This window comes from Clostridium beijerinckii (genome assembly GCA_003129525.1).
Classification (GTDB): domain Bacteria; phylum Bacillota; class Clostridia; order Clostridiales; family Clostridiaceae; genus Clostridium; species Clostridium beijerinckii_D.
The window spans coordinates 2885515-2943185 of the sequence record CP029329.1; the positions used below are offsets into that span (position 1 = coordinate 2885515).

Genomic DNA, 57671 nt, shown 5'->3' on the forward strand with positions numbered 1-57671 from the left:
GATCAGTTTTAGAATAACTATTTCTATTTGAGAATATGGTTTTACTGAAATTATATTTTTCTTGTCTCTCTTTATATTCAAATAGTTGCTCTATCCATTTCTGAATTGTAGTTTTTCTCTTACCAATTCCATGAACAAATTCTATGTTTCTCTTCTCTTTTTCATATAAAAGCCATTCGAGAATTTTATCGAGATCATTTATCAATGTTTCTTTTTGAATACTAAATTCTTTCAATTCTTCAAGATTGACATTTTCAACAAGAGTAAGAATTTTATTAAACATTTTCTCTTCATTTTTGTAAATGGCTTTCTTCCAAACAAAAGTATATCGATTGGCATTCGCCTCGATTTTAGTACCATCAATAAATACATTTTCAAATAATACTTCATTTTGATCAGCTAAATAATTAACTTGCTGATAAAATAATTCTTCAATTACTTCATTTGAAAGATAATCTTTTCGAAATCTACTAATTGTAGCATGATCAGGGGCTTTGCATCCTTGAAGCAGCCATCTAAAATTTATATCTCTTTTACATGCTTTTTCTATTTTTCTACTTGAATAAACATTTTGAGAATACGCATACGATATTATTTTGAACATGATTTTGGGTTCCACTGCCGGTTTTCTTCCAACGGAAGAGTACGCCTTATACAACTTTCTGTAATCTAATCCCTCCAATACGTGGCTTAGCAAGCGAACAGAATCATCTTCTGGTATTAAATTTTCCAAATTTAATGGTAATATAAGTTGAAAATTATCATTAAATTCATTATAATCTTTAGTGTATGATTTCTTTATTTTGTACATAACTTAATTATACAATAAATGTGATTTCTTCGGAATTCACATTTTTTTATTTCTTAAAAAAAATGAGCTGCTACAAAACTAACTATGTTAGTTTTGCAACAGCCCCTAAAATTTTAATATTTAATTTGAAATTAAATCTTTATTCATGTAATTCTAAGGGTAATCCATCTGGGTCATTGAAGAAAGTGAATTTTTTATTTGTGTATTCATCTATTCGAATTGGTTCTGTTGCAATTCCTTTTGAATTTAATTCATAGATAACCTCTTCAATATTATTAACGCAAAAGGCAAGATGTCTTAATCCACATGCTTCAGGTCTAGTAAGTCTTTTTGGCGGTTCAAGCATTGAGAAAAGTTCTATTTCACTGTTACCTATTCTTAAATCTAATTTATAGGAATTTCTTTCTTTTCTATAGTTTTCCCGTATAATTTCAAATCCTAATATGTTTACATAAAAATTTTTAGATATCTCATAATCAGAAACTATAATGGCAATATGGTGTATTGAATTTAATTTCATAAAATTCTCCTTTGCATAAGACATATTCAAATTTTTTAATATGCCAAATAAAAATAATAATATAATAAGTATACTTTCAGAATTCAAAAAAAACAATTGCATTAAAATTAAACAAATAAATGTACAAATAAAAACAAATACTATTAATTAGTGTATAAAATATATGGTATAATTCTGTATTAGTAATTATAATTTAGTGTAAACAAAAGCAAAGCTATTAAAAGTTTAATTTTATATAGTAATTTACCAATAGGAGAAAGATATGAATAAGTTGTTAAAAATAGGTATAGACATTGGTTCGACAACTATCAAAATGGTTGTTATAAGTGGACATGAAAACGTAATATATAAAACATATAGAAGGCATTTATCAGATATAAGAAATGCTTTAAGGGGATGTCTAGAAGATGCAAAAGAACTTATAGAAGACAGTAAGTTAACATTTTCAATATCAGGTTCAGGTGGAATGAGTTTAGCTGAAAAGTTAAATGTTGAGTTTGTACAAGAAGTTATAGCAAGCACTAAGGCTATACAAAAGCATAATCCAGATACTGATGTGGTTATAGAATTAGGTGGAGAAGATGCAAAGATTACTTATTTAAATGGTGGCGTTGAACAAAGAATGAATGGGACATGTGCTGGGGGAACTGGTGCTTTTATAGACCAAATGGCATCACTTTTGAATATGGATGCTAGTGGCTTAAATGAAATAGCAAAAGAATGTAATAATATTTACCCAATAGCAGCTAGATGTGGAGTTTTTGCTAAGACAGATGTACAACCTTTAATTAATGAAGGTGCTAGAAAAGCAGATATAGCAATGTCTATATTTCATGCAGTTGTAGTACAAACTATAAGTGTGTTAGCATGTGGAAGACCAATATTAGGCAAGGTAGCATTCTTAGGAGGACCATTAACATTTCTTTCAGAACTTAGAAAAAGATTTATAGAAGTACTTGAATTAAAGGATGAGGAAGTTATTTTCCCTGACGATTCAGAACTTTATGTTGCCTTAGGTGCAGCTTTAAGCTGTGATACTAAAAACAACACAAATTATGATGAGATTTTAAGAAAATTAGAAGAAGTAAAATCATCAGAAGAAGAAATGGCTCATAGCTTAGAACCACTTTTTAAAGATCAACAGGAGTATGATGAGTTTAAGAATAGACATGATAAAAGTGTTGTTAAAGAATTAAGTATTGAAAAGGCTAAGGGGAATTGCTTTTTAGGAATTGATGCAGGGTCTACAACAACTAAAGCTACTCTTATAAATGAAGATGGAGAAATTATTTATTCATATTATGCTAGTAATAAAGGAAATCCTGTAAATACTGCAGTTAGAATTTTAAAAGAAATTTATGAAAAGTTGCCGAAAGATGCTAAAATAATAAATTCTGGCGTAACTGGATATGGAGAAGCTTTATTAAAAGAAGCTTTTGGAATTGATATAGGAGAAATAGAAACAGTTGCTCATTATAAAGCTGCAAAATTCTTTTGCAATGATGTTGATTTTATATTAGATATAGGTGGACAAGATATGAAATGCTTAAGGATAGAAGATGGAACTATTCAAAGTATAACACTAAATGAAGCTTGTTCAGCAGGTTGTGGATCATTCTTGCAAGCTTTTGCAGAATCTTTAAAACTTGACATAAAGGATTTTTCAAAGAAGGCTATATTTTCAAAATCACCAGTAGACCTTGGCTCAAAATGTACTGTATTTATGAATTCAAAGGTAAAACAAGCTCAAAAGGAAGGTTTTACAGTAGAGGACATAGCAGCAGGACTTGCGTATTCTGTTGTTAAAAATACATTATATAAAGTAATTAAGCTTAGAAATCCAGATGAGCTTGGTAATAATATAGTTGTTCAAGGGGGAACTTTCTACAATGAAGCGGTACTTAGAAGTTTTGAACTATTATCAAAACGTCAGGTTATAAGACCAAATATATCAGGGCTTATGGGAGCTTTTGGTGTTGCACTTTTAGCTAAAGAAAGGCATACAGAAGCATATGAAACAACTTTAGTACATAAGGAAAATGTAGAGAAAATAGAAATGAAGTCTACTGCAGTTAGATGTGGTAAATGTTCAAATAATTGTTTATTGACAGTTAATAAATTTCATAACGGAAACAGATTCATTGCAGGTAATAAATGTGACGAACCACTAGGGATGGATAAGAACAAAAAGTATATACCAAATATTTATGAATATAAGTACAAAAGATTATTTGGTTATAAACCTTTAGAAGAACATGAAGCTAAACGTGGAGTAATAGGTATACCAAGGGTATTAAATATATATGAAAATTATCCTTTATGGTTTACATTCTTTACAGAACTTGGATTTAGAGTAGAATTATCTCCCGAGTCTTCTAAGAAAATTTATGAAAAAGGTTTAACATCAATAATATCAGAAACGGCATGTTATCCAGCTAAATTAGTTCATGGTCATGTAGAAGATTTAATAGAAAAAGGAATTAAAAATATATTTTACCCATGTATACTTCATGAAACAAAAGAATTTGAAAACGTAACAAATACATTTAATTGCCCCGTAGTTACATCCTATTCAGAGGTTATAAAAAATAATCTAGAATCTATAGAATTGAATAATGTTAACTTTATGAATCCTTTTTTACCCATAGCTAATAAATCAAAACTTAAAAAAAGATTAAAAGAAGCATTAAAGAGCTTCAGTATTTCTCAAAGAGAAATTAATAATTGTTTAGATAAGGCATGGATAGCTCAAGAAGAATTTAAAAAAGACATTAGAAATAAAGGAATAGAAACTTTAGATTACATAAAGGTAAATAATATTAAGGGAATAGTACTTGCAGGAAGACCATATCACATAGATCCAGCAATAAATCATGGTATGCCAAAGCTTATTAATAGTTTAGGTATGGCAGTTTTTACAGAGGATTCTATAGCTCATTTAGGGGATTTAAAAGAAGAGCTTAATATAGTTGACCAATGGGCATATCATTCGAGATTATATAGGGCTTCTAATTACATATTAGATAGAGATGATATGGAGCTAGTACAACTTACATCCTTTGGTTGCGGATTAGATTCATTAACTACAGATGTTGTGTCAGAGATATTACATAGTGGTTCTAAAATATATACTAATATTAAAATTGATGAAGGAAGTAATTTAGGTGCTGCGAGAATAAGATTAAGATCTTTAAAAGCTGCAATAGGTGAAAGAGAAAATAATAATTTTGTAAGAGTTAGAAAAGAACTTGAGCTAAATAATAATTCTGTTAATACTAGCAAAAAAGGAACTATTATAGTACCACAGTTTTCGCCAATACATTTTGAAATATTAGAAGCAGCATTTAATCAAAGTGGATATAATTTGGTTGTTCTTAAAGATGATAATAATGCTATTGAAGAAGGTTTAAAATATATTAATAATGATATTTGTTATCCAGCAATAGTTGTTATAGGTCAACTTATAGATGCATTAAAATCTGGGAAATATGATTTAGATAATACGAGAGTGTTATTAGCTCAATCCGAAGGACAATGTAGATATACCAATTATGTTAAGGTATTGGAAAAAGGATTAATGGAAGCAGGGTTTAAAAATATACCTGTTTTTACTCTAAGTCTTGCAGGGCAAAAGAAGGACAGTGGCTTAGAAGGAATAAACCTTGAGTTAGTAAAAAAATCTATAATCGGAGTTATTTATGGAGATTTATTAAGTAAAGTTCTTCATAGAGTTAGACCTTATGAAAAAGTAAAGGGAAGTGCAAATGAACTTTACGAAAAATGGTTAGAAATCTGTAAGGAGTTCTTTAATGAACCAAATAAGAATAAAATTAAGAATAAATTTAAGAATATAATTAATGATATAGTTAATGAATTTGAAAATTTGCCAAGAATTGATGTAGATAAGCCTAAAGTAGGTTTAGTTGGAGAATTATTAGTTAAGTTTAATCCAATTGCAAATAATCATATAGTGAAAATGCTTGAAGATGAAGGCGTTGAAGTTGTACATAATGATTTTTTATCATTATTCTTAGCTAGTGCTAAAAATCAAATATTTAATCACAAACATTTAGATGGCACATACATAAACAAAATAAAAGGACAATTAACAATTAGTATTATTGAAAAATATCAAAAAGTATATTTAGATGCACTTAAAAGCAGTGAAATATTTTATGTTAGTGAAAAAATTGATGAATTAGCTCATAATGCAAGTGAAATTTTATCTCTTGGAAATCAATCGGGAGAAGGGTGGAAACTACCTGGAGAAATCATAGAACTATCTAACTGGGGTGTTAATAATGTGGTTTGTATGCAGCCTTTTGGATGTTTACCAGCTCATGCAGTAGCAAGAGGGACAATTAAGGCTTTGAAGAAACAAAATAAAAAATTAAACATAGTGACAATAGAATATGATCCAGGATCAAGTGAAGTAAATCAAAATAATAGAATTAAACTTATGCTTGCAAGTGCTTTTAATAAAATATAATAGATAGTGTAAAGTGAGCTATAAAAAATATAATATAGGGAGGAAAGAATATGAAATTAGGAATTATGGGAGCTGGAATGATTGTGAAGGATTTCTTAACAATCACTCCACATTTAAAAGATTTAGACTTAGTAGCCATTTGTGGTACAAAAAATGGTGAAAAGGTAATGAATGAGTTTAAGAGTAAATATAATATTAAGAATATTTTCTATAACTATGATGAATTATTAAATTGTGATTTAGATGCTATCTATATTGCATTGCCTAATAATTTGCATTTTGAGTTTGCAAAAAAGGCATTAGAAGCAAATAAAAATGTTATTATTGAAAAACCAATTACATCAACATATAAAGAAGCATTAATCTTAAGTGATCTAGCTAAACAAAAACAGTTATTTATATTTGAAGCAATTACTAATCAATATCTTCCTAATTATAAAAAAATTAAAGAGCTACTTCCTAGTTTAGGGAATATTAAAATTGTTCAGTGTAACTATTCTCAATATTCTAGCAGATATGATAGATTTAAAGAAGGGGATGTCTTACCTGCCTTTGATCCTAAATTTTCAGGTGGTGCATTAATGGATTTGAATATTTATAATATCCATTATGTAGTGGGTTTGTTTGGGAAACCTAAAAATATTGAATATTATCCTAATATTGAGAGAGGGATAGATACATCTGGAATATTATTATTAGATTATGGCACATTTAAATGTATTTGTATTGGTGCAAAAGACTGCAAGGCACCTATTGCAAATAATATTCAAGGAGATGAAGGATGCATATACCAAGATACTCCAGCCAATGTTTGCGAAAGATTTGAATTATTAATGAATGATGACACAAGTTCTTTAATGAATGAAAATAATTATGATCATCGTATGGTTAATGAATTTATTGAATTTGCAGATATGATTAAAAATAATAATATAGAAAAATGTTATCAAATGTTAGAACATAGCTTAATAGTTAGCGAAATTCAAACAGTTGCAAGAAATAAAAGTGGAATAATATTCCCGGCAGACATTGATATAAAATAAATTTTAAAATGCTATTTAGTATTAAAAGAACAGTAGATAGTTTTATTTTTACAAAAACTATTTACTGTTCTTTATTTGCTAGTTATTATCCGTACTAGTTTTATTTTGTAACTTATCAAATCTATTCATAACTTCAGTAATTGTATCTTTGAAGATTTGTGGTAAGTCACTGCTGGTTGCATTCTTAAACTCTAATCCGGCTTGTGCGAAACCTTTTTCTACTGCAGTTCTCATTTGTTGCAACTTATCTTGATCATCTCCAGCTATAGCTGTTGCCATAGTCATAATACGATCTGCAACTGCATTTACAGAATATACACCATCTTCAGCTATTGCTTTTTGTGCACCTTCAACAGATGGACAAATAATCCATAAATATAGTATGCTAATAGAAAATATGAAATACAGTTTAAATTATACTTAAGGAGTGAAATTTATGAAGTACGATTTCGAAACGCTAGTATATAGAAAAAATATAGGAGCAAGTAAATGGAACCTAATGTCGAAAGTTAATCCTCATGTTAAAGATAATATAGTACCATTTTCTGTGGCTGATATGGAGTTTAAAAATCCACCGCAAATTGTAGACGGTTTAAAAAAATATATTGATTTAAGCATTTTGGGATATACTGAATCTACAGAAGAATATTATAAAGCTGTATGTAATTGGATGGAAAGAAAACACGATTGGAAAATAAGAAAAGAGTGGATTGCAGAATTTTCAGGTGTAGTACCAGCATTGTATACAATTATTAGAGCCCTTACAAAAGAAGAAGATAACGTGCTTATTATGACTCCAGTATATTATCCATTTTATAAGGCAATTACAACTAATAACAGAAAAGTTATAAATACTGAATTGGTTCTTTGCAAAGATCATTATGAAATTAATTTTGAGGATTTCGAAGAAAAAGCAAAATTAGAAAAGACAAAATTACTGATTTTGTGTAATCCTCATAACCCTGTTGGTCGTGTCTGGAGTGAAGAAGAATTAAAAAGAATAGGTGAAATATGTTTAGAAAATAATGTTATTGTAGTATCTGATGAAATTCATTTTGATTTAATAATGCCAGGATTTAAACACACAGTATTTGCAAATATTTGTGAAGAATTTGCAAATAATTCGGTTATTTGTACTGCACCAAGTAAAACATTTAACTTGGCAGGCCTTCAAACTTCTAACATTATAATTCCAAATAAAAAAATCAGAAATAAAATTATAAGTGAACGAAGAGCTGCAATTGGAAATTCTGGTTTAAATATATTTGGTTATAAAGCTTGTGAAATTGCTTATAATGAATGTGAAGATTGGCTTGATGAACTTATAAAAGTATTAGCTGTAAATAAAAAACTTGTAGAAGATTTTATGAAAAAAAATATCCCTGAAATTAAAGTGATAGATTTAGAAGGAACATATCTTCAATGGTTAGATTTTAGAAGTTTAGAAAAAGATCATAAAGCATTAGAAAAATTTATGCAGATAGAAGCACAATTTTTCTTGGACGAGGGATATATATTTGGAGATGAAGGGAAAGGCTTTGAAAGAATTAATTTAGCATGTCCAACTAGAGTTTTAAAGGAAGCGTTAGAGAGATTACTTGAAGCTGTAATGAGATGCTATAGATAACAAGGATAAAATGTCAATATCTAATTGAAAATCACTTAACCCTCAGTGTTTCAAAGTTTTGATAGTTTACAAATTTATAATTTACTATACAGAGATACATAGGTAAATATTTGTAGGAATAATGCCATGTGAGCGTAGGGAGAGTGAATTATTTCACTTATAAGTTAATGTATAAAGAGAAGAAACACAAAATATTATTATGACGTGTGTGATTTTTTGCATAACATGTTATGGTAAGTGTTACCAAAAACAATAATCCAATGAGCAATAGTAATTAAAGACAAAGTAAATAAAGTATAATTAAAATAAAACACAAAGGAGATAGAGGCATGACAGAATTCTGGGAATCAAGTTTTATAGAAAATCAAATGATGTGGGGATTTAAACCTTCAGATTCAGCAATCTTGATAAAGGACTTTTTCATTGGAAAGAAAGTTAAGGATATATTGATACCTGGTATTGGATATGGTAGAAACGCAAAGGTTTTTATTGACAATGGAATGAATGTAACAGGTATTGAGATTTCGGAAACAGCAATTGATTTGGCAAAGAAAAATGAGCTTAATATTAATATTTTTCATGGTTCAGTAACTGATATGCCTTTTGACAACAAACTTTATGACGGTATATTTTGTTATGCCCTTATTCACTTATTGAATAAACATGATAGAGATAAGTTTATTAAAGATTGCTATAATCAGTTAAAGCCAAACGGATATATGATTTTTATTACTATTTCAAAAGAAGCCCCAATGTTTGGAAAGGGCAAACAATTGGATAAAGACTATTTCGAGATAATGGAAGGGCTAAAAATGTTTTTTTATGATTCTGACTCTATAAAACAAGAATTTGAAGAATATGGACTTATGGAATTTTCGGAAGTTGTTGAGCCACATAAGAATGCGGAAAATAAACCTCCATTTAAATTTATAATGGTAAAATGTCAGAAAAAACTATAATTACTATTACATAAAAAATAGTAAGCTATTATTTGATATGTAAATGGGAGCGATATTATGGATGCTGTTGAATACTATTTAATAATATCAGTAATAATATCTGGTATTGTTTACTCTATAGTTAAGATTTCTGAGTTTGTTTTAAAGAAAAATATAATGAAATATGTGATCTTATTATTTCTAATTATTTCAGTTACGCTTTATGGTTTTATTTATTTATCAAATTATGATGGATGTGGGGGATTTATTTTTATATTTATTTTTTTAATAGATTTATTATTAATAATTTTGAGTTTAATCGAAAAGTTATATAAAAAGTTTAAAGTATAATTGATTATAAATTAACTTCACAATATTCGTATATTACAACTTACAGGGATTTTATTAAAAGGAGAAATTTGTTATGAAAATTGAATTAAGCATAAAAAGAATACTAACCTTATTAAAAACAGTTAAAGGTATTGAAGCCGTTGTACTTGGAGGCTCAAGAGCGAAAGGTAATTATTCGGCAAAATCGGATATAGATATTGGCATATATTATAGTGATAGTTCTAAATTAGATTTAGAAGGATTAAATCGAGTGGCCACCCAATTAGATGATACACACCGCTCTGATCTTATAACGAAGATTGGAGAATGGGGGCCATGGATAAATGGTGGAGGATGGCTGTGTATAGATGGATTAGCAACAGATTTTTTATTGAGGGATTTAAATAAAGTATCAACTGTTATAGATGAGTGTTTAAATAATATAATAACAATTGATTATCAACCTGGTCATCCTCATGGATTTGTAAATACCATTTATGTAGCAGAGACCTATTACTGTAAAATACTTTGGAATAGCAATAATAATTTAGTAAATCTTAAAGATAAAATTACTCCTTACCCTTTATCTATAAAAACCGGTATTGTAAATAAGTTTTTATGGGAAGCAGGTTTTTCTATTACACTTGCATACAAAGGGCTGTTGAAAGATGATATTGTGTATACTACTGGATGTATTTATCGTGTTATATCTTGTCTTACTCAGGTTATATATGCTTTGAATGAAATTTATATTATGAATGAAAAAGGTTCTTTGGCTAATATAGATGAATTCAGAATTATACCACAAGATTTTAAGAAAAAAGTAGAAAATATATTCTATTCATTAACAACGAATACTGAAAATATGAAAAATCTTGTAGATGAATTATCAAGTATTGTTAAAGATGTAGAGAGTTTATGTAATAAACATATATAACTTTTAATATATAATATTGCAATATTGATGTTGCGTGATTTCTGATATTGATAATTATAGTTAGATAATCCTAACCATAATTTTTTAAGATATATTTCAACACAATATTAAAACATAGCCTTAAAAGAAAAAGATAGTAAAAACTATTATTGACAAAATTTATGTTGTAATATATTATTTAAGAGAATTAAAATTTTATAAATTATAAGCAATGATAAAGAGGAGTAAAAATTCTAGGCATTAAAGGAAACTCGGAAAGTAAAGCTGAGGAGTACAGTTCTTTTAAATAAATCATGGATTTATAAGGAACTAGCAAGAGAGAGGGAGAAGCTGAAAACCCTTATGCTGAAGGTTTTGAAGGTAGCTTTTGAGCTTCTTTAGTGAAATTAATAGTAGCTAAAGACGGTTTGTCTAAATCGTTATTTGAATTAAGAGTTTATTCAATCAATATATTTTATTGATTGTGTAGAAATAAAGGTGGTACCGCGAGTCTTCGTCCTTTTTGTGACGAAGGCTCTTTTTGGTATTGAGAATCCAAATTTTACATTTGGTTATTCGAAAGCCCCCAGCGAACGTATGTGAGTCGGGCTTCCTTTAGTTAACAGTTGTCAATTAACAGTTAACAATTAAGGATGAAACTCTTTCAGAGTTTCTAAATTTAAGTAATAAAAATTAAAAATCAATATTTAAAACTATAATTAAATAAATTTCAGTAACTAGTTAATATTCTCTAAATGCAAGATTTAACAATAATAATTGAAATATTAAATTTTAACTATTAATTGTTATCTGTTAACTGTTAACTGAATAAAGTTGGAGGAATGAAAATGTCAGAAATTAAAAACATATCAACTACATATGATCCAAAAGAATTTGAGGATAGAATTTATAAAACTTGGGAAGAAAAAGGTTATTTTACGCCAGTAATTGATAAGAAGAAAAAACCTTATACAATAATCATGCCACCACCTAACATAACTGGTGAGCTTCACTTAGGTCATGCATTTGATGATACTCTTCAAGATATGCTTATTAGATTTAAGAGAATGCAAGGATATTGTACATTATGGTTACCAGGAGAAGACCATGCATCTATTGCAACAGAAGTTAAAGTTGCAAATGAACTTGCAAAACAAGGTTTAGATAAAAAAGAAATGGGTAGAGAAGCATTCCTTGAAAAAGTTTGGGAATGGAGTGATGAATACAGAGCAAGAATAAGAAATCAAGTTAAGAAACTTGGGGTATCAGCTGACTTTACAAGAGAGGCTTTTACAATGGATGAAAATCTTAGTGCTGCTGTAAAACACGTATTTGTTAAACTTTATAATGAAGGCTTAATTTATCAAGGAAACAGAATAACTAACTGGTGTACTCATTGTCAAACTGCATTGTCTGATGCAGAAATTGAATATGAAGAACAAGCAGGTCATTTCTGGCATATAAACTATCCGCTAACTGATGGAAGTGGAGTTATTGAAATTGCTACAACTAGACCAGAAACGTTACTTGGAGATAGTGGTGTTGCTGTTAATCCTAATGATGAAAGATATAAACATCTTATTGGAAAAACTGTAATGTTACCATTAGTAAATAGAGAAATTCCTATAGTTGCAGATGATTATGTTGATTTAGAATTTGGAACAGGCGCTGTTAAAATGACTCCAGCTCATGATCCAAATGACTTTGAAGTTGGAAAAAGACATAACTTAGAAATTATCAGAGTTATGGACGATAAGGGAATTATTAATCACTTTGGTGGAAAGTATCAAGGATTAGATAGATATGAAGCTAGAAAATTAATAGTTAAAGATCTAGAAGAATTAGGACTATTAGTTAAAATAAAAGATCACGCTCATAATGTTGGAACTCATGACAGATGTGGTACTACAGTAGAACCAATAATATCAAAGCAATGGTATGTTAAAATGGATACTTTAGCAAAACCAGCTATAGAAGTTGTTAAGAATGGAAAAACTAAGTTCGTTCCAGAAAGATTTGAAAAGACATATTTCAATTGGATGGAAAACATTCAAGATTGGTGTATCTCAAGACAATTATGGTGGGGGCATAGAATACCAGTTTTCTATTGTGAAGATTGTGGAGAAATGATGGTATTAGAAGAAACACCAAAGACTTGTACTAAATGTGGATCAAGTAATATCAAGCAAGACAATGATGTATTAGATACATGGTTCTCATCAGCATTATGGCCTTTCTCAACACTAGGTTGGCCAAACAAAACAGAAGATTTAGAATATTTCTACCCAACAAGTACATTAGTTACTGGACATGATATTATATTCTTCTGGGTTGCAAGAATGATATTCTCAGGACTTCATAATATGGGAGAAACTCCATTTGATACTGTATTAATTCATGGTCTTATAAGAGATTCCCAAGGTAGAAAAATGAGTAAATCTTTAGGTAATGGTGTTAACCCATTAGAAGTTATAGACACTTATGGTGCTGATGCTTTAAGGTTTATGATAGCTACTGGTAATGCCCCTGGAAATGATATGAGGTATTATCCAGAAAGAGTTGAATCTTCAAGAAACTTTGCTAATAAGATTTGGAATGCTTCAAGATTTGTTATGATGAATCTTGATAAAGAAATTATGAATAAGTACAAAGATAGCAAAGAATATTCATTGGCTGATAAATGGATTTTATCAAAAATGAATACAGTAGTTAAAGAAGTTACTGAAAACATGGATAAGTTTGAACTTGGAATTGCTATGCAAAAAGTTAATGATTTTATGTGGAATGATTTCTGTGACTGGTATATAGAACTTGTTAAACCAGTATTTTATGGTGAGGATGAAAAAGCTAAGGGTATAGTTTATAATGTATTAAATACTGTATTAGTTACAGGATTAAAATTATTACACCCAGCTATGCCATTTATAACAGAAGAAATATTCACTCACTTAAGTGATGAAGAAACAATAACAACTTCAGCTTGGCCAGAATTTGATGAAGCGTTAGTAAGTCTAGACGCAGAAAGCGATATGGCATATGTAATTGAAGCAATAAAAGGATTAAGAAATGTAAGAGCTGAAATGAATGTGCCACCATCAAGAAAAGCTAAAGTAATTTGCTATATTGCAGAAGATGCTAAAAAAGCATTTAATGCAGGATCTGCATATATTGAAAAATTAGCTTCAGCTTCAGAAGTTGAATTTATAGCTGATAAAGTTAATGTTCCTGATAATGCTGTTTCTTTAGTTGTTAAGGGTGGAGAATTATTTATGCCATTACTTGATCTAGTAGATAAAGAAAAGGAACTAGATAGATTAAATAAAGAAATGAAGAAATTAGAAGGCGAAATTGATAGAATAGATAAAAAACTTGGAAATCAAGGATTTGTAGCTAAAGCACCAGCAGCAGTTATAGATGCAGAAAAAGAAAAAAGAGTAAAATATGTAGAAATGCTTGAAGCTGTTAAAGTTAGAATTGATGCTTTAAATTAAGAATATATTTTAAAGCAATGTTGATACTATGATATTTTTTACGGAAATTTGAAGATAAATGAGGACAGTAGATAATTTTGTATAAATGCAAAACTATCTACTGTTTTTCTTTTGTTTTGAGCTATTTCATGTTTAATAAAAGAAAATGACAAAGATAAATTATAATTTAAATGAAATAATAAATTTTTAGTAGTGAATCTGATATTCAATGATGTGCTACAGAGAAATTTTGGGAAGTTAATTTAAAAAATTTTATAAAATTAAGGATATAACAGAATAAATATTAATATACATAGTTTTAGAATACTATGTATGGAGGTATTTAAATTTGAAAACAAAAAAGTCTTTACTTAACTTAATATTCTGGGTAACTTTATCGATATTGTTCAATGTTTTTATATTTTATACAAGAGGTGAAACTGCAGCAATTGAGTATTTTGGTGGCTACATAGTAGAAATGTCATTAAGCTTGGATAATCTATTTTTATTTTTAATGGTATTTTCAAGTTTTAAGATAAGAGAAGAATATCAAGAAAAAGTACTCTTATATGGAGTTATGGGTGCTATGATACTACGTCTAATATTTATTTTATTAGGTGTAGCTATGATAAGTAAGTTTAGCTTTCTACTTTCTATCTTTGGTGTAATATTATTACTCAGTGGTTTTAAAATGTTGTTTAAAGAAAATGACGATATACAATTTCATGATAATTTTGCAGTTAAACTCCTAAGAAAAATAATACCAGTAACAAATGTTTTATATGGACAAAAGTTTTTTGTAAAACAAAATAAAATTATTTATGCAACACCACTTTTTGCAGCACTTATAATAATCGAATTCTCTGATATTATATTTGCTATAGATTCTATACCAGCAATTTTTTCAATTACTACAAATACATTTATAGTTTATACATCTAATATATTTGCAATACTCGGACTTAGAAGTATGTATTATATCTTACAAAAGATGAACAGTATGTTTAAATTTATGAAGTATGGTGTAGGGTGTATATTGATATTTACTGGTCTAAAGCTTGTATTATTATTTTGGAATATTGAAATTTCAGTCACTAATTCTGTATTAATTATAATTAGTATTTTATTAAGTAGTATATTAATATCTTCTATATGGGATGAACTAATTAATAAGCTAAAAAGTTAGATTTAAGAAAAATTTAAGGCACATTCAAAAATAACAAGTGAGTATGATAGTATATTTAAATTGTTATTTTCTTTAATGTGCCTAATCAGAAATTCAAAATGAGTTTCTGAGTGATTGGTTAGATTAGTCATTTACTTATAATTAAAGTATAATGTAAAGTAATACATATTATTGTATAATTTTATATATAAAAAAACATAAAAGACAAGAGGTAAGAAAAAATGAAGATGACTTATAAAGAAGCAATGGACTATATATCAAGTGTCGGTAGATTTGGCTCTAATTATGGCCTTGAAAGGACCTTTAGGCTTTTGGAACTACTTGGAAGTCCACACGAAAAAATTAAATTTATACACGTAGCAGGAACAAATGGTAAGGGATCCACTACTGCAATGATTACCAAGATTCTTAGAGGTTTTGGATATAAAGTGGGAATGTATACTTCGCCTTATTTAGAAGAATTTGAAGAGCGAATTCAGATAAATGGAGAGAATATTAATAAAGATACATTAGTAAACTTATTAGAAGAAGTAAAAATTGCTATAAGCAAAGTAATTGAAGAAGGGTATGAGCATCCAACCGAATTTGAAATCATAACTGCACTCATGTTCTTACATTTTTATAATGAAAAAGTAGATTATGGTGTAATTGAAGTTGGTCTTGGTGGAAGATTAGATTCAACTAATGTTTTAACACCAAAAGTTAGTGTAATAACTTCTATAAGTTTAGATCACATGAATATTCTAGGAGATAATTTAAAAGATATTGCAAAAGAAAAAGCTGGAATAATTAAAGCAGGTATACCAGTTATTCTATATCCCCAAGAAAAAGAAGTAGAAGAAGTTATAGTAAATGTAGCAAAAGAAAAGAATTCAAAAGTATATTTTATAAAAAAAGAAGCTGGAAGGCTAATAAATATTAATCATGAAGAGTTATATCAAAATGTGGAAATTGAAAGTTATAAAAATAAATATAAAATTAAGTTACCTTTACTTGGAGAACATCAAATATTAAATCTAAATGTAGCTTTACATACAATAGAAGTGTTATGTGAACAAGAGATGGCTAAACTTGATAAAGATTTAGTGGAAAAATCTCTTGAAGATGTTAAATGGATAGGGAGACTTGAAGTTTTAGGAAAGAAACCTACTATAGTAATAGATGGAGCACATAATATAGATGGAATTAAAGCTCTTAGAAAAAACATAGAGAAGTACTTTAAGTACAATAAAATATATTTATTACTTGGTATTTTAGCAGATAAGCAAGTTAAAGAAATGATAGAAGAAATAGCAGAAGTAGCAGAAAAGATTTATGCTTTAACACCTCATAGTGAAAGAGCGGAGCTTAGTGAAGATTTGAAAAATGAAATATTAAAATATAATTCAAATACTATCGCATTAGAAAGTTATGAGGAAGCGTTCTTGTTAGCGTTAAAAGAAGCTAAGGAAGAAGATTTAATATTAATAAGTGGATCATTATACATGATAGGAGATATGAGAAAAATAATAACTCGGAAATTATGAAGGAAACTCGACTCACATACGTTCGCTGAGTAAGTTCAATTAACCAAATTATAGATTTGGAATTTCACTTAAAGGAGCAATGAAGGTTATATGGTTAAGAAAAATAAAGAAAATTTTATTAATAATAAAAAATCAGTCTATTATGATTTAAAAAAGTTTCATGATAGAAATCTAGGTATACTTTATAGCTATCAAGACTTCGAAATAGCTGGAATAATAGAGTTTAAAAGTATTACAAATAAAGTGCGCCCGCTTAAGGAATATGAAAAAAATAGATTATCTAATGAATTAATGAGAATCTTATTAAAAGATATTAAAACTTCAGAAAAATCATCTGATATAAATGAATATATAACATTAAACCCGATCATTAGTTATTATGAGAGCTTTATTAAACTATTTAAAGATTTATTAGAAATTAATAAGGATATAAGTGAAAAAATAAATAAAGTTATAAAGGAAATGCTTATAGAGAGTAATTCAAGTGAAGAAATAAAGTTAGGATTAATACTTGCACCTATTTGTAAGATTGAGAATATAGAAGATATATTAGAAGTATTTTCTATTCATAATGATTATCTTTTTTATGTAATTAAGGCTTACGAATATATAGGAGGCTGTAATAACATTATTTTCGAAATGGCAAAGAAATCTGAAGGGTATGGCAAAGTATTTTGTGTGATGAATCTTAGACCAACAACTTATGAAGTAAGAAAGTGGATGATAGAAGAAGGTTCAAATAACAGTGTAGGAATATCGGAATTATTATCTTATAGTATGCTTTCACTAGAACTTTTAGAATATTTAGAAGCTACTGAGTTTGAGGATGAAGAAATTGAAGTTTTAGCAAAATCATTTAGTTTGTTACTTTCAGATTATGGATTAAATGAAATTAAGAATGGAAAAAAGGTTTGTAATAAATTATTAGAAATTATTGATAAGGTTAATGGAGACAATGGGGGAATATATTCTTTATATGCTGCAATTTCAATTCTTTATTCAATAGAAGCTATTGCAATTGATGCTTATAAAACAAAAAGAAGTCCTAGTTCATCTAAATTTAGCAATGATTACAAAGATATAATTGAAAACTGTAAAAAAATCTGTAAGAAAGATATATGGCATGAAATAATATCTAAGCAAGTATCAAACATAGAAATTGAAAGCAGTGTATTAATAAGCTGTTCAGAAAAAACAAAATATAAATTAAGAAAAAAAGAATATGAAACAATTTTAAATAGAGATTATACTAATCCATTATTATATAAGTATGCATTTTCAACAGGAAATAAATCAATTAAGAAATCCGCTTTTAACATAGGGTTGAAAAAATTACCACTAAATCAAATATTAAGAGGCCAAGATGAACTAAACATAGAAAATTTAGCTTATGAAGACATAGCACAAATTTGTTTTTTTATAATAATAAAATATTCACAGTATGATGATTTTCAAGATAAATATAAAGATATTAATATTCAAGCATTAAGAGCACCTTTAATTGAAACAAGAATTCAAGCTGCAACAAATCTTCAAAGATTTAGAGAAGAATTGGATTCTTTAGATAAGGAAATTATTAATGAGGCTATTAACACAGAAATGGTAGGGAATATACGAAGATCTCTTAATTCATTAATAATTAAAACAAATGCTAAGGAAAAAAAATATGTTGAAGTTCATGATAATATGATTATAGATGCTCATGTTAAAGATGTATATTTAATTAATATAGATGTTGCTGGAACAAATTATATTGATATGAGTGAAATATATAATAAGTTATTAGAAGAGGATATACTATATTTAAAAAGAGAGCCAAATAATGTATATGATTCAAATGCAATTGAAATTATAACTGAAGATGGATATGTAATAGGATATGTTCCTAAAGAGAATAATTTCATTTTAAAAAACCTAATGGATAATGGGAAATATGTATATGGAAAAATAAAAGAAATAAGTGATGATTATAACCATATAAATATTGAAATTTATCTGAGCTATAAAGATGTAATTGAAGAAATAACAAATACTTTATCACTACTCTCAGGAGGAAAAGAGCACTATCTTCAATAAAATGTGTATATCCAACCGAAATAAGAGCAATTTAAAGATAATTATATTGTTAGTATCTAAGTACTAATACTAAATGAGAAATACAAGAAGAATTAAAAAATGGTGATTAAGTTTATATTTTTTATTTTCATGTATATTTAATTTAATACTGCACACAATAATATCGAAAGAGGTGATTGTCATGGGAAACGATTTTGAAGATGATTATTGGGGATTACTCCAAAAATAACTTTTAAATCCCCATAATTACACTTATTTTCACATGAAGGGGCTGTTGCAAAACTAACATAGTTAGTTTTGTAGCAGCTCATTTTTTTTAAGAAATAAAAAAATGTGAATTCCGAAGAAATCACATTTATTGTATAATTAAGTTATGTACAAAATAAAGAAATCATACACTAAAGATTATAATGAATTTAATGATAATTTTCAACTTATATTACCATTAAATTTGGAAAATTTAATACCAGAAGATGATTCTGTTCGCTTGCTAAGCCACGTATTGGAGGGATTAGATTACAGAAAGTTGTATAAGGCGTACTCTTCCGTTGGAAGAAAACCGGCAGTGGAACCTAAAATCATGTTCAAAATAATATCGTATGCGTATTCTCAAAATGTTTATTCAAGTAGAAAAATAGAAAAAGCATGTAAAAGAGATATAAATTTTAGATGGCTGCTTCAAGGATGCAAAGCCCCTGATCATGCTACAATTAGTAGATTTCGAAAAGATTATCTTTCAAATGAAGTAATTGAAGAATTATTTTATCAGCAAGTTAATTATTTAGCTGATCAAAATGAAGTATTATTTGAAAATGTATTTATTGATGGTACTAAAATCGAGGCGAATGCCAATCGATATACTTTTGTTTGGAAGAAAGCCATTTACAAAAATGAAGAGAAAATGTTTAATAAAATTCTTACTCTTGTTGAAAATGTCAATCTTGAAGAATTGAAAGAATTTAGTATTCAAAAAGAAACATTGATAAATGATCTCGATAAAATTCTCGAATGGCTTTTATATGAAAAAGAGAAGAGAAACATAGAATTTGTTCATGGAATTGGTAAGAGAAAAACTACAATTCAGAAATGGATAGAGCAACTATTTGAATATAAAGAGAGACAAGAAAAATATAATTTCAGTAAAACCATATTCTCAAATAGAAATAGTTATTCTAAAACTGATCCAGACGCAACTTTCATGCATATGAAAGATGATCATATGAGAAATGGTCAATTAAAGCCAGCATATAATGTACAAATTGCAGTTGAAAGCGAATACGTGACCGGTGTCGGAATATTTGATGATAGAAATGACATAGCAACACTAATACCTATGCTTAATAATATGCAAGAAAAAATTGGTCGTAAATATCTTAATGTGATTGCAGATTCGGGTTATGAAAGCGAAGAAAATTATTTATTTTTAGAATACAATAATCAGACCCCATACATAAAGCCGCAAACTTATGAAAAGTGGAAAAAAAGAAGTTTCAAAAATGATATAAGTAAGCGAGAAAATATGCAATATGATGCTGAATCAGATTTTTATGTTTGCAATAATGGTAGAAAGTTGATTCCGACCTCTATTATTCATAGAAAATCCGCCAGTGGATACAAATCAGAAGTTACTGTTTATGAGTGTGAAAGCTGTGATAATTGTGTTCATAAAGAAAAATGTACAAAAGCAAAAGGAAATAGAAAGATGCAGGTTTCGAAAACTTTTGTAGAAAAGCGTGAAATATCTTATAGAAATATTACAACTGAAATTGGAGCTAAATTAAGAATGAACAGATCTATTCAGGTCGAAGGAGCATTTGGAGTTCTAAAAAGTGACTATGAATTCAATAGATTTTTAACACGTGGAAAAAATAGTGTAAAAACTGAATTTATTTTGCTTTGTTTTGGTTATAACATTAACAAATTGCATTCAAAAATCCAAAACGGAAGAACTCAAAAACATCTTCATGAATTAAAACAATCTGCCTAATTATGGAATAATTTAAGTAGGCTTATTAAAGTGCGCTTAAAACATAAAAATCTCTCAATAATTATTATTCAATTTTAATTATTAAGAGATTTTTTAATTTAAAACGAAAAGAAGTGTCGCTTCTGATTAAAAATTAATCATTTTGCGACACGCCCTTTATTTTATTTAGTACTGTCTTAAAAAGCTATAGTATTTTAAGACATGATTTATATTGAATATTCTTAGAATTGATATATTATATTTAGAATTAATGGACAAGTATAGAAAATTTAATACATATACTTATTAAGTAAGTTTAATCTGATGGTAAGTTAATATTTTACAAGTATGACTACTCAATGAAATTATTTTATTAACATTAGGAGGGAGTTATGAAAATTAGAAAAATAATTCCAATGTATTCTGAAACTGCTACTACATATAATGTAATAGGATATGTATATGGTACTCCAAGTACTATGGAGGTAGCAAAGTTAACTCATGCTAATTATGCTTTTGGATACATCGTGGACGGTCAGATTTCGATTTCAAATGGTCAAGATTTATCAAAGCTAGTGTCATTTAAGTCTAGTAATCCTAATTTGAAGGTTATTCTTTCAGTGGGTGGATGGGGTGCTGAAGGTTTCTCCGATGCAGCCTATTCAGAATCTTCACGAAATATATTTGCAAATAGTTGCTTGGATGTTCTAAACACCTATAAATTAAATGGAATAGATATTGATTGGGAATATCCTGTTTATGGTGCTTGTGGCTTGATTAAGTGCCGTGCACAGGACAAACAGAATTTTACTCTTTTGCTTGAAACAATACGCAATAAGATAGGAAATAGTAAAATACTTAGTATAGCTGCGGGAGCAGATCAATTCTATGTTAATAATACAGAGATAAGTAAAATAGCAAACATATGTGATTATATAAATTTGATGACTTATGATTTTGGGCATGACACTCACAATGCAAACCTTTATCCTACATCTTCTGGTTATGGATCAGGCTTAAGTTGTGATGAGTCAGTAAGTATATTTATAAATGCAGGAGTTCCTGCATCTAAAATCAATCTCGGCATTCCCTTCTTTGGATATTATGGCAACCAAGCTCTTTCATATGGAACACTTGTTAATAATTATATAAATAAAAATGGTTGGATTAGATACTGGGATAATCAGGCTAAAGTTGCGTACTTAAAAAATGATAGTTCATTTATAACTTATGAGGACGAGGAGTCAATTATCAATAAAACTGAATATATAAAATCAAAAAAACTTGGGGGAGCAATGTTTTGGGAATATAATCAAGATTACAACGGTATTCTTCTAAATAAACTTTGGACACAATTAAATGGAGAAATGATTAATTGATAATTATTGGAAGGAGTTAAATATGGAAGTAGTAATGAACCATACACAGTTTTTAGAATGGAAATATGGTAACAAAACTACACTAAATATCAAGTTAGAAAATTTAGGCGTAAAAGATAGTGAGAAATTTGAAGATGAATTAATCTTAAGAATTGGTACAACTTTATTAGTAGCTAGTAATATAATCTGTGGGTTTTCAAATTTAAAAGAAATGAATTTGCTAGGATGTCTATTAACCAGTATAACGCCTAATGATTATGCCTATTGGGTACAATATGGCACCTGTTGGTTAGAATGTTCTAAAGTACAAAAGAAATTCAAACGTAGTATTTGTACTTATTAAATAATATTAATAAATAAGCATGAAGTGTAAAAGAAATAGCAAGAGAAATTGTTAAAGAACTATATATAAAAGAAACTGATAAAGTATTAGAAGTAGGTTGTGGTGCAGGAGGACTAGCCCAATATATAAAATGTGGTCAATATGTTGGTGTGGATTATTCTAGCAGCCTTGTTAAAAAGCATATACAAATCCTTAATAATTCAGTTTTACAAGGGGAAGCAAATGATTTGATTTTTAAAGATAAAACATTTGATAAGGTTATTTGTTTTGGAAGATTATAGATGGTTATTATAGACCTTCTAGATTTAATGCTGTTTGCAAATTAATTTAAGTTATAACCTAAGGAGTATCTGGAGTAAGATATTTCCTTGAGAACAGTGTTGATATATATTTATAGCCATACAGAAAATAGAATATAAGAAGATGTTAGATAAAAATAAAGGTGTAGGAAGTGATTTCTACTCTTTTTTTGTTTGATGACTAATAAAAGGGTACTCCTTTGTGTAGTGTTACATCAGAGAATTTGGCTTTAGGTATTTCTTCATTAGAAGTTGTACCATTTTTGCTTGCACTGAGCTTGTCTCAAGAACATGCAGAAATGTTGCAACTTCTAATGTTAAGTGAGAGTCATAATTTTATATTAGGTTGCTCGAACTTGCTCGTCGAATAAAGTGAGTCGAGTTTAATTTTCTCACAGCTAAATTATCAGTAACAGGAACAACAGAGTACCCTTTATTTCAGTGGATTATACGCATAAACTTGGCATCTATGCCATATTCTCTTTTTTCCATTCTAACAAAGCTTTAGATAGTTGATCTGGACAAGATGTTCCTTTGGTTTTACAACTTATTCCGCCTAACTTATCAATAACTTCATCTACAGGCATGCCTTTTACTAAGTGTCCAATACCTAAAAGATTTCCGGCACAACCTCCAACAAATTCTACATTTTCAACGATATTGTTTGTAATTTCAAGATTAATTACAGATGAACAAACACCTGATGTTTTATATGAATACATTACATACACTCCTTTCGATAAATTTAATATTAGGCACAATCAAATAAATAACAAGTCTATTTGCCAGACTATTTTCCATTATCCTACGTCGGCAAATTGACCTAATAGGCTTGCTATGAGGGCAATTCACCTCCTTGCCTAATGAAAAATATTCATGGCAACTTTGGACTTGTTATTTATTTTCATGTGCCTTATTCAGCGAACACACATAAGGGATGTGAAATAGATTAGTATATTCACTTATTATTTTAAAATATCCCTAAGGCGAGCATAATACATTATACAAGAAATTTGTCAATAAATAAAGATAATACAATTAATAAGTTGTGCCAATAATGAGTTTTTAGAATATATTATAGAGAATAGTATGATTATATTAATAGGGGGAAATGGAATGAGCCATATAATTTTATGCAATACTGGTTCAGATAGTTTAAACAAGATAAATACTGAAAATTTAAACAATCAGAGTATAATTTTATCTGTTGGTGAAAATCCATTTGGACCCCATGGATTATCATTATACAAGGATAAAATTTTAGTAGCTAATAATTATAATAATAGTATTTCATTAATAAATTATAAGAGCTTTAAAGAAGAAAACAACTTATATATAGGAGCACATCCTAATGATATAGTAGCCCATGATGATATAGCTTATGTTTCATGTGGAGAATCAAATTCACTTATAATATATGACATGATAAATGAAAGAGTAAATTTTGAGGTACCAACAGGCAGAGTTCCTCATAATATAGCATTATTGGAAGAAAAAAACCTTTTATTTATAAGTAATATGGGTGAGGATAGTATATCTGTAATTGACTATATAAATAATAAGGAAATAAAAAGAATTAAAGTAGATATTACTCCTACAAAAATGAATATATCAAAGAATAAAAAATACTTATATTTATGTATGAGTTACCTTGGTTATGATAGAAAAGGAAACATAGGAATTATTGATTTAAAAACACTAAAGTTGATTAATAAGATCGAGGTTGGATTGTGTCCTATAGATTTATTTGAAGACAATGATTATTTATATGTTTCAAATTTATGTGAGGGGTCTATAAGTATTGTAAACTTAAAAGATCTTAATGCTGAAAATAAAATAATTATAGGTGGAATGCCAAGAGGCATAGTAAAGGTCAAAGAAGATATATTTGTTGTAGATTACTTAAATGGAATATTAAAAATAATAGGGATAGAAAATAAAATAATAAAAGTCATAGAAGTAGGTTCAGAGCCTACTGCTATGACTTTAGTGGAAAACATCAATTAATTATTAATAAATATATTAATTATGTTAGTATATATTTCAGACGGATTTTCTTTCCATTTTGTGCAAATTGAAGTTGCTTGTTTTTTAGTAGGAACTGATAATTTTAATTCCATTAATAAAGATTGATCTTCTATGGCCTTAAGATCAACTATAAAACTATCATCACTTTCACCAAGAGTATAGTCAGCTTGGATAGTTAATTCCTTTTTTATAGATCCTATCTTATCTTTTATATAGTCGACAATAATAGCTATTTTTGAAGGGGATATTCTATCTTTAAAGAAAGAAAGAACATTATCTCCTTTTTCTGTTAATGCGAGTAATTTTTTATCATTAGCTTCATGATATTCAACGAATCTAGAATCTTCAAGCTCAGCCAAATATTGTTGAAATGTAAAATAATTCATAAAGTTATTCTCAAGAATTATTTCTGTAAGCTGAGTATTTGATATTGGGTCTTTTATTGATTTTAATACATATAACATTAATAATTTGTTTTCTGCGAGTTCTGATGAGCTTTCGTACATAAATACCTCCATAACTAATGAAAATCTATTTTTATTATAACATAAATTATCTTTTATGGAATAGTAACCAATAAAACAATTTTAATATTAGACACATAAAAAAGTAGCAAGTAAAATATATATCACTATTAGATTTCTCACTTTTTTAAATATATTAAATAGTGATTTAATATATACACAAAATAATATAAAGTAAAAATATACTAAGTCATTTTTCTAAATTAAGTTGTATTTAGAAGAATGACTTGATTTTTTGTTTCTTGAGAATTTATATTAAAAGTGACATTTTTTATAGCATAAAAAAATATGTAATGAATATAGTTTAATAAAGAATTACAAAGTTTATAAGAGGTGTATAGGGTGATATGGAAGAAAAAGAGGATAGAAATAGATTTAATTTTAATTATTTTTTTAATAGTCATATCTATTGGAATTAATAAAACGACACAGGCAATGGTAAACAGTCATGAAGAAAATCCTATATATTGTGTTGATACAAAGGAGAATGCAGTTAGCTTAACTTTTGATGTGAATTGGACTGAAAAAGATAATATTGATGTAATATTAAACATATTAAATAAATATAATATAAAAGGAACATTCTTTGTAATGGGTGGATGGGTTAATTATAGTGAAGATAATGTTAATAAGTTAAAGGCAATAAAAGAAGGGGGGCATGAAATAGGAAATCATAGTTATAAGCATCCAAGCTTTACAAAGATAGGAGCAGATAAAATTAAGGAAGAAATAGAAAAAACAAATGATATTATTGAAAAATATACAGGCGAAAAACCAAGATTATTTAGATTTCCAAGTGGAGATTATAATAAAGATGCTTTTTTGAAGGTGAGAAACTTAGGATATATGACTATCCAGTGGGATGTTGATTCTGTTGATTGGAAGGAGTTATCAGCTGAAACAGAATATAATAGAGTAATGAAAAATGTTAAGCCTGGTTCTATTATTCTTTTTCATAATGCAAAGTACACTCCAGATAGTTTAGATAGGATTATAAAAGAATTAAAAGAAAAAGGATATGAGTTTAAAACTGTAGGTGAAATGATATACTTTGAAGACTATAGTGTAGATAATCAAGGAATTCAACATAAAGTGAAACTTAATTCAGATGGAGATTAATCTACAACTGATTCTTAGTTGAACTTATGATCACAAGGGTCATAATGTCCATGAGATTAGTGCCACTTATCATCATACTAAAGAAAAAACGAGAATCAAATTTAAGTAAACTTTTTCATTTAGATCTAGTAATTTGCAGTGGTAGTTAGCTATGGAATAAAAATATTTAATATTTATTGAAAATAAACTAGTTTTTGTATTATAATGGTAATATATGCAAGTGGGAGCATATATTACACAAAATAAAATAATTTCCGATGGAGAGAGGGATTACAATGGATAATTTAATGCTAAATAACAAGATTTACCTTGAGGGTAAAGTAACATCTGGATTAGAGTTTAGCCATGAAATGTATGGGGAGGGGTTCTATACTTTTGATTTAGATGTAATGAGATTAAGCGACTCAGTGGATACATTAAATATTACTGTTTCAGAAAGACTACTTAGTGATATTAAATTAGAGGTAGGAATTGACGTAATAGTAGAAGGGCAACTTAGATCTTACAACAAGTTTATAGATGGTTCGAATAAACTTATACTTACTGTGTTCGCAAGAAATATTGAACCATGTTTGGAAAGAAGCAAAAATCCTAATGAAATATTCTTAGATGGATATATATGCAAGGAACCTATTTATAGAACAACACCTTTTGGCCGTGAAATTGCAGATGTGCTTTTAGCTGTAAATAGAGCGTATAATAAATCAGATTATATTCCAACTATTGCATGGGGAAGAAACTCAAGGTTCTGCCAAACTTTAAGTGTTGGTGATAATATTAAGGTTTGGGGAAGACTTCAAAGTAGAGAATACCAAAAAAAGGTTTCAGACAGTGAAGTAATTAGAAAAATTGCATATGAAGTTTCAATTTCAAAAATGGAAAGAGCTCAAAAAGAAGATGTAGCAAGGGAAGAAGGGGCAGTATAGTATAAAAAATAGCTTTTAAAAAATCTATGATGGTCGATAATCAATTAGTTATTAAATATTTAGTTATTTTAAGTAAAAGAAAAGGTTTCAATAAATTTTAAATTTATTGAAACCTTTTCTCTTTTCTTAAATAGCCCATATGTAAGTTTGAATAAACTAATAATTTTCTATTTTCTTAAATCATCCATTATTTGAGTTTTATCTTTTGTCTTATCATCTACTGATTTAATTATTCTAGCAGGACTACCTGCAACAACAACGTTCTCTGGAACATCTTCTGTAACTACTGAACCAGCAGCAACAACAGATCCGGCACCTATCTTAATACCTTCAAGTATTACTGAGTTTGCACCAATTAAAACATTATCACCAATCATGCAAGGTTCTTTACTTGGCGGTTCTAATACGCCAGCTACAACAGCCCCAGCTCCTAAATGAACATTCTTACCTAATTTTCCACGAGCTCCAACTACTGCATTCATATCGACCATAGTTCCATCCCCAATTTCAGCTCCAATGTTAATTACAGCACCCATCATCACTATAGCATTTTTACCAATGAGAACTTTATCTCTTATGATAGCACCTGGTTCAATTCTAGCATCTACTTCAAGCAAATCTAGCATAGGAACAGCAGAATTCCTTCTGTCATTTTCTATTCTAAAGTGTTTAATAAGGTGTTTATTATCCAATATTATTTTAGTTATAGAATCAGATTCTCCCATTAGTATATAAAATCCGTTAGAACCATACCATTCTACATCATTCATTTGAGCATTGCCTAAATCTCCATTAACATAAACTTTTACTGGAGTTGATTTTTTTGATTCCTTAATAAATCTAGCGATTTCATAAGGATCTGTTAAATTATATGACATTATATCACCCTTTCTAGTATTATTACAATCTACTTTATTATAATAAAGATTTAAAGTAAATGAAAGAGGAATAAGTATAAAAATACAAATAGTTTGAATGAATAGTGGTAATGTTGTAAAATAAGTTTATCCGATAGCTAGCATCCGTAAGACTCCATCTTCTTAAATATGAAGTTAACGGATGCGAGGTCCTGGGTAAGTTCAACTAAATTTAGCTGGAGTATAAAACTTCACTTGAAAAGTTTCACTTTATATTATCATAACAGGGGGCATTATAATTATGAATAAACAAGTTGAGAAAATTCAAATTTCTGGAATAAGAAGATTTGCAGAGAAGGTTAAAAATGTGGAGGGGGCAATTTCATTAACTCTTGGCCAACCGGATTTCTGTGTGCCATTAAACATATCAGAAGGAATGATTAATGCTATTAAAACAAATAAAACAACATACACATCAAATGCAGGTGTAGATGAGCTTAGAGAAGAGATTTGCCAATATCTAAAGACATTTGATATTGAGTATGATAAGGAAGACGTATGCATAACAGTTGGTGGTAGTGAGGGCTTATATTCAGTATTGTTTGCATTAATGAATAAAGGGGATAAGATTTTAATACCAGGACCAGCTTATCCAGCTTATGAAAATATTTCAATAATGATAGGTGCAGAAGTTATAAATTATGAGTTAAATGATGATTTCACATTAAATATAGATGAAATAAAAGCAAGATTAGATAAAGAAGATATAAAATATTTAATGTTATCTTTCCCGTCAAATCCAACAGGTGCAATTTTATCTAGAGACCAAAGAGATGAACTTGTTGAATTAATAAAAGAAAGAGATATTATAGTTATAACTGATGAAATGTATTCTGCTATAATTTTTGATGAGTATTATTCAGTAGCGCAAGCAAAGGAAATAAAAGATAAAATTATATATGTAAGTGGATTCTCAAAAATATTTTCAATGACAGGACTTAGAATTGGATATGTAGCATGTACAGAGAAATATATGAAGGAAATAATCAAGGTACATCAATATGCAGTATCGTGTGCTCCATCAATAGCTCAATATGGTGCACTTGAAGGATTAAAACATTCACTAGAAGATGTTGAAAATATGAGAAAGACTTTCGAAAGAAGAAAAAATTATTGTATGAATCGATTAAAAGAGCTTAATTTGGAAGTCGCAGAACCTAAGGGGGCATTTTATATTTTTCCTTCAATTAAAAAATTTAATATGGTTTCAGAAGAGTTTTGTGAAAAATTATTAAATGAAGGAAAACTAGCCTGTGTACCAGGTACAGCATTCGGAGAACTCGGCGAAGGATATATGAGAATATCATATTGTTATAGTGATGAAGTTTTAAAAGAAGCGTTTGATAGACTTGGAAACTTCTTAAAATTAAATTTTCCAAATTGCTAATTAATATAGATACCAAAACAGTAAATATACCTATGTGTGGAAATTTAATTATAAATCTAATGGTTAACAATTCATAATTGATAATTAGCATTTAAAATTTCGAATTTAATTTAGCGCGCAGGTATAACTAAAGTTGGATGTATATTAAAACAAATTATATAGAAAATAGGAGGAATTATAATGAGTGAATTTAAAAATGTTACAGCAGTGAAAAAGGCAAATGTTTATTTTGACGGAAAGGTTACTAGTAGAACAGTTATCTTTGAAGATGGTGAAAGAAAAACTTTAGGAATAATGTTACCAGGTGATTATGAATTTGGTACAGGAGATAAAGAAGTTATGGAAATCTTAGGTGGATCAATGGATGTTAAATTACCAGATTCAGATACTTTTGTTACATATAAAGAAGGTCAATCTTTTACAGTTCCAGGAAACTCTAAATTTAGTTTAATAGTAAAAGAAGTAGCAGATTATTGTTGTTCTTATATTAAAGAATAATTTAAACATATAAAAATAACTATCCAGTATGATATTATATTTTGCATATTAGGATAGTTATTTTTATAGATTTCAATATATAAAATATGGATATATATATTAATTATATCCCGTATAATATCTGGAAAATTCTGATTATGTTATAATAAAGTTAAATAAAATGTATATATGTTATAAAATACATTTGCTAATTTTTGCAGATTGATGTTGTTAATACTATATGGATTCAATAAATTTAATGAATAAAGTAGCATATAAATATAACGTACAAGCAAAAGGGGAGAAGGAGAAATTAATAATGAAAGCAAAAGAAATGTGGGAGCAATTTATTAATAAATATCCTGGTAATAAAAAAAGAAACAAAATGGAGTTTTGTCCATTCTGTTTCTTTTTGCTATAAAGTAACTATTATTAAAGTTCTATAACATCATTCATATCATATAAGCCAGCTTTATCTACTGAAGCCATATATTCACATGCTTTTAAGGCACCAACTGCGAAAACTTCTCTTGATATTGCTTTATGAGTTAATTCTATTACTTCACCAGTTCCAGCGAAGATAACTTCGTGATCTCCTATAATAGAACCCCCTCTAACTGCATGTATACCAATTTCATTTTCTTCTCTTTTAGAATTACCTTCTCTTCCGTATACATATTTAGTTGTATCTTTTATAGAATCTTTTATAGCATCAGCAAGCATTATTGCAGTACCACTAGGTGCATCTACTTTTTGGTTATGATGCTTTTCCACTATTTCTATATCATAGTTTCCATAAAGAAGTGGAGTTATTTTCTTTAAAAGAGAGCTTATTAAATTAATACCAAGTGACATGTTACCTGATCTAAATAACTTAAGAGAATTACTTTTCTCATCTATTAAAGCTAAATCCTCCTTAGAAAATCCAGTTGAACATATTACTAATGGTTTGTTAGTTTTTTCCGTTAATTCTAATAGATTGTGTAGAGCATCAGCTCTTGAAAAATCTAATAAAACATCATAATCTATATTTAAATCTTGCACAGTTTCAAATATAGGATATGGTGTATTGCTTGGAAATTTATCAATTCCAGCAATTATTTCTACATCCTTAAATTTAAGAGCACATTCAGTGATCATTTTACCCATTTTACCTGAGCAGCCATTTAATACTATTTTTATCATTTTTTATCACCTTACATCAATTTATTATCTATTAAAGCAGCTTTTAGTATTTCTTCATTGTTATTTTCCATTTCACAAAGAGGAAGTCTTAAAGGACCAACTTCAAGTCCCATAAGATTCATGGCCGTTTTAACGGGAATTGGACTTGTTTCTATAAATAAAGTATTTGCTAAAGATAAAGTATCTAATTGAATATCTAAAGCCTCTTTATAATTATTATCCAAACATTTTTGTGCTATTTCATGAACTTTTTTAGGCATTATATTTGCTAAAACAGAAATAACACCCTTTCCACCAAGGGACATTATAGAAACTACTTGATCATCATTACCAGAATAAATATCAATAGAATTTCTACATAATGCTTTCATTTGAACTATTTGACTAATATTTCCACTAGCTTCTTTTATAGCAACAACATTGCTGAGCTTAGCAAGTTTAACTAAAGTTTTAGGAGTAATATTAACTCCAGTTCTACTAGGAACATTATAAAGTATTATAGGTGTTTTAACTTCATCATTTATAGCTGCAAAATGTTTTATTAAACCATTTTGAGTAGTTTTGTTATAGTACGGAGTAATAACAAGAAGTCCAGAAACACCAACGCTTTCTGCATATTTACTCATTGAAATAGCAGTAACAGTATTGTTTGAACCGGTACCTGCAATTACAGGAATTCTTTTGTTAATTACATCAACTGTAAATTTAATTGTATCTTTTTTTTCTTTTTCGGTCATTGTAGTAGCTTCACCAGTAGTACCACAAACAACAATAGCGTCAGTACCTTCTTTAATATGCCATTCAAGTAGAGTTTTAAGTTTTTCGAAGTTAACTCCACTTTCATTAAAAGGGGTAACTATAGCTACAGCTGAGCCCTGAAATATTGACATTTAAATTCCTCCAACTTAAATTACTAGAAATTATTTATTATCTTTTATCATTATTTCTGCAATTTGAATAGCGTTAAGAGCTGCTCCTTTTCTTATGTTATCTCCAACAACCCACAAGTTTAATCCGTTATCTACGCTAAAGTCTCTTCTGATTCTTCCAACATAAACATCATCCTTACCAGTAACTTCAAGTGCAGTTGGATATTTTAATTCCTTAACATTATCATATACAGTTACACCTTGAGTGTTTCCTAATAATTCAAATATATCTTTTATATCAAATTCAGAATTAAGTTCAACATTTATACTTTCACTATGGCTATTTAATACAGCAACTCTTGCAGTTGTTGCTGTTACTCTTAAGTCTGGTGCGTGAAGTATTTTTCTTGTTTCTTTGATCATTTTTTCTTCTTCTTTAGTGTAACCATCTTCTAAGAAAACATCTATATGAGGCAGTACATTACCAGCTATAGGATAAGGGAATTTCTTAGGTGCAATACCTTTAATTCCATCTTCTAAATCCTTAATACCTTGGACACCTGCTCCAGATACTGCTTGGTAAGTTGAATAAACAATTCTCTTTATTCCATATTTATCATTTAAAGCTTTCATTATAGGCATTGCTTGAATTGTTGAACAATTTGGATTAGCAATTATTCCTTTATGAAGTTTAATGTCTTCTGGATTAACTTCAGGTACTACAAGTGGCACCTCAGGATCCATTCTCCAAGTACTACTATTATCAATTACTACAGCCCCATACTGTGCAAAAACAGGTGCAAATTCTTTACTTGCATCTCCACCAGCTGAAAATAGTGCATAATCTATTTTTTTATCTTTTATATTTTTTTCGCAAGTTTCTTCAACTAAATAATCCTTCCCTTTAAATGGTAAAGTACTACCTTCTGATCTCTTTGATGCGAAAAGATATAAATTTTTTACTGGAAAATTTCTTTCTTCTAAGATTTCTAAAAACTTTCTTCCTACATTTCCAGTAGCCCCAACTATTGCAATATTATACACAATAATCCCTCCTAAATTTAATTATATATAATTTAATATATACAAATACTATAGTTAAATATTAAAAAAATATCAAGTCAATGGAGTAAATAAGTGAAAAAAATCTGTTTATCGATTTGATATATTCCATTTATTAGGCAAATAAGAAGAAAATTATGCATAATTATGCTGATATTTAGAAATAATGAGTATTAATTTAAAAAAAATATAATTTTCATAGAATAGTAATAAAATAGCGGGAAATAATAGTAATAATAAAATTAAACTTGATTAAGATGGAGTTCAATTCCGAGCTTAAGCTTAGTTGAATTGATACAGGAGCGTGCAGCCATTAACGCTAGAATGATTACGGCTGCTAACTATTGGATAAATTGAGGCACATTTAATTTCAGTGCCTAAGATTGGGAGGAATTAAAAATGAGTAATGATTGTGTAAAAAAAACTATAAAGTCAAAAATAAAAGCTAATAAGGAACTTACAGAAGAAGAAAAATTGAGAGAAAAAATTAAGTATGAAATTGCAGAAGAACTTGGATTATCTGATAAGGTTAGAAAAGAAGGCTGGGGTGAATTATCTGCTGAAGAAACTGGACGAATTGGAGGACTTATGGCTAAGCGGAAAAGAAAACAATTATAAAAAATGCTTATAAACGTGACGAGATATATTCAAAAAAGGAAATCAGTATGCTATTTTATTTTGCAACATATTTAGCCCATAAGCTTTATTAATTAGACTTACATGAAAAAAATATATTTCATTGCCTTATATAAAATGAATTTTTTATGTGAAATGTTGTATTCTTCATGAATTTATCTGAAATTGTCGCCTAAGAATAAACATATATCAGAAAATGGTAACCTGGTCTCAAAACAAAATATATAGTACATCTTTGGCCCGTTATTTTATTTCATATGCCTGATTGACTAAGTAAATAATTACGATATAATATATTAGATGAATTAGTACACTAAAATTAAGGGCGTGATAAATTACATGGCATATGGAGAATTTGCAAATATATATGATGAATTAATATATGAAGATATTAATTATGATAAAGTTGCAGAAAAAATAATAGATTTATGTACTGAAAATAATGTAAACTTTGAAGATTATTTAGATTTAGCATGTGGAACAGGTAATGTTGCAATTAAGGTAGCAAAATATTTTAAAAATACATATGCAGTAGATTTATCAGATGATATGTTAAATATTGCTTTTGATAAGTTTAAGAAGAATAAGATTAAAGCAAAAGTAATATGTCAAGATATGTGTGAATTAAGCTTAAACAAGAAGTTTAACCTTATAACATCCGTGCTTGATTCAACAAATTATATAACAGAAGATGAAGATTTATTTAAGTATTTCTCAAAAGTTTATGAACATTTAAAAGAAGATGGATTATTTATCTTTGATATAAATTCCTATTATAAACTTTCTACAGTTCTTGGGAATAATATTTATACATATAGTTCAAATGAAATTTTTTATACATGGGAAAACTCTTTTGAAGAAGAAGTATTGAATATGTTTTTAACCTTTTTTGTAAAACAAGACAACGGACTTTATGAAAAATTTGAAGAAGAGCATTTTGAAAGAGCATATAAAGAAGCCTACATAGAACAAGTTCTAGAAAAATGCGGATTTAAATTTCTAAAAAAGTTTGCAGGATATTCTGAGCAAAAAGTAGATGAAAATAGTGAGAGAATACTCTATGTAGCAAGTAAATAAATAAGCAAGATTGGATTAAATTTATTAAATAATTCAATTTTAAAAGGAAATTGTACAATAAACTGTTAATTGTTAATTGATAACTGTTAACTGAATTAAGTAGGAGATGATATAATAATGGAAGACAAAATAATTATAGCAACAGCTAAAGATGGAATGGTTAGAATAATTGCAGGAATTACAACTAATTTGGTAAATGAAGGTGCAACGATGCACGAATGTACACCAGTAGCATCTGCAGGTTTTGGAAGAATGCTAACTGCGGGAGCATTAATGGGAACAACTTTAAAGGGTGAAAAAGAAGTTATAACTTTAAAGATAAATGGTAATGGAGAAGCAAAAGGAATCACTATAACAGCTCATAGTGATGCTTCAGTTAAAGGATTTATAGGAAATCCCTATATTGATAGACCACTTAATGAAAAAGGGAAATTAGATGTTGGTGGAGCTATAGGAAAAGATGGTATGTTATATGTAATAAAAGATTTAGGTCTTAAAGATCCGTATGTAGGACAAGTTCGAATACAAACAGGAGAAATAGCAGAAGATTTTGCATATTACTTTACAGTATCAGAACAAACACCATCAGCAGTATCACTTGGTGTATTAGTTGATAGAGATCTATCTATAAAAGCTGCCGGAGGATTTATAGTCCAAATGATGCCAGGGGCAGATGAGCTTCTTGCAGATGTTATAACATATAGATTGGAAGAAATTCCACCAATAACTACTTTGATAAGTGAAGGAAAAACAATAGAGGAAATAGTAGAATACATTTTTGATGGAATGGATTTAAAAATATTAGATTCTATTAAACCAGAGTATAAATGTGATTGTTCTAAGGAAAGAGTTGAAAAAGCATTAATATCTATTGGAAAAGAAACTCTTCAAGAAATATATGATGATGAAAAAACAGAAGAAGTAGTATGTAACTTCTGTAATAAGAAATATGAATTCACAAACAAAGAAATAGGAGAATTATTGAATAATAAATAAAATATAGATACTCACAGTTAAAACTACACTTATGAGTATAGTACCCCGAAATGAAGGTCATGAATTTGTTCAGGTTACGTGAAGATTTAACACTTCCACAAAAGCAGGACCTTCATTTCTAATTGGGTATATTTTCATAGCATAGGTGTAATTTTTACCACGAGTATCTTTAGGGTTCATCAGTAAGAGCTTAAAATATTGATGAAACTATAATTGGATATTATCAATAATACATCTTGCACATTTTTGGATTTTTCACTGTGGAACCTTAGACTTTAATTGTATTAATAAGTGAAATTTTATAATATAAGTACATATGTGCAAAAGATAATTAGAGTCATTTTACCAGGCTTAAATCTTTATATTGAAGATTTAAGCCTATTTTATGTTTAAGTATAGTTATTCATATATAATATTATTACAATACTGTTACTATTTTATAAATATAAATACATATTTATAAAATATAGTTATAATAAATTTATATAGCAACAAATTTAAATATTGGAAAGTGTAATTGCCTGATAGTTAGCATACGTAACATTTCTACTTCTTAAATGAGGATATAAGGCACAATCAAAAAAAGTTAAGAATCACTTTATAAGGGGAAATTGATTTTGAAGAAATTTTGGGACATTATAATAGGAATATTGCTAATTTTATATGTAATAGCTATAAATCTAATGAGTGGTGCAAGAATTGCATTTAGTTTTCCGACTGTAATCTTAGGAATTATATTAATATTTTACCATTTTGTTAAGAATAAAATAAAAGAAAGTAAATTTTTATCTAAAGGATTTAAGGTTGTAAAGATATTTTTGTGTATTGGAGTTATTTGTTTCTTTGGAATAGAATTCGCTATAATAAGTTATCCTAAGCATAACAAAAATAAAGCAGATTATATTATTGTCTTAGGGGCAGGACTTACTAATAAAACAACTCCTAGCTTAATACTTCAAAGTAGACTTGATGCAGCAATTAAATGTATGGATGAAAATGATACAGGATATATTGTCTTATCTGGTGGACAAGGTGTAGATGAAGATTTGCCAGAAGCCCATGCCATGAGTAAGTATTTACAGGACAGAGGGGTGAATAAGGACAAAATAATAATTGAGGATGAGTCTAGAAATACTAATGAAAATTTCGAGTATTCTAAAGAAAAAATAGAAGAACATAGTCATAAATCATTAAAGGAAATTAAAGTTAAAATAATAACATCAGATTCACATGCTTTTAGAAGTAGCATTATAGCAAAGAAAAATGGATATGCGCATTTTGATAGTTATTCTAGTTCTACAGTATGGTATTTTATTCCAGTGACATACACTAGGGAGGCTTTTGCAATTGTTAAAAGCGTGCTATTTGATAAGTAGAGAACCAAAGGTGAGAATCGAAAGGTGAATGTCCAAAAAGTGATGCTCCAAATCTTGCATTTGGTCAGCAGAACTTTCTCTGTGAGCACTCAGCGAGTGAATACGAGTCTAGTTTCCTACTGATGAAGTACGAAAAAAATAGATTAGAATTCTGATTTGTTATTTCTTTGAATATGCTCAAGTAGTTATTACAATAAATTAACTTTAGAATTTAAAAAAATAATAGTAAAATAATATTACATATGGGCTAGTTATTTTTTAACCATGCCTTATGAAAGGATAAATTGTTAGAATGAGGATAAATAAACTTTTTAGCAACTATGGAATTTGTTCAAGAAAAGAAACTAATAGATTAATTGAGGAAAAGCGAGTTAAGGTAAATGGTGAGTTTTGCGTTTTAGGACAATGGGTGGAAATAGATAAGGACAAAATCCTTCTAGATGATAAACCAATTTCAATAAAGAAAAAAGTTTATATTGCACTTAATAAGCCTGTTGGAATTACTTGCACAGCAGAAAATAAAGTTAAAGATAATATAATTGATTTTATGAAATACCCTCAGTATATATTTCCAGTTGGTAGATTAGATAAGGAGTCGCAAGGTCTTATAATTATGACTAATGATGGAGATTTAGCAAATGAAATTTTAGAATCAGAACATATTCATGAGAAAGAATATGTTGTTAAAGTTAATAAAACCTTTGATGATGAATTTCTTAAGCAAATGGCTAAAGGAGTAGAAATTTCAGGAAATGAAAGTTCTGGGATTAAAAGAATATCAGATACATTGGGTGTATACAAAACTGAAAATGGTGAAGAAGTTGATTTAAGCAGAGAGAATTTAGAAAATTTAAATACGGTACAATTAAAGGACTTCAAACAAAATAATACTACCTTAAAGAATACAATTAGAACAAGACCTTGTGAAATTAGTAGAATTAATGAAAACACATTTAGAATAATATTAACTCAAGGTCTTAATAAACAAATTCGTAAAATGAGTGGGGCTTTAGGATATAAAGTTCTAAAACTTGAAAGAATTAGAATTATGAACATAAATATTGTTGGCATAGATGTTGGGAAATGGAGAGAACTTAATGAAGAAGAGGTAAGAAATCTAAAGGGAGAGGGTGATATTTTTTGAAAAAACTAAAAAATGAGGTTAAATATTTATTTATTAAGGAAGACTCCAATCTTTATAATTTTGCTTCAAAGAAAACAGGGCTTCCTCATGTTAAAATGGAAAAATGTTTTTAGAAATATATAATATAAATTAAAAAATAGTTCAAAAAAATAATACTTAGTGAAATAAATATAATCTATGGAATAATTTCAAATATTAAAATAGTAGAAGGGGTACGAAATGGATAAAGAATATATAAATGCACAAGACGCAGCGGAGAAATACAATTTGTATGTAAAAGTAGTTACATCAGTAAAAAGCTTTGACTCATACAATAGTTTCTTTAATATTTATGATGAAACAGAAGAACCTTGTAGAAGAATTGTTGTTCTTACTAAAACTGAAGAACTAGAAGAAGTATATGATGAAAATCCTAGTGAAAAAGTAGATGAGTGTAAAATTGTAGATGGAAACATCTGGATCAAGGAGTATTCATTGCTCGTCAGTCCAGATAAAATTGATTTAACAGATTTAATTATTACTAAGAAATTGGTTGAAGAAATAATATGAGAATAAAAAAGAGGCTTACAATATCAAATATTCTTATGCTTGTAATACCAGTAGTAATTATATTTATAATTGCAATAATAATGAGTATACCATTTTCAAAAGCATTTGAAAGCAAATTTGCTAGTGATAGGGAACGTGATCCTAATGCATACTTCATTCAGCAGAGCTTGAGACCAGATTTAAAGAGTTTTAATAATAAAGATGATTTTGCAAAGCTACCAAAGGAGTTACAAGAGTTCCTTGAACCTAAGGGTTATCACTTAATAATTACATATGATGGAGAAATAATTTCATCAAATGTTACAGATGAAGATAGAGAGGCTATTTCAAAAATAGGAGAAGAAATGCTTTTCAAATCTAATTCATTAGTACTTGAGATGAATTCAACTTCTTTAGTCAAAAATAGTTTCATTAAGCAGAATAAGGTTGTAAATATTATTGCAATTAACTCATCTTACCAACCTATAAGATTTGATATGAAACACGAAATGTCAACTTTTGTGGTGAGTTATATATGTATAGTTATTATTATTTCATTAATAGTTGTTACATTAACTAATGGTATATTGTCTACTAAAATTTATAAGAAATTAATAGGTCCTCTTGAACTTTTAAGCTATGGAGCTGAACAGATTAAAAACGGGAACCTTGATTTTGAGATGAATTATGAAAGTGACGATGAGTTTAAACAAGTGTGTGGCGATTTTGATGAAATGAGAATAAGATTAAAAAATTCTGTTGATTCACAAATAAAATATGAGGAAGACAGAAAGCAATTGGTAGTTGGAATATCTCATGATTTAAGAACTCCACTCACAGCAATTAAGGGATATGTAGAGGGATTAATAGATGGGATAGCAAAAACACCTGAAAAACAAAAAAAATATCTAAACACAATTTATACCAAAGCATGTGACATGGATGTACTTGTAGATAGATTATTTTTATTTTCAAAATTGGATACAGGTAGTTTTCCATTTAAATTTGATATGGTAAACATAAAAGAATATATGAGAAGTTTTTACAATCATGTAAAAGATGAGTTTTATGGAAAAGATATTGAAATTTCCTTTGAAAGCGAATGTGATGATTTATGTAAGGTTAAAGTAGATTGTCAGGAAATGAATAGGGTTCTTTTAAATATAGTGGAAAATAGTGTAAAATATAAGGGCGATTATAAAGGTAAAATCAAAATAAGAGTATATGAAAAAGAAAACTTTGTAGTTTTAGAGCTTAGTGACAATGGAAAAGGTGTAGAAGAAGAAGAACTTTCTAATTTATTTGTAAGCTTTTATAGAGGAGATACTTCACGAACAAACCCTAACGAAGGAAGTGGACTTGGACTAGCTATAGCAAAGAATATTGTAGAAGCACATGGTGGAAAAATTTCAGCCCATAACATTGAGGGGCTTACAATTAAGATAACGCTTCCTAAAATTTCTGATGTAAATTCCAATAGTAAGTATTAAAACAAAGACTAAATATATTTATTCTTGATTAAAAATCATGTTAGATTAGGCAGTTGAAAGAAAATAACAAGTCAAAGATACAAAATAGATTATCATTTGCTTTGTTAATTTTTTTTATATGTCCTACATAAGGAGGAGATTACTTGAAAAGCATATTGATTATAGAAGATGATGAAAGTATTGCTGAATTAGAACAAGACTATCTTGAAGTTACGGGTTTTCAAACTCAAATTGCGAGTACTGGAACTGAAGGATTACAACTTGCATTAAATAAAAAATTTGATTTAATATTATTAGATGTGATGCTACCAGGCAAAGACGGATTTAAGGTGTGTGAAGAAATAAGAGCTGAAAAGGAAATACCAATTTTAATGGTTACTGCTAAAAAAGAAGATATTTATAAGATACAAGGTCTTGGAATAGGAGCAGATGATTATATTGTAAAGCCATTTAGTCCTAGTGAACTTGTAGCAAGAGTAAATGCACATATTTCTCGCTATGAACGTCTTACAAACATAGATAAAGAAAATAATATTGAGCGAAGCTCAATAACTATTGGAAGAATTAAAATTTTACAGAAAGCAAGACGAGTTTATATTGGAGAAGAAGAGGTTAAGTTTGCCAATAAAGAATTTGAATTGTTGATGTTTTTAGCATCGAATCCCAATATTGTATTTTCAAAGGACAAGCTATTAGATAGAATTTGGGGAGAAGAATCATTAGGTGATAGTTCGACTGTTACTGTTCATATTAATAGAATAAGAGAAAAAATTGAGTTAGATAGCAGCAACCCTAAATATATAGAAACAGTATGGGGAGCTGGATATAGATTTAATATATAGATACCCAAGGTGAAAACTAAGGTTAAGTGTATAAACTACTAAAATGAAGGTGATGAATTTGTTCGGGTTACTGAGGATTTAACTGTGAATTTCTATCAGTAGAAGTTACCTCCATTTATGAATGCTCCCAATATATTCATTGGGACAATCATAAATGGAACAACTTCTACTGAAGAAATATCTACAGCTAAATCCTCAGTTAGGTATCTAGCTAACTAAACTTTTACATTTACTTCAGGTATAGATTTATAGATACATCTTTTTAGATATATTTCGATAATTAAATGGATATCAGTAAAAATGTATATAAAGGAATATTATAATTTATAAGGAGAAAAATTAACACAAATTTAACATGAGTTTATATTTTGTTTATATTTGTTTTATAGGAAGGTTAGAATTACCTAATATACTAAGAATAGCAATTAATATATATTTTAAAAATAGAAATATATTGTAGAAAGACAAATTGAGGAGGAGACGAAATTGAAAAAAGTATTTATAAGTTTTTTAATTATGGCTTTAATGTTAACAAATATATCTTTGCTAAACATATCTAGTGTACAAGCAGCTACAACTGATAATACTGTAACTACAAATGATAACACTATCAAAGTATCCTTAGACAATATAAGAGATATTATGATTGAAAACAACTTGGACATTAAAATTCAACACAATGCACTAGAAATAGCAAAAGAAGAGTATCATGATGCGTTAGATGCCTATGATAAGGACAGTGAGCCTGATAAATCTAACTATTATGATGAGTTAGGTGTTTTTGATGAGGAGGCTTATGATATAGCAGTAAAAGCTTATAACACAACGAAAACTACTTATGAAACAAAGTTTAATACTTATAAATCAGCGAAAACTACTTATGACCAAAAAGTTGAAACTAAAGTTTATGCAGCACAAGATGCTTACATAGCGTATTTAACTAATGTGTCTGATGCAAAATTACAAGAGGATACTGTAAAGTCTAATGAAAAGGAAAATAAAGTATATAAACTTCAATATGAAAATGGATTTATATCTAAAAATAAATATACTTCTTTATTACAAGACAATACAACTCCAGTAAATAAATTAAAAGAACTAAAAGATACAGAAGATCTTGCTAGAACAAAACTATGTAATACATTAGGAATTAGCCCAGAAGAAAATGTAACATTTAATACTGATATTACTGAAGATTTTCAAGTTATTTTAAAAATTAATTATGATGATGATTTAGGAAAAATGCTTGAGAATAATATTGAGATAGAAGATCAAAATGATGTAATTGATGATTATGACAATGAAGATCTTTATGATGACAAGGTTGAACAAGAAAACAATAAATTAAAGTTATTAATGAATGATACAGAAACAAGCTTTAAAGAACAATATAATACACTTATGAATTCATATAATTCTATAAAAAGTAGTTATGATAGTTTAAACCAAGAAAATAATACTTATAGCATTACGCAAACAAAGTATGATTATGGATTTGTATCTCAAAAAGAAGTAAATGATGCAAAGCTTACATTAGATACCAATGAATCTGCATTACAAACAAAAAAGAATGAGCTTTATGTAAATTATTTACGTTATCTACAAATGAAAGAAGGGTATTAGATTGAAATTAGCAGTTAATAAAGAATCTATAAAGAAAATATTCTCAAATAAAAAGGTCATAAGTGTAATATGTATATTACTTGTTATAGCTTTAGGGTTTACACTTTACAAAGTTAAGTTTGCTAAAAAAGCGACAACACAAAGTAATGTTAAGTATACTACCCTTAAGAAAGAAAATATTTCAACTAATATTAGTTCTTCAGGAGCTATAAAAAGTGGAGACTCTACAAATGTGTATTCAAACTTTGATTATAAGGTGGCAAGTATTAATGTAGCGGTTGGAGATGTAGTAAAAAAAGGAGATGTATTAGCAATAATAGATACTACCGATTTGGAAGATGATATTGCTCAATCAACACTAAGTGTTACTGCAAGCGAAGAAAAAAATAAAATATCGTTAGAAAATTCAAAGCTAAAATATGACAATCTACAATATTTATATGATAATAATTTAAATACAGATATAATAAATGCAGAAAAAGCTCTTGATGCGGCGAAGCTTAATCTTGAACAAGAGACTAAAACTTATGAATATGATAAAGTAATGCTTCAAAATGGAGAAATGTCACAAAATGATGTAAACAAACAACAAATAACTTATGAAGCTGCAAAAAGCACTTATGATAAAGCAACTGTTGCATTAGAAGCTACAAAAGTTAATGCTGAGCAAAGTCTAGCTACGGCAAAAAATGATTATAAAACTGCCCAAACAGCTGCGGCAGATACAAGTTCTAGACTTGCATTAGAAAAAAAACAAGCAAAATTATTAAATCGTGAAGTAGTAGCGCCAGTTGATGGAACTGTAACTAATGTAAATGCAGTGGTTGGTATAGAAAGTAGTGGAGCACTATTTGTAATTCAAGATTTAGATAATTTAATAGTAAATGCAAGTGTTGATGAAACAGATGTCGCAAATGTAAAAGTTGGACAAAGAGTAGAAATAACAACAGATGCATCAGGGGGCGATATTATTGCAGCAGAAGTACTAACTGTTCAACCAGTTTCTAGTACTGCTAGTGCAAATACTAGTAGTACTAGTACTAGTAACGGTAGTACAAGTACCAGTACTAGTAGTACAAGTAATTCAACAAGTAGTGATGTATCATTTACTGTTAAAGTACAATTAACAGGAAAAAATGACAAGGTAAAAGTGGGTATGAATTCTGTAGTAAATATTATTACAAATGAAAAGGATGACGTATATTCAGTACCATATGGTGCTGTGATTAATAATAATGGACAAACTGAAGTTTATGCTGCAGTAAAACAAGGTGAACAATATATTGTTAAAGAAATTCCTGTAACTAAAGGTATAGAATCAGCTACTAATGCAGAAATTGAAGGTGCAGATATTTCAGATGGAATGATTATACTTAGTGATCCATCAACTTATTCAGTTGGAAGTACTGTAACAATAAGTAATGAAACAACAAGTAGGAAACAAACTAAGTAGGGAGGTGAGTTTATTGAGTAAAAATATAATAGACATGAAAAATATTAAAAAAAGCTTTTATATAGGAACTCCAAATCAGTTAAACATTTTAAAGGGTATTGATATTACTGTAAAAGAAGGAGAGTTTGTATCAATTATTGGCACATCAGGTTCTGGTAAAAGTACTTTGATGAATATTATAGGGGCACTTGATAGAGCAACATCTGGAGAATATGTATTAGATAATACAAATATTAATGATATATCAGATGATGGTTTATCAGAAGTAAGAAATAAGCAAATAGGATTTGTATTTCAAACCTATAATTTAATACCAAGAAGCACAGCTTTATCAAATGTTGAATTACCAATGCTTTACTATGGTATGAATAAAAAAGATAGAAGACAACGTGCAGAAGAACTTATGGAGCTTGTTGGGATGAAAGACAGAATGTCGCATCAACCTAATGAACTATCTGGAGGACAAAAACAAAGAGTTGCAATAGCTCGTGCTCTTGTAAATAATCCTAGTATAATACTTGCAGATGAACCAACAGGAGCTCTTGATTCTGCAACTGGACGAATGGTTATGGATTTATTTCATAAAATTCATGAAGAAGAAGGAAAAACTATAGTGCTTATAACTCATAACCATGAACTTGCAGAAGAAACACAAAGAATTATAACTTTAAGAGATGGAGATATAACATCGGTAACAGAAAATGAAAAATACTATAGAAGATACCGAGATGAGGAAAAAATATGTTTATAAAAGAAAATATAATGCTTGCAATAGCAGGCCTTAAATCTAATAAAATGCGTTCATTACTTACGATGCTTGGAATAATAATAGGTATAGCATCTGTAATTGGTGTTGTTTCGGTGGGAAATGCAATGACAGCTTCTGTAACAAGTTCAATGTCTTCAATGGGTGCTACAAATATTACAGTTAACGTTCAAGAAAAAAGCACAGCAAATAAAGCAATTGCATTAGCTAAAAAGCTTGCAAATGATGCAAGTTCAGCTGCTTCCGTACAAAAAAGTGATAGCAAAGAAACTACGGGAGGTGTTGCTCCGAAAGGTGCTACAACAGGAGGCGGTGGAATACGCTTACCAGGTAGTGGTGGTGGACCACCAGGTGGCAGAATGGGTGGTAGTACAAGTAGCGTGACAAGTGATCCAGATCTTATGACTATGGAACAGATAAACGCGTTACAAGAAAATTTTAGTGAGAATATAAGTGCTATAAGTATATCTGAAAGCGGGGGTTCAGGTAAAGTTAAAAATGAAACAACATATTCTAATGTGAGTACAGTAGGCACAAATGTTGGATATCAAGATGTTAAAAGTATTGTAATGAAAGAAGGAAGATATCTTGTCCAAAATGATATTGATGGAGCTAAAAATGTTGCAGTAGTTTCAGATAAATTAGTAACAAAAATATTTGGTGATAATGTTGATCCTTTAAATAAAGAGATTAAAGTTTATACATCAAGTGCTATCTATACATATACTGTAGTAGGAGTATATACGTATAAATCTCAGGGTGGAAATAGAACAACGTCAGATGAAAATTTATCTACAGATATATATATTCCTATAACTGTGGAAAAGAAATCAGCAACTACTAAAAATTATCAAACATTTACAATAAAATCTAAGGATAGTGTAGATGTTACAACATTTACAACTGAGTTAACAACTTATTTAGCTGATCTTTATGCAAAAAACATCAAGTTTGAAGCTTCCGCAAGTAACATGGAGAGTATGCTTGAATCAATGACAACAATGATGAGTACAGTTAAACTAGCTATATCTGGAATAGCAGGAATATCACTTTTAGTTGGTGGAATTGGAGTAATGAATATAATGCTTGTATCTGTTACTGAAAGAACAAGAGAAATAGGAACAAGAAAAGCACTTGGAGCTAAGGGGAGCCATATAAAGATGCAGTTTATAGTTGAATCAATTATAATATGTTCAATAGGTGGTCTTATGGGAATAGGGCTTGGTTTAGGACTTGGTACAATTGGTGCAAAAGCTATGGGGTTTGTAAACACAATATCACCAGCGGTAATCATAATAAGTTTCTCATTCTCTATGTTTATTGGTGTTTTCTTTGGGTATTATCCAGCGAAGAAAGCAGCAGAACTTGATCCTATTGAGGCACTTAGATATGAGTAAACATTAAAAGGATAAGTTTAAAAAATTAATTGTAAATTAAGTATAATAATTCAAACTAAGGGTGATAGTCCAAATATAAGATTTGAACTATCACTTTTTTTACATTCTATTTTTTATTAGATTACATAAAGGTTTCATATATTCCTAAAATTATTAGGATGACGCCAGAAAGTAAATTTGAATATTTGCTAAACCATTTTGAAATAAAAATATTAGAATTAAAATGTGCCAAATAAACACAAATTATAGTAATAATAAAATTAAAAATTACACTAAAACTAATGCTAACGCCTGTAATACTAGCTGCGAAAAAAGTGCATGAATTATTTAGTATAATAGCAATAGAAAGATTTAAACATTCTCTTATATCTATATGATTTGATTTATCAGAATCTATATGATTAGGATTTTCTAAAAATTTTTTATATTTTAATGAGTTTTCAAAATAATGAGAAGTATCATAGCCAGTACGTTTTTTTTCTAGTCTTATATATTCACCTATGAAATAAACTCCGATAAAACTTAAAAGAACAGCACCAAATATGTTTCCTTGTTGAGGCATTAATAAAGGTAGAATTAATTTGCCTATATACATAGAAAGAAATATACCAATAGAAGTCATTATTGCAAGTAAAATAGTGCTAGATTTAGTTAAATGTATTTTTTTAATTCCATAAGATAAAGAAACAGCTAATGTATCTAAATTTGAAGAAACAGATATTAAAAGTGACGATAAAAAAATCATATGGAACTCCTAAAAAATTACTATAATATAATATATTCATATATTCTAAAAAGGATTATAATTTGATAAATTTATAAAATATATGAGATAATATTGTAAACTTATTTAAAAATAGCCTGAAATGTTTACATATTATCAGCTATATGATAGAATAAATACAATGTTAAAAAAGTTTAAAGAGGTGATGATAGGTGGGGTTAATAAGAAAGTAGATAGGAAAATAATATTTATTATTAAGCTTCGAGGTGTGGTTGAGGGACTGTATCTGAAAATTAAAAAAAACACATAGAAGCGGAAATTATAATAAATATATATTTTGGGGGGCTAATTAAATGTTAAATTATAAAAAATATAAAAAATTTGAAACAATAAAACTAAAGGACAGAACATGGCCAGATAATGAAATAACTAAATCACCAATTTGGTGTAGCGTTGACTTGAGAGATGGAAATCAAGCTCTTATAAATCCAATGACGGTAGATGAAAAAGTAGAATTTTTTAATTTACTTGTTAAACTTGGATTTAAGGAAATTGAAATAGGATTTCCTTCAGCATCACAAATTGAATATGATTTTTTAAGACGATTAGTAGATGGAAATCATATTCCAGATGATGTTAAGGTTCAAGTATTAACTCAAGCTAGACCACACTTAATTAAAAGAACTTTTGAAGCATTAAAAGGTGTAAAACAAGCAATTGTTCATATATATAATTCAACTTCTGTACTTCAAAGAGATGTTGTATTTAATATGAGTAAAGAAGAAATTAAAGAAATTGCAGTTGAAGGAACTAAATTAGTTAAAGAATATGCAAAGGACTTTAATGGAGATGTATTTTTAGAATATTCTCCAGAAAGCTTTACAGGAACAGAAGTTGAATATGCACTAGAAATTTGTGATGCGGTTTTAGATACATGGGGAGCTAGCTTGGACAATAAGGTTATAGTTAATCTTCCATCTACAGTACAAATGGATACCCCAAATGTTTATGCTGATCAAATTGAATGGATGTGTAGAAACTTTAAAGATAGAGAAAGAGTTATTGTAAGTGTACATCCTCATAATGATAGAGGAACAGGAGTTGCTGATGGTGAGCTTGCTCTTTTAGCAGGTGCAGATAGAGTTGAAGGTACTTTATTTGGCAATGGAGAAAGAACTGGAAATGTTGATATATTGAATATTGCATATAACATGTTCTCTCATGGTGTTGATCCTAAGTTAAATATTGATAATATAAATGAAATAGTTGAAGTATATGAAAGATGTGTTAAAATACCAGTACATGTAAGACATCCATATGCAGGGAACCTTGTATTTACAGCATTCTCAGGTTCACATCAAGATGCTATAAATAAAGGAATGAAAAAATATCAAGAAAGACATGATAATATATGGCAAGTGCCATATTTACCTATAGATCCAGGCGATTTAGGCAGGGAATATGAAGCTTTAGTTAGAATTAACAGCCAATCTGGCAAAGGTGGAGTTGCTTTTGTTATGGATCATTGTTATGGATTTAAAATTCCAAAAACTATGCAAAAAGAATTTGCAGATGTAATTCAAAAACTTTCTGAGGAAAAAGGGGAAGTTTCTCCATCAGAAGTTATGCAATCATTTGAAAAGGAATATCTAGATTTAGAAACACCAATTAAATTAGTTAAATGCACAATTTCTGATATTTCAGAGGAGAATAACGATGAAGATACTAAAGTAGATGTAACAATAATTCATAATGGACAATCAAAGGAAATTGAAGGTATCGGAAATGGTCCTATAGATGCATTTAAAAACTCACTAGCGAAAAGTAGCTTAATTAATGTTAGAATTATTGATTACACAGAACATGCTTTAAGTACAGGTTCTGAAGCAAAAGCTGCTGCTTATGTATATATGGAAAGAAATGATACAGAAAAGAAGACCTTTGGTGTTGGCGTTGATAGCAATATTACAAGGGCATCAATTAAATCAATGATTAGTGCTATTAATCGTCTATATGCTAAATAAAGGAGCATGGAGAAAGTAAAGAATCCTTAGAAAAAGATTATTTACAGGTTATCTTAAGACAAAGGAAGCTTATAGAAAAGAAGAAGATATATTTTATAATTGAAGCAGAGTCAGTTATCTATGCTTTTTTGCATAATGGGATATAAAGAGTTTTAGGATTATGAAAGGTGAACCGTATTATAAGTAATGTAATCTTTTGGGTATAGTAGTTTGACTCAATCCTCGACAGAGATGTCGAGGATTTTTAATTTCATAGAGAGTAAGATTTAGACTTATTAAAGTTGACGTCACCATAAGTTTATTTTGATTGAGAATAAAAAACTTGATTTAGTTGTATAATACTGTTATAGAAAGCAAAGTTTTCTAATGATAAAGAAAGGGTAGAATATTTGTTTAATATTTATAGGGAATATAACAAATATAATAATGAAAAATCATAAAATTGAAGATGTGTAAGGAAGATCTAGAAAAGAGAATGGGTTGTTTAAATTTTATTCTAAAGTTTCACTTATATAGTTTTACTATGACGTAGCATAATGAAAATTACATTTAAAATAAGAAGCTTATAATATAATGAACATAAAAAAATAAAACCACAGTTGACAATGATAATAGTGTATGATACAACTAAATTATATTATTAACAAATAATTATTATCGATTAATAAAGATAACAATAATTATAAAATGGGGTGAGTATTTATGGATTTTATGGTAAATATAAAGAATAATACTAATGCATTGCATTTAGCATCTGAAAAAAGTGGGTTTATTAAGAGATTGATTGAAGGTAAAGCAAGTAAAGAAGGCTATATTGAATATATCTTTAATTTACATGCTATGTATAAAGCTATAGAGGATTCTCTCGATAAACATTTAAATCATGAAGGTATTAAAAATTTTGCTACGAAAGAATTGTATAGATCTGAATTAATAAAAAAGGACTTAGAAATCCTGGCTGGAGATAAACTATCAGAAATGAAATTGTTGCCTTCTACAGAAGCATGTGTAGCGAGAATACATGAAGTAAATAAAGAACATCCAGAGTTAATTGTAACTTATGCTTATGTTAGATTTATTGCGGATTTATTTGGCGGAAGAATATTCCCAGAAATACTAACTAAAAGTTATGATATTCCTAAGGATGCACTAAACTATTATTTACAGCCTAACATTGGAAGTATCAGAGATTATGTAATGGAATATCATAAAAATTTCGAGAAATTAAATTTATCTGAATATATGAAAAGCTTATTTGCTATAGAAATAAGCAATGTTTATATTTATAATATAGCTATTTCAAATGAATTGGATGCAAAACTATATCCTGCTAAGTAAAACATACTGAAGTATTGCGGAAATAAAGGATAATAACTGGCAAATTTAATAGGTAGTTTAATGCAAAGCTCTTGATTTAAAAGGTACCCTATAGAGTAGACAATTAAAAAAAGTCTACTCTATAGTTTTAGTGTTGCATAAAGCAACAATTTTCAATAAATAAATATTTAATGATACGGACAACCTTCAATTATAAGATTGGAGGTTGTTTTTTACTTATGAATAAATTTGTAAATAGAAGTGTATTTAGAAATATTTTTGAGGATTTGTTACTAAAAGCTGAGAAAGAAATAAAGTCTTCAATAAGATACTGCAAAGAAAATTTACTCAATGGTACAGTAATATAGAGCAAATCATGAAACAAAGATAAAGATCGTAGTGACAGTAATAATATGATTTAATAAGATAAACAATAGAAGATATAACAAATTTAAGGTATAATATATAAAAAAGCAAAACATACTAGGGGGCAATTAAATGAGCAAATATTGGAATCAAAAAGTAAAAGAAATAGAGCCTTATGTTCCTGGGGAGCAACCTAAGGACAAAAAGTACATAAAATTAAATACAAATGAAAATCCATATCCACCATCTAAAAATGTTATAGAGGTTATGAAAAATGCAATAAATGATGATTTAAAGCTTTATCCAGATCCAACTTGTAGTGATCTTATAGGTGAAATTGCAAAACATTATAACTTACATAAAGATGAAGTATTTGTCGGAAATGGGTCAGATGAAATATTAGCATTTTCGTTTATGGCATTTTTTTCTACAGATAAGAAAATCTTATTTCCAGATATAAGCTATACTTTTTATAAAGTTTATGCCGAACTTTTTAATTTGGACTATGAATTAGTGAAATTAGATGAAGACTTTAATATACCATTAGAAGAACTTAAGAAACAAAATGGAGGAGTAATAATACCTAATCCTAATGCACCAACAGGAAAATATATTGATGTAGAAAATTTAAGAAAATTAGTTGAAGTCAATAAAGATAGTGTGGTTATTATTGATGAAGCTTATGTTGATTTTGGCGGAGAATCTATGGTTAAATTTGTAAAGGATTATGATAATCTTTTAGTGGTTCAGACATTATCAAAATCTCGCTCATTAGCAGGTCTAAGAGTTGGATTTGCCATAGGGCATAAAGATTTAATTGAAGGCTTAAACAGAATTAAAAATAGTATTAATTCATACACAATAGATAGAGTAGCACTTGCAGGTAGCAAAGAAGCAATAAAAGATAATGATTATTTTGAAGAAATAACAAAGAAGATAATAAATACAAGAGATAAAACTAGTAAAGAATTAGAAAAATTAGGATTTATAGTTTTAGAATCAAAATCAAATTTTGTTTTCGTAAGTCATAATAAAGTGTCAGGGAAAATTCTTTATGAAAAATTAAAAGATAATGGAGTATTAGTTAGATACTTTAATAAGGATAGAATAGATAACTTCTTAAGAATAACAATAGGAACAGATGAAGAAATGGATATTCTAATTGAAAAACTTAAGTTAATATTATAGATACCACTATGAAAATTAAATAGTTACAAATAAGTTATATATTTTATTGAGATATATAACTTATTTCTTTAACAAATTAAAAATTGTTTAGAAAATACAAATGAATGGGGAAGTATAATATGAGTAATATAATTGAAACTAAAGTAAGTAATTTTAAAATTAGATTTGCGGAAAAAGAGGACACTAAATTAATATTGGATTTTATAAAAGAATTGGCTGATTATGAAAAATTACTAAATGAAGTAGTTGCTACAGAAGAAATTCTTTTTGATTCGCTGTTTGTACAAAAAAAAGCAGAAGTTATTATTGGAGAATATGATGGAAAACCAGCTGGATTTGCTTTATTTTTTCATAACTTCTCAACTTTTCTTGGCAAGCCAGGAATATATTTAGAGGATTTATACATAAAACCAGAAATGAGAGGAAAGGGACTTGGTAAAGTTTTTCTATCATACCTTGGTAAGCTTGCACTTGAACGCAATTGTGGTAGACTTGAATGGTGGTGTATAGATTGGAATGAACCATCTATAGAATTTTACAAGGGAATGGGAGCTAAGGCTATGGATGAGTGGACTGTTTACCGGGTCGATAATGTTGCACTTTCCAATTTAGCAAATGAATTTTAATTTTTGAAAGAGAGATGGATTTTTATGGACTTATGTATTAATAAAAATTATATTTTAAATGTAGCTAAAGAAATATTAGAATTTGACAGTCCAACAGGATTTTGCTTTGAAATTATGGATAAAATAAAGGATATAGCAGAAGGTTTTGGATATGAATTTGAAACAACTAATAAAGGTTGCGGAATTATAACAATAAAAGGTGAATCTCAAGAAAAAGTAATAGGATTATCTGCACATGTGGATACTTTAGGAGCTATGGTTAGATCAATAACTTCAGAAGGAAAATTAAAGTTTACATTACTTGGAGGACCAATAGTTCCAACTTTAGATAGTGAATATTGTACAATAAGAACAAGAGAAGGAAAAAAATATACTGGTACATTTTTAAGTACTAGTCCAGCAGCACATGTTTTTGAGGATAGTTCAAGTAAAGTCAGAGAGCCTAAGAATATGGAAATAAGAATTGATGAAAATATTAAATCTAAAGAAGATACTAAAAACTTAGGAATATGTCCTGGAGATTTCATATTTATAGATCCTAAAAGCACAATTACTGAAAGTGGATTCATAAAGTCAAGATTTATAGATGATAAAGGTAGTGTGTCTTGTCTTATGGGACTATTAGAATTATTCAGTAGAGAAAATATAGTTCCTAAATTTACAACTAAAATATTGATTTCAACTTATGAAGAAGTAGGACATGGTGCTTCATATATACCAAGTGATATAACAGAAATGATATCAGTTGATATGGGATGTATTGGAGATGACTTGAGCTGCACCGAATATGATGTTTGATTGTGCTAAAGATTCAGGTGGACCATATGATTACAATATGGTTACAGACTTAGTTAATCTAGCTAAAACTAATGAATTAAAATATGCAGTAGATATTTATCCAATGTATGGTTCAGATGTTGGAGCTGCTTTAAAAGGCGGAAATAATATTCGTGGAGCATTAATTGGACCCGGGGTTCATGCGTCTCATGGAATGGAAAGAACACATTACAGCGCTTTAGAAAATACAGTTAAACTTTTGTATTTATATTTAGTCTAAAAATAATAAAGTGAAGCCATTCAGTCAGAGTTTTATACTTTAACTAAGAAATTTCACTTTATTTTTAGCATAATATGCAAATATATTATGCCATGTTTTTAATTTTAAAGGAGGTTCTAAATGAAAGCAGTTATTTTTGATATGGATGGAGTAATTATTGATAGTGAACCAATTCACTTTGAGGTAGATATGCAGACTATGAAAGACTTAGGATGCAATATTTCAGCAAAAGAATTAGAAAAGTATGTAGGTACAACAAATGAATATATGTTTGCAGATATAAAAAAGAATTATAATATAAGCAAATCGATTGAAGAAATAATTAATTACAAAGTAGAAAAGACAAAGCAGAAAATAATACAATCTGATTTAGAGCCAATAGAAGGAATTAAAGAGTTATTAAGTGAATTGAAAAATAAAAATATCCCAACAGCAATTGCTTCATCATCACCTAGAAGTTTTATAGATGTAGTTGTATCAAAATTTAAATTGCAAGATTACTTTAAGTTTATAGTGAGTGGAGAAGAAGTAGCTAATGGAAAGCCAGCACCGGATGTTTATATTGAAACGGCGAAGAAATTAGGAATATTGCCAAGGGATTGCACTGTTATTGAAGATTCAAAGAATGGTGTATTAGCAGCTAAAGCCGCAGGTATGAGGTGTATAGGCTTCCAAAATGTTAATTCAGGTAATCAAGATTTATCTATGGCTGACAATATTGTTAAATCAATATTAGAAATAAAATTTATATAGTAAATTATAATGTAAATAAGAATAAATAAAGAACTTAAGTCTTTATTTATTCTTATTTTTTTAGCCGCATTAGAATATCATTTTTATGAAAAATTAGATTATTTTAGAAATGTTTGAGATTGTAGATGTAAAATGGTATAATCAATAAGTCAAAAAATAGAAGGAGACGATTAGATGCGGCATAATAAATTAAAAAAATTAGCACTACTAGCTGTAATTTTATGTATTAATAGCATTCCTGTAGTAACTTATGCAAATGATACTAGAATAAATGGTGAAATAGCACAACAAAGTAATATTAAAATTGGTAATAACTGGCTAACGAGAGAAGTGGCTAGTCAATTGAATAAAAAACTTGGAAATCTTACAGAACAAGATTTTTTAAATATTAAAAAGATTGACTTAAAACGCAACGGTATAAGGTCCGAAATTCCAGAAGAAATAAGATTACTAAAAAATTTAGAATATTTAAATTTAAATAATACCCAAATAGGTGGACAAGTTCCAGACTATTTAGGAGATTTACCTAAGTTAAAATATTTAGATTTAGGAGATAATAAATTTGAAAGATTATCTAATAATATTAAACAAAAGATTATTAACGGAAACTATAGTTATTGTGATGTAGAAGGAAATAAATTTAGACTTGATGAAGGTTGGTATTACCTTAAAGGTAAATGGTGTTATTTAGATAGAAATGGAAACAGAATTAAAGGAAGTAAAACCATAGATCATAAAGAATATCAATTTAATGAAGATGGTAATGTAAGAGAAGGCTGGGAAAGTGACAAAAATAATAATTTTTATTATTATGACAGATTAAGTGGAGCTGTGAGAAATCAATGGAAACAAATTTCAGGGAATTGGTATTATTTTAATTCAGATGGAATAATGCAAAAAGGACTACAAACTATAAAAGGTGTTAAATTTTATTTTAATAATAGTGGAGCTATGGTTACTGGATGGCAAAAGATAGATAATAATAATTATTATTTTTCAGACACTGGTGGAATGGCATATGGTTGGTTAACTTTAGATAATAAGACGTATTATCTTGATCCAAGTACAGGCATAATGGTATCTGGAGAAAAGATTATAAATAGTGATAAATATAAATTTTCTAGCGATGGTATATTAATTAAAAATATATGGATTGATAATTATACATATGTCCAAGCTAATGGTAAAAGTGTAAATACTTATTATGATTATTCACATTCAAATACTGATTATCAGTTATTTAAATATATGACTAATGTAAATAATCAAACAAGTGTTGATAATGCTGCTATTTGGTTACATGGAGGTACTACTAGTAACAACTGTGTATATTTTGCATCAGAAGCTTTAAGAAGAATTGGGGTTAGTATTCCAAGGGCAGTGGCTAATACATATCAATTTGAAAATCAATTAAAGAGTTGGGGATTTACATATAGTTATGATTTGTCACAATTAAAGCCAGGGGATATTGTATTTACAAATAATTATTCACATGTATATATCTTCATGTGCTGGGATAATGATGGATATGCATATATTGTAGACAACCAAGGGACAAGCTATGGAAATTCAGTCTTACACAAAAGAAAAATATTTGAAGATACAGCTAGTTCAGATAGAGCAACACATTTCTTCTATTATCCCAAGTAATATGATTTTGGGATAGTGGCAGTTTAAGATTGAATTGAATTAATTTTAAAAAATTCCAACATAAAAAAGCATTTATGATTAAATGCTTTTTTTGTACACAAATTTTATTCATATATATGGAATAAATGTAGTATAAATAAAAATATGAGTATTAATTTGTATATGAAAGGAAGAATTTAAATGAGAACTCAGGTTGATATATTTTCTGGTTTTTTAGGAGCCGGTAAAACAATGCTTATTAAAAAGTTATTAAATGAAAAGATTTATGGGGAAAATACAGTTATTATAGAAAATGAATTTGGTGAAGTTGGAATAGATGGAGATATATTAAAGGAAAGCAATATTGAAGTCAAGGAAATTAACTCTGGGTGTATATGTTGTCAAGTATCAGGAGACTTTGGAGATGCTGTATTTGAAGTTTTAAATAAGTACAATCCTGACAACATAATAATTGAACCTTCAGGGGTAGCAAAGTTAAGTGAAATATTAAACATATTGGAAGGAATTAAATTTCAACATAAGATAGAAGTTAGAAATATTTTTACTTTGATTGATATTAGGAATTATGATATGTACTTAAAGAATTTCAAAGAATTTTATGAAAACCAAATAAGAAAAGCAAATAAAATTGTTTTAAGCAGAAGTCAATTAGTAGATAATGAAAAAATTAAAAATACAATGGATTCTCTTAAAAAGTTAAATTCTAATGCTGAAATAATATATAAACCGTGGGAAAGCGTAAGGGGAAGTGATTTTTTTAAAGTAAGTAATATAGAAGAGAAAAGAGAAATATCTATAATTAAATCTAACATGAGTAAAACATTCAGAAAAGAAGTAAATCATAGTGCTAATGAGGTTTTTGAAAGCTATCCTATAGACTTAAGTGAAAATATTAGTACACAAGAAATTCAAAGAAAATTCGAGTTTATAGAGAGCAGTGGGAAATTTGGAAAAGTAATAAGAGCAAAGGGATTTATAAAAGGGATAGATGGAGGCTATTATCAATTTGATTATGTTCCAAATGAATTTAAAAGTAGAAAAATTAAATGGTCTAACAAAAAAATTGTTTCAATAATTGGAAGTGAATTAAATAAGAAAGAATTAAAACAATTATTTAATTAACCATATGTATACACTTAACTTAGATAACAGAACTGCATAATTGGTAATTGGAATTTATAGGAGGAAGGTGAGTGGATGAAAATACATATTGAGATTGTAACAG

General features: G+C 28.3%; 47 protein-coding genes and 3 pseudogenes (2 of these 50 only partly in view). 40 read left to right on the plus strand and 10 right to left on the minus strand.

Annotated elements, in window-relative coordinates; translation table 11 throughout:
- Both DIC82_12765 and DIC82_12770 read right to left on the minus strand, forming a co-directional pair.
- Window positions 1-811, minus strand: the 5' portion of a protein-coding gene (locus DIC82_12765; GenBank protein AWK51835.1) for an IS1182 family transposase. It extends 803 nt beyond the left edge of the window; only the first 811 of its 1614 coding nucleotides appear in the window; its start codon is at window positions 809-811; the stop codon falls past the left edge of the window.
- 139 nt (window positions 812-950) lie between these two features.
- Entirely contained in the window at window positions 951-1331 is a 381-nt protein-coding gene (locus DIC82_12770; GenBank protein ID AWK51836.1) for a VOC family protein, read from the minus strand.
- 262 nt (window positions 1332-1593) lie between these two features.
- Here DIC82_12770 and DIC82_12775 point away from each other — a divergent pair, with 262 nt between their 5' ends.
- Window positions 1594-5820 (plus strand): 2-hydroxyglutaryl-CoA dehydratase, encoded by a 4227-nt coding sequence (locus DIC82_12775; protein AWK51837.1) that lies wholly within the window; start codon window positions 1594-1596, stop codon window positions 5818-5820.
- A gap of 50 nt (window positions 5821-5870) precedes the next feature.
- The gene (locus DIC82_12780; protein AWK51838.1) at window positions 5871-6863 is read left to right on the plus strand and encodes an NAD(P)-dependent oxidoreductase; all 993 of its coding nucleotides are present in this window, start codon (window positions 5871-5873) and stop codon (window positions 6861-6863) included.
- Between the two features lie 78 nt (window positions 6864-6941).
- Here the strand turns inward: DIC82_12780 and DIC82_12785 are convergent.
- A pseudogene (locus tag DIC82_12785) lies at window positions 6942-7208 on the minus strand (hypothetical protein).
- 91 nt (window positions 7209-7299) lie between these two features.
- On the opposite strand from DIC82_12785, the gene DIC82_12790 reads away from it, so the two are divergent.
- The 12 genes and pseudogenes from DIC82_12790 to DIC82_12845 all read left to right on the plus strand — a co-directional run bounded on the left by DIC82_12790 (window position 7300) and on the right by DIC82_12845 (window position 22892).
- Entirely contained in the window at window positions 7300-8490 is a 1191-nt protein-coding gene (locus DIC82_12790; protein ID AWK51839.1) for a pyridoxal phosphate-dependent aminotransferase, read from the plus strand.
- A gap of 329 nt (window positions 8491-8819) precedes the next feature.
- Entirely contained in the window at window positions 8820-9449 is a 630-nt protein-coding gene (locus DIC82_12795; GenBank protein ID AWK51840.1) for an SAM-dependent methyltransferase, read from the plus strand.
- A 57-nt stretch (window positions 9450-9506) separates the two neighbouring features.
- A complete protein-coding gene (locus DIC82_12800) occupies window positions 9507-9779 on the plus strand; it encodes a hypothetical protein (GenBank protein ID AWK51841.1) in 273 nt (90 codons plus the stop codon).
- Window positions 9780-9852: 73 nt separating this feature from the next.
- Window positions 9853-10695, plus strand: a complete 843-nt coding sequence (locus DIC82_12805) for a DNA polymerase subunit beta (GenBank protein ID AWK51842.1) — start codon at window positions 9853-9855, stop codon at window positions 10693-10695.
- A gap of 827 nt (window positions 10696-11522) precedes the next feature.
- Entirely contained in the window at window positions 11523-14165 is a 2643-nt protein-coding gene (locus DIC82_12810) for a valine--tRNA ligase (GenBank protein AWK51843.1), read from the plus strand.
- Window positions 14166-14493: 328 nt separating this feature from the next.
- Window positions 14494-15330 carry a tellurium resistance protein TerC gene (locus tag DIC82_12815; GenBank protein ID AWK51844.1) on the plus strand — a complete coding sequence of 279 codons (837 nt, stop codon included), beginning with the start codon at window positions 14494-14496 and terminating at the stop codon, window positions 15328-15330.
- A 221-nt stretch (window positions 15331-15551) separates the two neighbouring features.
- Complete coding sequence (locus DIC82_12820) at window positions 15552-16856, plus strand: bifunctional folylpolyglutamate synthase/dihydrofolate synthase (protein ID AWK51845.1); 1305 nt, start codon at window positions 15552-15554, stop codon at window positions 16854-16856.
- 90 nt (window positions 16857-16946) lie between these two features.
- Window positions 16947-18932: a DNA-binding protein gene (locus DIC82_12825; GenBank protein AWK51846.1), complete on the plus strand. Its 1986-nt coding sequence runs from the start codon at window positions 16947-16949 to the stop codon at window positions 18930-18932.
- Window positions 18933-19305: 373 nt separating this feature from the next.
- Window positions 19306-20919: an IS1182 family transposase gene (locus tag DIC82_12830; protein AWK51847.1), complete on the plus strand. Its 1614-nt coding sequence runs from the start codon at window positions 19306-19308 to the stop codon at window positions 20917-20919.
- Between the two features lie 371 nt (window positions 20920-21290).
- Window positions 21291-22277, plus strand: coding sequence for a glycoside hydrolase (locus DIC82_12835; GenBank protein ID AWK51848.1), 987 nt, complete (start codon window positions 21291-21293; stop codon window positions 22275-22277).
- Between the two features lie 22 nt (window positions 22278-22299).
- Complete coding sequence (locus DIC82_12840) at window positions 22300-22620, plus strand: hypothetical protein (protein AWK51849.1); 321 nt, start codon at window positions 22300-22302, stop codon at window positions 22618-22620.
- A 35-nt stretch (window positions 22621-22655) separates the two neighbouring features.
- Window positions 22656-22892: pseudogene (locus DIC82_12845) on the plus strand (SAM-dependent methyltransferase).
- A 494-nt stretch (window positions 22893-23386) separates the two neighbouring features.
- Here the strand turns inward: DIC82_12845 and DIC82_12850 are convergent.
- Window positions 23387-23641, minus strand: coding sequence for a TIGR03905 family TSCPD domain-containing protein (locus tag DIC82_12850; GenBank protein ID AWK51850.1), 255 nt, complete (start codon window positions 23639-23641; stop codon window positions 23387-23389).
- Window positions 23642-24035: 394 nt separating this feature from the next.
- Here DIC82_12850 and DIC82_12855 point away from each other — a divergent pair, with 394 nt between their 5' ends.
- Window positions 24036-24926: a hypothetical protein gene (locus DIC82_12855; protein AWK51851.1), complete on the plus strand. Its 891-nt coding sequence runs from the start codon at window positions 24036-24038 to the stop codon at window positions 24924-24926.
- Here the strand turns inward: DIC82_12855 and DIC82_12860 are convergent.
- Window positions 24923-25453 carry a DUF4364 domain-containing protein gene (locus tag DIC82_12860; GenBank protein AWK51852.1) on the minus strand — a complete coding sequence of 177 codons (531 nt, stop codon included), beginning with the start codon at window positions 25451-25453 and terminating at the stop codon, window positions 24923-24925. The genes DIC82_12855 and DIC82_12860 overlap by 4 nt on opposite strands.
- A gap of 360 nt (window positions 25454-25813) precedes the next feature.
- On the opposite strand from DIC82_12860, the gene DIC82_12865 reads away from it, so the two are divergent.
- Window positions 25814-26590, plus strand: coding sequence for a deacetylase (locus DIC82_12865; GenBank protein AWK51853.1), 777 nt, complete (start codon window positions 25814-25816; stop codon window positions 26588-26590).
- Between the two features lie 275 nt (window positions 26591-26865).
- A complete protein-coding gene (locus DIC82_12870; GenBank protein AWK51854.1) occupies window positions 26866-27516 on the plus strand; it encodes a single-stranded DNA-binding protein in 651 nt (216 codons plus the stop codon).
- 167 nt (window positions 27517-27683) lie between these two features.
- On the opposite strand, the gene dapD is transcribed toward DIC82_12870, so the two are convergent.
- Window positions 27684-28394, minus strand: coding sequence for a 2,3,4,5-tetrahydropyridine-2,6-dicarboxylate N-acetyltransferase (gene dapD / locus DIC82_12875; protein AWK51855.1), 711 nt, complete (start codon window positions 28392-28394; stop codon window positions 27684-27686).
- 280 nt (window positions 28395-28674) lie between these two features.
- Here dapD and DIC82_12880 point away from each other — a divergent pair, with 280 nt between their 5' ends.
- Both DIC82_12880 and DIC82_12885 read left to right on the plus strand, forming a co-directional pair.
- Entirely contained in the window at window positions 28675-29820 is a 1146-nt protein-coding gene (locus tag DIC82_12880) for an aspartate aminotransferase (GenBank protein AWK51856.1), read from the plus strand.
- 180 nt (window positions 29821-30000) lie between these two features.
- Window positions 30001-30318: a hypothetical protein gene (locus DIC82_12885; GenBank protein ID AWK51857.1), complete on the plus strand. Its 318-nt coding sequence runs from the start codon at window positions 30001-30003 to the stop codon at window positions 30316-30318.
- A gap of 411 nt (window positions 30319-30729) precedes the next feature.
- Here the strand turns inward: DIC82_12885 and DIC82_12890 are convergent, their stop codons facing one another.
- The 3 genes from DIC82_12890 to DIC82_12900 are packed head-to-tail and all read right to left on the minus strand — an operon-like array spanning window position 30730 to window position 33395.
- Window positions 30730-31482 carry a 4-hydroxy-tetrahydrodipicolinate reductase gene (locus DIC82_12890; protein ID AWK51858.1) on the minus strand — a complete coding sequence of 251 codons (753 nt, stop codon included), beginning with the start codon at window positions 31480-31482 and terminating at the stop codon, window positions 30730-30732.
- 11 nt (window positions 31483-31493) lie between these two features.
- Window positions 31494-32372, minus strand: a complete 879-nt coding sequence (locus DIC82_12895; GenBank protein ID AWK51859.1) for a 4-hydroxy-tetrahydrodipicolinate synthase — start codon at window positions 32370-32372, stop codon at window positions 31494-31496.
- 30 nt (window positions 32373-32402) lie between these two features.
- The gene (locus DIC82_12900; GenBank protein AWK51860.1) at window positions 32403-33395 is read right to left on the minus strand and encodes an aspartate-semialdehyde dehydrogenase; all 993 of its coding nucleotides are present in this window, start codon (window positions 33393-33395) and stop codon (window positions 32403-32405) included.
- A gap of 417 nt (window positions 33396-33812) precedes the next feature.
- Between DIC82_12900 and DIC82_12905 the strand changes: the two genes are divergently transcribed.
- The 12 genes from DIC82_12905 to DIC82_12960 all read left to right on the plus strand — a co-directional run bounded on the left by DIC82_12905 (window position 33813) and on the right by DIC82_12960 (window position 46741).
- A complete protein-coding gene (locus DIC82_12905; GenBank protein ID AWK51861.1) occupies window positions 33813-34031 on the plus strand; it encodes a spore protein in 219 nt (72 codons plus the stop codon).
- Window positions 34032-34388: 357 nt separating this feature from the next.
- A complete protein-coding gene (locus DIC82_12910; GenBank protein AWK51862.1) occupies window positions 34389-35126 on the plus strand; it encodes a class I SAM-dependent methyltransferase in 738 nt (245 codons plus the stop codon).
- 117 nt (window positions 35127-35243) lie between these two features.
- Window positions 35244-36122 carry an Hsp33 family molecular chaperone HslO gene (locus DIC82_12915; protein AWK51863.1) on the plus strand — a complete coding sequence of 293 codons (879 nt, stop codon included), beginning with the start codon at window positions 35244-35246 and terminating at the stop codon, window positions 36120-36122.
- Between the two features lie 617 nt (window positions 36123-36739).
- Window positions 36740-37498, plus strand: a complete 759-nt coding sequence (locus DIC82_12920; protein ID AWK51864.1) for a YdcF family protein — start codon at window positions 36740-36742, stop codon at window positions 37496-37498.
- 292 nt (window positions 37499-37790) lie between these two features.
- The gene (locus DIC82_12925; protein AWK51865.1) at window positions 37791-38642 is read left to right on the plus strand and encodes a 23S rRNA pseudouridine synthase F; all 852 of its coding nucleotides are present in this window, start codon (window positions 37791-37793) and stop codon (window positions 38640-38642) included.
- A gap of 219 nt (window positions 38643-38861) precedes the next feature.
- Entirely contained in the window at window positions 38862-39191 is a 330-nt protein-coding gene (locus tag DIC82_12930; protein ID AWK51866.1) for a hypothetical protein, read from the plus strand.
- The gene (locus tag DIC82_12935; protein ID AWK51867.1) at window positions 39188-40660 is read left to right on the plus strand and encodes a two-component sensor histidine kinase; all 1473 of its coding nucleotides are present in this window, start codon (window positions 39188-39190) and stop codon (window positions 40658-40660) included. Before DIC82_12930 ends, DIC82_12935 begins: the two co-directional genes overlap by 4 nt.
- Before the next feature lie 143 nt (window positions 40661-40803).
- Window positions 40804-41502: a DNA-binding response regulator gene (locus DIC82_12940; protein AWK51868.1), complete on the plus strand. Its 699-nt coding sequence runs from the start codon at window positions 40804-40806 to the stop codon at window positions 41500-41502.
- Window positions 41503-41988: 486 nt separating this feature from the next.
- Complete coding sequence (locus DIC82_12945) at window positions 41989-43125, plus strand: hypothetical protein (GenBank protein ID AWK51869.1); 1137 nt, start codon at window positions 41989-41991, stop codon at window positions 43123-43125.
- Window positions 43121-44578, plus strand: coding sequence for a secretion protein HlyD (locus DIC82_12950; GenBank protein AWK51870.1), 1458 nt, complete (start codon window positions 43121-43123; stop codon window positions 44576-44578). The genes DIC82_12945 and DIC82_12950 overlap by 5 nt, the downstream gene beginning before the upstream one ends.
- Window positions 44579-44591: 13 nt before the next feature.
- A complete protein-coding gene (locus DIC82_12955; GenBank protein AWK51871.1) occupies window positions 44592-45329 on the plus strand; it encodes a peptide ABC transporter ATP-binding protein in 738 nt (245 codons plus the stop codon).
- Window positions 45320-46741, plus strand: coding sequence for an ABC transporter permease (locus DIC82_12960; protein ID AWK51872.1), 1422 nt, complete (start codon window positions 45320-45322; stop codon window positions 46739-46741). Before DIC82_12955 ends, DIC82_12960 begins: the two co-directional genes overlap by 10 nt.
- Window positions 46742-46862: 121 nt before the next feature.
- Here DIC82_12960 and DIC82_12965 read toward each other — a convergent pair whose 3' ends face one another.
- Window positions 46863-47486, minus strand: coding sequence for a hypothetical protein (locus tag DIC82_12965; GenBank protein ID AWK51873.1), 624 nt, complete (start codon window positions 47484-47486; stop codon window positions 46863-46865).
- 332 nt (window positions 47487-47818) lie between these two features.
- On the opposite strand from DIC82_12965, the gene leuA reads away from it, so the two are divergent.
- The 9 genes and pseudogenes from leuA to DIC82_13010 form a co-directional block, all read left to right on the plus strand.
- The gene (gene leuA / locus DIC82_12970) at window positions 47819-49489 is read left to right on the plus strand and encodes a 2-isopropylmalate synthase (protein AWK51874.1); all 1671 of its coding nucleotides are present in this window, start codon (window positions 47819-47821) and stop codon (window positions 49487-49489) included.
- 702 nt (window positions 49490-50191) lie between these two features.
- Complete coding sequence (locus tag DIC82_12975) at window positions 50192-50827, plus strand: biliverdin-producing heme oxygenase (protein ID AWK51875.1); 636 nt, start codon at window positions 50192-50194, stop codon at window positions 50825-50827.
- Between the two features lie 477 nt (window positions 50828-51304).
- Window positions 51305-52360 carry a histidinol-phosphate transaminase gene (locus tag DIC82_12980; GenBank protein AWK51876.1) on the plus strand — a complete coding sequence of 352 codons (1056 nt, stop codon included), beginning with the start codon at window positions 51305-51307 and terminating at the stop codon, window positions 52358-52360.
- Between the two features lie 131 nt (window positions 52361-52491).
- Complete coding sequence (locus DIC82_12985) at window positions 52492-52986, plus strand: GNAT family N-acetyltransferase (protein ID AWK53088.1); 495 nt, start codon at window positions 52492-52494, stop codon at window positions 52984-52986.
- Window positions 52987-53010: 24 nt separating this feature from the next.
- Window positions 53011-54043, plus strand: a pseudogene (locus DIC82_12990) (aminopeptidase).
- 120 nt (window positions 54044-54163) lie between these two features.
- The gene (locus DIC82_12995; GenBank protein AWK51877.1) at window positions 54164-54796 is read left to right on the plus strand and encodes a phosphatase; all 633 of its coding nucleotides are present in this window, start codon (window positions 54164-54166) and stop codon (window positions 54794-54796) included.
- A 174-nt stretch (window positions 54797-54970) separates the two neighbouring features.
- Complete coding sequence (locus tag DIC82_13000; protein AWK51878.1) at window positions 54971-56446, plus strand: cell wall-binding protein; 1476 nt, start codon at window positions 54971-54973, stop codon at window positions 56444-56446.
- A gap of 180 nt (window positions 56447-56626) precedes the next feature.
- On the plus strand, window positions 56627-57568 hold the full coding sequence (locus tag DIC82_13005; protein AWK51879.1) for a cobalamin biosynthesis protein P47K: 942 nt from the start codon (window positions 56627-56629) through the stop codon (window positions 57566-57568).
- Window positions 57569-57643: 75 nt separating this feature from the next.
- On the plus strand, window positions 57644-57671 hold the start of the coding sequence (locus DIC82_13010; protein AWK51880.1) for a cobalamin biosynthesis protein. It continues 611 nt past the right edge of the window; 28 of the gene's 639 nt are visible here — the first part of the coding sequence; its start codon is at window positions 57644-57646; its stop codon lies beyond the right edge, outside the window.

Coding starts and splice junctions, on each gene's coding strand:
- DIC82_12770 (AWK51836.1), bottom strand. CDS start 1,331: ATGAAATTAAATTCAATACACCATATTGCCATTATAGTTTCTGATTAT.
- DIC82_12775 (AWK51837.1), top strand. CDS start 1,594: ATGAATAAGTTGTTAAAAATAGGTATAGACATTGGTTCGACAACTATC.
- DIC82_12780 (AWK51838.1), top strand. CDS start 5,871: ATGAAATTAGGAATTATGGGAGCTGGAATGATTGTGAAGGATTTCTTA.
- DIC82_12790 (AWK51839.1), top strand. CDS start 7,300: ATGAAGTACGATTTCGAAACGCTAGTATATAGAAAAAATATAGGAGCA.
- DIC82_12795 (AWK51840.1), top strand. CDS start 8,820: ATGACAGAATTCTGGGAATCAAGTTTTATAGAAAATCAAATGATGTGG.
- DIC82_12800 (AWK51841.1), top strand. CDS start 9,507: ATGGATGCTGTTGAATACTATTTAATAATATCAGTAATAATATCTGGT.
- DIC82_12805 (AWK51842.1), top strand. CDS start 9,853: ATGAAAATTGAATTAAGCATAAAAAGAATACTAACCTTATTAAAAACA.
- DIC82_12810 (AWK51843.1), top strand. CDS start 11,523: ATGTCAGAAATTAAAAACATATCAACTACATATGATCCAAAAGAATTT.
- DIC82_12820 (AWK51845.1), top strand. CDS start 15,552: ATGAAGATGACTTATAAAGAAGCAATGGACTATATATCAAGTGTCGGT.
- DIC82_12825 (AWK51846.1), top strand. CDS start 16,947: ATGGTTAAGAAAAATAAAGAAAATTTTATTAATAATAAAAAATCAGTC.
- DIC82_12830 (AWK51847.1), top strand. CDS start 19,306: ATGTACAAAATAAAGAAATCATACACTAAAGATTATAATGAATTTAAT.
- DIC82_12835 (AWK51848.1), top strand. CDS start 21,291: ATGAAAATTAGAAAAATAATTCCAATGTATTCTGAAACTGCTACTACA.
- DIC82_12840 (AWK51849.1), top strand. CDS start 22,300: ATGGAAGTAGTAATGAACCATACACAGTTTTTAGAATGGAAATATGGT.
- DIC82_12850 (AWK51850.1), bottom strand. CDS start 23,641: ATGTATTCATATAAAACATCAGGTGTTTGTTCATCTGTAATTAATCTT.
- DIC82_12855 (AWK51851.1), top strand. CDS start 24,036: ATGAGCCATATAATTTTATGCAATACTGGTTCAGATAGTTTAAACAAG.
- DIC82_12860 (AWK51852.1), bottom strand. CDS start 25,453: ATGTACGAAAGCTCATCAGAACTCGCAGAAAACAAATTATTAATGTTA.
- DIC82_12870 (AWK51854.1), top strand. CDS start 26,866: ATGGATAATTTAATGCTAAATAACAAGATTTACCTTGAGGGTAAAGTA.
- dapD (AWK51855.1), bottom strand. CDS start 28,394: ATGTCATATAATTTAACAGATCCTTATGAAATCGCTAGATTTATTAAG.
- DIC82_12880 (AWK51856.1), top strand. CDS start 28,675: ATGAATAAACAAGTTGAGAAAATTCAAATTTCTGGAATAAGAAGATTT.
- DIC82_12885 (AWK51857.1), top strand. CDS start 30,001: ATGAGTGAATTTAAAAATGTTACAGCAGTGAAAAAGGCAAATGTTTAT.
- DIC82_12890 (AWK51858.1), bottom strand. CDS start 31,482: ATGATAAAAATAGTATTAAATGGCTGCTCAGGTAAAATGGGTAAAATG.
- DIC82_12895 (AWK51859.1), bottom strand. CDS start 32,372: ATGTCAATATTTCAGGGCTCAGCTGTAGCTATAGTTACCCCTTTTAAT.
- DIC82_12905 (AWK51861.1), top strand. CDS start 33,813: ATGAGTAATGATTGTGTAAAAAAAACTATAAAGTCAAAAATAAAAGCT.
- DIC82_12910 (AWK51862.1), top strand. CDS start 34,389: ATGGCATATGGAGAATTTGCAAATATATATGATGAATTAATATATGAA.
- DIC82_12915 (AWK51863.1), top strand. CDS start 35,244: ATGGAAGACAAAATAATTATAGCAACAGCTAAAGATGGAATGGTTAGA.
- DIC82_12925 (AWK51865.1), top strand. CDS start 37,791: ATGAGGATAAATAAACTTTTTAGCAACTATGGAATTTGTTCAAGAAAA.
- DIC82_12930 (AWK51866.1), top strand. CDS start 38,862: ATGGATAAAGAATATATAAATGCACAAGACGCAGCGGAGAAATACAAT.
- DIC82_12935 (AWK51867.1), top strand. CDS start 39,188: ATGAGAATAAAAAAGAGGCTTACAATATCAAATATTCTTATGCTTGTA.
- DIC82_12960 (AWK51872.1), top strand. CDS start 45,320: ATGTTTATAAAAGAAAATATAATGCTTGCAATAGCAGGCCTTAAATCT.
- DIC82_12965 (AWK51873.1), bottom strand. CDS start 47,486: ATGATTTTTTTATCGTCACTTTTAATATCTGTTTCTTCAAATTTAGAT.
- leuA (AWK51874.1), top strand. CDS start 47,819: ATGTTAAATTATAAAAAATATAAAAAATTTGAAACAATAAAACTAAAG.
- DIC82_12975 (AWK51875.1), top strand. CDS start 50,192: ATGGATTTTATGGTAAATATAAAGAATAATACTAATGCATTGCATTTA.
- DIC82_12980 (AWK51876.1), top strand. CDS start 51,305: ATGAGCAAATATTGGAATCAAAAAGTAAAAGAAATAGAGCCTTATGTT.
- DIC82_12995 (AWK51877.1), top strand. CDS start 54,164: ATGAAAGCAGTTATTTTTGATATGGATGGAGTAATTATTGATAGTGAA.
- DIC82_13000 (AWK51878.1), top strand. CDS start 54,971: ATGCGGCATAATAAATTAAAAAAATTAGCACTACTAGCTGTAATTTTA.
- DIC82_13005 (AWK51879.1), top strand. CDS start 56,627: ATGAGAACTCAGGTTGATATATTTTCTGGTTTTTTAGGAGCCGGTAAA.